Genomic DNA, 56,209 nt, shown 5'->3' on the forward strand with positions numbered 1-56,209 from the left:
TCAACACCTTGAACAGTTGCATAGGTGTTAAACATACCGCCAGTATTTGCGCATGAACCCATAGATATAACCCATTTTGGTTCAGTCATCTGGTCATAAAGTCTTTTGATAAACTCAGCATGTTTTTTAGTCAATGTTCCAGCAACTATCATAACATCCGCTTGGCGAGGAGATGCTCTAAAAATCGTTCCAAATCTGTCAAAGTCATATCTTGAAGCACCACTTGCCATCATCTCAATACCACAACAAGCAAGACCATAAGTCAAAGCCCAGATTGAGTTTGAGCGACCCCAGTTTACAATCTTGTCAATACTTGTAAGTGCAACTGGCAAACCGCCGTTTTGTGTATAATTTATTTTATGTTGTGCCATTCTAGCGCTCCTTTTTTCCATGCGTAAACAAAACCGATAGTTAAAAGCAGTATAAACATTAACATCTCAGCAAAACCAAACCATCCAAGTAGTTTAAAATCAACAGCCCATGGGAACATGAAGACAATCTCTACATCAAAAAGTAAAAATAGTAGCGCAAATAGATAAAATTGCGGGGAGATTCTATTTGGTTGTTTTGTGACCTCTGGCCCACACTCATAAACTGACAATTTGATTTTTTCATTACTCTTAGCCGCTAACGCACGACTCGCTAAACGAGCGATAATCGTTGTCATCGTAAATGCACCAAATGTTAAAAGAAATAGTACAAATACCCCAAAATACGGATTTGAAGTCACTACATGCTCCATATAACCTACCTTTGCTATTATAATTGTTTTAAAACGTATAAAAACGCAAGTCGTTTAACTCAAATATTTATACATGTTTTTAGAGAAAACAGTTACGTGGATTGTAGCAAAAAGAGTATTAAATAAAAGTTTATGATCAAATTTGAGAGAATTGTTGTTACGAAACACTACACATTATTTTAAGTATTTGGAGCAAGTGCGTAAAAGAGAAACACTTTTAAGAGCTATTCACTCCAAAGTTCTCTTTTGTAACACTATCTTTCCAGATAGCGTTGCTGTTTTTGTTTTTTTATTTTATCGATAGCCACGACTAAAAATCCATCTATGCAGTTTTCAAAATGTTTGTCTCTGCCAAAATCGATAAATTCAACGCCACCATCTTCACAAAGTTCGCTGTACTGCTTATATAACGTTGGAACAACATAACCCATAAGAGAGAGCTCACGCTTGAGAATAACCAAATCTTTTGCGTAATCATTTTTAAAAAAGAGTTCATCAAACTTCCGTTTCTTTGATTCTGCAAGAGTGTAACTCTCACGATGCTCAACGCTTTTGTATTTTGGGCTAAAGTAGTTTTTATAAAAATAAATTAAAAGTGCAATTGCTTCATCGCTATAGGTATTTGGGATACTAACTGCTCCAAACATATATTTGATATCACGGTTGACTCTAAGATATGCTCCGATACCCTGCCAGAGGTAATCAAGCGCTCTTGAGTTCCAGTATTTGGGTTGGACAAAACTGCGTCCTAGCTCTATAGAAGAGGCAAGGCAGGGGTCAAACTCCTCTTTAAAATCAAAAAGTGTTGAAGTGTAAAGGCCATCAACACCGTACGCTTCCACCATTTCGCTTGATTTTACAATCCTGTAAGAGCCTACTATCTCCAAATCTTTCTCATCCCAGAGGATAATATGCTCATAGCAGTAGTCAAAATCATCTACATCTCTCTGTTTTCCGCTACCCTCTTTTACCTGACGAAAGCTTATCTCTCGCAGACGCCCAATCTCTTTTATAAGTACGTTCTCATCGGCATTTGCATATATATAAATCTTTTTGCCATCTGTCGTCTCGCCAATCTCTTTGGCATTTTCAAGCTCTTTTTTTATCTCTTGTCTGTTTTGCGCAAGGGCTATACCGTTGTATGTTTTAAAGATACCTTTCTCTTTTTTTGCAACTTTATAGAAATGTTTACGTAGAAGTTTCACTCTGTTGTTGATGTCGATATTTGGGGCATAGTAGCTCTCATAAGGGATGCTTTTACCGATGTGAAACGCTATGTTTTTGTTATAGTATTTAAACATCTCATGCGGGATAGTTGCGGTCGCCAAAGATTTGTTTATCATAGAGAGAAGATAGAAAGTTTTTGAGTTTTTTGCATCTATATATATGGGAAGTATGGGTGATTCTGTATTTTGTGCAACGGTTAAAAATCCCTTTTTCCATTTTGTATCTTTTATGCCGTTTGGTCTGGCACGGCTTACTTCCCCAGATGGAAATATGATAACTGCCTGCTCTTTGTTAAGCGCATCGTAGATGGCATTTACGGACTCTCTTTGGAGTTTGCCTTTGACATTTTCGATGGGGATAAGGATGGAGTCGAGATTTTTAAATTCGCTCAAAAAATTTGAAGCTACTATCTTGACATCTTTGCGAATCTCTTTGATGACATTTAAGAGTGCGAGTGAATCAAGCGCACCAAGCGGGTGGTTTGCTATGATAACGACTCTTCCATAAGAAGGAATTCTTAAGAGCTGGTTTTTGTTGATGGTGATGTCGATACTAAAGTACTCAAGCACGAACTCTATAAAATCAAACGCATCAAGATGTCTATTTTTCTTCAAAACATCATTAATCTCATTTTCATGAAAAATATTTTTAAATAGTGCAATAACACCCTGACGAAACAAAGATGGCATCTTTGCAAAAGAGGGGTAGTTATGGTTAAAATAGTTCTCTACACTTACAGCCATTTTACGCCACCATGTAGATACAAACAAGTTCTCTTGCAACGTCCTCTGGGCTTATCTTGCCATCATCGTAAGCACTCTCCACATACGCCCACTCATCGTTGAGCATCTCTTGTGCTTCCTCTTTTTTCAAATTGTAGTGTTTTGTCAATCTTGTAAAAACGTGCGTAAAAAAAGTTTCCATATAAATCCCTCTTGGTATTTTAAATATGTGAAATTTTGCTCCATAATTATTACAAATCCATTACTGATGGGTTACGGCAATATTACGAATTTTGATACATTATTGAAAAAAAGAGTACGCCCAAATTCTAAAAAAAGATAAAGGTTCACACAAGCTCCTCTGTCATGTATGAACCACAAGCGATGCTTATGGCAAAGAGTTCCATGGAGACCCCAACGAAAGAGCCAATACTCATAAGCATTAACGCTACTCAAAGTTTCATCATAATCCCTTGATTTAAAATCTTCTAAAATTATCTGCAAAAAAATAGTATTTTATTTTCTTCTATTTAATATAAAAACCCAAATAGCCAAAGTGGAATTTTATTTTTAAATCCCATTTCTATCTCATCCGCAGCTATAAAACTGTTTTGTATATCTTTGATTTGCTCAAAACTTTTGTTTTTCCCACCAATCTCTACCGTGTACTTCTCATCTACTAAAAAGTCTCCTCTATCTACATAATAAAGCGAACTTTTGACACTTACTTGTGAAGCAAAAAAACTCTCTCTTATAGTGCCTATCTTTGGTTCCATGCATAAACTCGAGAAAAGAGTTGTATTGGCAAGATAAAGCTTATCCGGTTTTTGAAGTGATTTAAACCTTTTGCCCTCAAAAACTACATGTCTAAGAAGTTCAGCTTTATGAAGCAACTCTATATATTTATATAAAGTAACCTTTGAAGTACCCACTTTTTGTGCAAGTGCTTCCACGCTTAACTCTAGTGGATTTGAAACACAAATGGAAGTTAGTAGTTTGCGAAGTACTATAATTTTTTCTCCGCTTATATTATAAAGTGAGCCTAAATCCGCGTATAAAATAGTATTGATAGTATCGAGTACCATTTGTGTATAGTTTTGCTTGTTTTCAAAGTAAAATGGATATGCCCCGATTTTTAAGTACTCCTCAAAGTGTTTGAGGACTTTTTCATCGCCAAGTTCTTGTAAAATTGTGTTGGCAATGTCACTATGATTTGAGATGATATCTTCTAAAGTGTAGCTTTGAAGTGTTGTATGTAAACTCAGCTCCAAATACTCTTTAAATGAGAGTATTGGTAAGTGATGCATAGCGTAGCGTCTTGCAAATGAGGGGTTTGTTAGTTTGATAGCACTAGAGCCTGAAAAAAGCACTTTGATATCTAAAAAATCATAAATACCCTTAAGCTCTTGCTCAAAGTTTAGGGCTTCATGTACCTCATCTATCAAGATACATTTTCCCCCATACTTGCTAAACTCTTGTGTCAGCTCAAAAAGTGAGACTCCCGCCAAGAGTGGATGGTCACACGAGATATAAAGCAGTTCATCACTTTTGAGTTTAAAAGAAGTAGCAAGTTGCAACAAAAGCGTAGTTTTTCCAACACCTCTTGAACCATAAATACCGCTAAATTTTGAGTTACCATGAACCATCACATCAAACAAAAAACGGTGATACGACTCTTTTTGATTTTGTATTTTTTGATGAGAAAGTTCAAAAAGATTATTTAAAAGGTTTTTCAATTTTTACTCCAAATAGTAAAACTAATTAAACGATTATAGCATTAAGTAGGTTAAATTGATATTTTCAAAAACATCAAAAAGACCTGCCGTATCACATTTTTGCTTGATAAATTCATTTTCATCAGGAATCACTTCACCGTAAAAAAGTCCATCAGACAATACCGATAGATAGCATTTTAGTAGTCGATATAGTTTTCTTCCCTTTTGGGGTGTTTGGATTACAATATATCTCTTCGGCGCTACGCTCTTTAGATTTGTTCATTATCTTACTCTTTGCTTGCACAAGCACCTCATTTCAAAGGATACCATGAGTTTCTAGTTACACGATTTCCAGTTGTTGTACTGATCCCAAAGAATCGACCCTTTGTAAATATCAACACCTTGATAGCTTCTCATCACTTTTGGGTCTGCAATGCGAATCTGGATACGGTCACCGCTTTTACCTTCAACAAATGCCGATACTTCATACGAATCACAACCAAAAAGACCGCATGTCTCCATCTTGTTACAAACTTTATCGCCGATATTTTTCGGAAGATTATAAAGCCTGTTTATACTTTCTTGCTCTTGGGCTCTACGCTTTTGTTCTTCTAAATCTTTTTTTGGAGAAATTTTATCTATATTTTCTTGACTCACTTTTAGTTTGTCTCTATTTTTCAAAATAACCAAATCATCAAAGTTTAGTTGTCCAGCTCTAACACAACGCACACGAGCGCCAAGTTTTGCACTATCCACAGAATTGCTCCCAAAATAGAAAATGGTAATCCACATAGCGTTCGCCCATTCTGAGGATGTAGTAGAAGACTTATAACCACTAGATTTGAGGTTCTGTATTCCGTCTATCACATAAGGTTCTCTTGATTTTGTATTATCAAGGAGTGTCGTAAGCTCATAGATATTTGGCAATCTCCAATCACTATATCCACTTAGAGTTAGATTTTCACAATAAGCTTTTGCTCTATCCTGATTTTCTATCATTTCTTTTGCATTAACATCATCCTGCCACATTAAACCTGTTGCACTATCGGTTGCGAGACCATTTTTACTTACGATTTCAGCATTAAGCGTTAAAACAAGACCAATTAAACCAGCTACTATTAACCATAGTTTCATTTTGCTTCCTTATGATTTTTTATACTTTCTGAGATTTTTTCAATTTTCTTTGTTAATGACTCATTGTTTGTTTTTATATATCTCGCTAAAGCAGGATAATCATTTACAAGTTTGTTTACATATGATTTCCAAACAGTCTTTACATCATCTGGCAATAAATCCAGTTGAAGCACAATCTGTTCAATAAAATCAGCATACATTTCTAAAATTATAATTCCTTGAACTCCGTGTTTTGTGTCTAATAAATACTCCAGAGATTTAGGATGCTCAAACATTCTAGTATAGAGCTGATCCACTGCATCATTTTTGTTTTGAGTTTTCATCTCTTCGATTTGCCCCAAAGCTTTTGATGCAATCATTGCTAATATTATTGTAACAACAAGCATACCTACATTTGCACCCGCACTTATCCACTCAACCATATTTAACTCCTTGTTTACATTACTAGTTACACACGCTCTTGCTTCTTTTACAAATATCGCTATTTTAACCTACACCACTGTGATGATTTACAAACATTTAAAAATATCTATGTTTAAGTGTATGCAAAATGGTAAAAAGTAACATTTTTTGTATATTGCTAAATTTGCAACTATTTATAAACATCTCCTCTAAAGCCTATATCTTCGATAATCGCTTCATCGTTGATAACTTACACAACAATCCTTATATTATCTTTTCATAATCTCTCTGTTGCTGCTATTTCTTGCATTCGCTGATAGCTACTTGAGCGGCATGTTTTTTATCGCCGTTTAGCAATCTGACCGTACCGTAATTTCGACCTTTTGCACAAAGTACTTTCCAGCCGTATGAATACTCTAAATCCGCTATTTTTGAATTGCCATAATACACGCTGTCGCCTTGCAAAGTATATTCATCTGCATACACGAATGAAACCATCATCGCTGTTGCGATCACTCCTAAAACCATATTTTTCATCTATCTTTCCTTATGTAAATTTGCCCTAGATTTTCCTTGCAGTCGGGCTTGTTGCAAGGAAGTTTATTTTTTTACTTTTTTTTAAAACCCTACAGTATAGTTCACTCCGCCCCAGAATTGTGGGTCGGCGCCTTTTGTTGCGCTGTTTAGTGTTAGCGTAAATCTTCCTATGTCAAATATGCTCTCAACGCCAACGGTTGCTCTCATCCAGTTTTGGTCGTAGTTTTGAGCGTTCATAGTAAATGCCTGTAAACCGATTAGTTCTCCACTGATGCTACTTGCTTGAGCGTCTTTGCGGTGGATACCCTCTAAAGTAGTAATGATTTTGTTGTTTTCATTGAGTTTAAAGTTGGAGTCAAAACCGTAGCGGTAATCGGTAATACTCTCGTTGTTGGCATCAAAATGGGCAGGAAATCCTCCGCTTGTTTCGGTGTAGGCGTCTGTTTTGATTTTGGCATGGTTGTACTCTACATAAGGAAGAAGCCACTCTTGGAGTGCGTGCCACTGAAGTCTTGCTTTAAAAGCTTGGATGCTCTGGTTGGCGTTGGCATAAGAGGCATCAAGCGTTCCCGCATTTTCATAGCCTCTTTTTAAGTCCAAATCATTTTTTCCGTAAAGATATGTAAGTGTTGCATACAGCGGGATTGAAACGGGGAGCTTTATGTCTGTGTCAAGTGCTACATAGTAACCCTCTGCCTCATTTTTACCATCATACAAAAGGTCGCTCTCTCCAGTGCTTCTTCCATAGGCTATGGAGTATTTTATATCTTTGTTGTAGCTGTATCCTACTCCGACTTCGGCGAGATAAAAGTCATCTTTTGAATCATATCTGTTGTCGTGTGCATAGTCTCCTGCAAGCCACATAAAGTACTTGTCGTCTATGGCTCTGTTGGCTCCAGGGTGTCCGTGCGCTCCGTGCAGTGCCGTTTGTGCCAAAAGCTCCCCTTGCGTAGCGATGTTGCTCACACTTGCCAAAGAGTTTGCAAGTGTGTTAAGCCCCAAAAGTCCGCTTCCTCCTCGTGCTATAAATGCTTCTATGCCATTGACTGAGACACCTTGTCCAACTACTACATTCCCATCGGCACTTACGCCTAACGCTGCAGTATTGCTCCAATCTGTAAGGGTATAGCCACCCTCTAATAGCCATTCGCCTAAAGACTGCATCCCTTTTTCTTCTGTCCAGCGAAATGCTTCATACCCATTGGCTGAGTCACTTTCTCCAACTACTACACTTCCATCTGCATTAACTCCAAAAGCCTGACTATAAAAACCTCCACCAGCCAAATCCCCAAGTCCCAGCATACCGCCAGATTGTGTCCAGCGAAATGCTTCATATCCATTAGCGGATTCACCTTCTCCAACAACTACACTTCCATCTGCATTGACCGCACGCGCCCGACTATAAAAATCTCCACCAGCCAAATCTCCAAGCCCCGCCATGCCATCAGCTTGTGTCCAGCGAAATGCTTCCCGTCCATTAGCGGAGTCGCTATCTCCAACTATTACGCTTCCATCTGCACTTACACCATACGCGATACTATCAAAACCTCCGCCAGCCAAATCCCCAAGACCTACCATACCATCAGCTTCTGTCCAGCGAAATGCTTCGTCACCATTAGCTGATTCACCTTCTCCAACTACTACACTTCCATCTGCATTGACCGCATATGCCTGACTATTAAAACCTCCACCAGCCAAATCCCCAAGACCGACCATACCGCCAGATTGTGTCCAGCGAAATGCTTCATATCCATTAGCTGAGCTACTATCTCCAACTATTACGCTTCCATCAGCACTAATACCATGAGTCCAGCTGTAATATTCACCACCAGCCAAATCCCCAAGACCGACCATACCATCAGCTTCTGTCCAGCGAAATGCTTGGCTCCCATCAGTGAAATTACTTGACCCAGCTACTACGCTTCCATCGGCACTCACACCACTTGCATGACTATAATATGCGCCTCCAGTCAAATCCCCCAACCCGTCCATAGATGCGGCAACAAGATGAGAAGATATGAGTATCAACGATGCCGCCATGGAAATCTGCAATCTGTTTTTTTTCATATTTTTATCCTTTAAACTCTTTTTTTTAGTCTAAAGCATCATCGTTATATTTAGCGTTATATTTTGTAATTTTTAGTTTTTTATAAAAAAATTGCTACTATTACGGTATGAAATTTGAAACTCGACTCTTTTGCTCACTGCTGTTGTCTCTTTTTTTAGGCTTTTTTGCCAATGCAAAAACTATCGACATTTACCCCAATGAGGCGGATGTTTCACTGCTTGAAAACTCTGAGGTTTTTATAGACAAAGGTGCGAAACAGACCATTGATGCACTGCTTTTGCATCCTGAACACTTTAGCGCATTTACACACTCCTGCATCAACAACGGTTATACGACAAACGAAGCTCTATGGGTGCGCTTTAGCCTCAAAAACAGTTCCGACAAACCTATAGAGAGGGTGCTTCACATCGACAACCCCATACTTGACTCTATTACTCTTTACTCATCCGATGGAAGCACTCAAAGTGCGGGTTTGTTGTCTCTTCCTATATTTGAGGGGATTTTGGATTTTTATTTTCCTGTTGTGTTGCAGCCCAACAGCTCACAGAGTTATCATCTAAGAGTGCTCTCCAACTCATGCAGTACCAACTTTCATCTGCATCTAAGCACAAAAGATATAGTGTGGCAAAAATCGCTCACGCAACAGCTGATTCAAGGTGCCTCTCTTGCCGCATTGGCTACGCTTATCATCTACAATCTGATTCTGTTTTTGTTTACACTAGAGAGAGTTTATCTTTTTTATGTGCTTGCCACTTTTTTTATCACTTACAATCATATCTCCTACACGGGGATGAATATGCATCTGTTTGGGCTTTTTTACACCGCGCAAGAGCTACTAGACATAATTAAAACAGATGCATATCTTGGCATTTACTACATCGGGTTTGCTCTTATATTTACCTTATTGTTTGTGCGTGAGTTTATGTCAATCAAAGAGTATGCCAAAATTGATTTGATGCTCAAAATACAAATCGCCATCGCTGTTTTACTTATGCTTCTCTCCTGTGATGCGTTTTATCTTCTTGATATGCTTATTTATGCAGGACTGTTTGCTACGGCTTTTATCTTCTGTGTCGCACTCTTTCTTTTTATAAAAAAGCACGAAAACAGTCTCTACTTTTTGATAGGCTGGGGCGTTAATGCACTTGGTCAATTTTTCTTTTTGCTCTACAACATGGGGATTTATCTCAGCGATGGCGACTACTGGTACTTTTATGAGATTTCCATCACATTTGAAGCGCTGCTTTTCTCCACTGTTCTTGCTAAAAAGCTAAACCATACAAAAGCACTTACTGTGGCGCTTAACACCAAACAACTCCTCATCCGAGAACTTCACCATCGGGTCAAAAATAATCTTCAGTTTATAGTCTCGCTCTATCGCCTCAAACTCAAAAAACACCTCTTGCCAGAGGGGCGTATCCTACTCAAAGAGGCGGAACAAAACATCCTCTCTATCGGGAAGATTCATGAGATACTTTATGCACAGCAAAACCTTTCTCATCTTGAAGCATCTCCATATATTCACGATTTGGTAGACGAAATCCAAAAAAGCTTTACCGCTCAAAATATAACCGTATCGGTCAAAGGAGAAGTACCTATCAGAATCGAACAAGCGCTCTATTGCGGTATTATCATCAATGAGCTTGTCACCAACGCTATGAAGTACGCATTTGAGGGCAAAGGCGGACATATCGTTATCTCTCTGGCTCAAGATGAGAGAGAGATTGTTTTGTCTCTGTGCGATAACGGCAAAGGGTTTGACTATGATGCTTGTGAACATTCGTTTGGATTGAGCTTGATTCGCAGACTTGTTGAAGAGGAGCTAAGGGGAACGATGAGCGTAAAAACAGATAAAGGAAGCTGTTTTACTCTGAGATGGAGTTAATCAAGCATATAACCACCGTATTTGACGCTTTGAAACGATAGCTTTTCCACCTTTGCTCTAAGACGGTGAAAAAGTTGTCGGCGTGAAGTGTCGCTCACACTCTGATTGCACCAGACGACTTCATCTATATAGGCAAATGGAACTATACGTCCGCGTGAATGAAGCAGCAGTAAAAAAAGCTGATGCTCTTTGGCGGTAAGAAGTATCGGCTCATTACGATAAAACAGCTGCTGCATCTTCAAATCATATCTGTACTCCGCACCGATTTCTATCGGGAGTTGTCGCGCTTTGATTTTTAGAGCGCACAGCTTTAGCCCTGCTATGAGCTCATCTTCGTTGAACGGTTTTAGCAAGTACCCTGAAAAATTAACTTGGGCGGCACGTTCAAGTGTTGCCTTATCGTGATATGAAGTGAGAAACAAAACAGGAGTAAGATATAGTGTTTGAAGCATTTTTGCAGTTTCAATACCATCCGCCGAACCTTTTATCTCAATATCGGATATAACAAGATGAATCGGGTGCTTATCGGCTAACTTTAGAGCGGAGGGCATATCAGAGACAATATACCCGACAAAATCCTCCATCTCATCGACGATACTTTTAACGTCCATTGCAATAATTGGATTATCTTCAATTATCAATACATTTAACATCTGCACTCTCTTAGCTTGAAATGAGAAAAGTATAACTTAGAAGCGTTATATTTTGCGTTATATTGTATTTATACAAGACTCAACTAACAAGATTATCCATCTCTTTCTCTCTCTTCTCTATCTCATGAGGTACGATAAAAAAGTGCATAAGCGTGTACATTATCGCTGTAAAGATGAGTAAAATAGCTCCCGTCTCGCTCCAGCCGTTTACTGGTATATCTTCACAACAAAAGCGCCCTAAAAAGTAAGCCGTGCCAAAGGTGGTGATATAGAGCAGGTAGAGTTTTCTGGCGATGGGTGTTATGGTTTGTAGGGCTTTTTGGATGAGTGAAAGAGATTTTTCTTCCAGCGGGAGAACTTGAGAAGAGAGTTCTAAAAACACCACCTTGTCTGAGATGGAGTTGAGATTTATGCGCTCTTTTGTCTCTTGCGCTATAAACTCTAAACCTCTTTTGTCGTGGCTTTGGAGGATTTTTTCTACTTTGATGGGGGTTTTATTTGGGTACTCCAAAAACATATCGCCCTCTTTTATAACGATGCCAAAAACATCTAAAGTCGCAAAGCGCACCTCACACCCCTCTTCAAATGCCTTGCGCAGGATCTTTGCTCTGTAAGCTGCGATGGCAAAAGAGAGGAGATAGACACTCTTATACTTAGCCTCTTTGTTGCTGTCTATCTCTATGCGGTAGGGCTTCTCTACGTCTAAAAATGTAACAGTAACTAGCAGTGAAGTTCCCTGATAGACGCTGTTTGTATAGTGGCTTGTTTCACTATGGTAGTGTGAAGTTATGTCGCTAAATAGATATTTTATGTCATCGTCATAGAAAAATTCATCACTGTTTTCATGGATAATGGCTCGTTTTTTAAGAGTATCTCTGCCTATAAACATTCATCAATTCTCAAAAAACTTTTCTATCTCTTCAAAGTGTCTCTCTATGCCCTCAAAACCGTGGTTACCGCCCTCTTCTACGACTATTTTACATCCCTCAAGCTTTGTCAGAGCGTCCTGTGGGTTTAAAAGCTCATCGCCTTTTTGCAGTAAAAGAAAGAGTTTTTCTCTCTGAAGCTCTTTTGTCTCATAGTTTTTCAGTATCTCAAGATGAGTTTCACACCACTTGTAGCAGCTCTCATCATAAAAATTCGGAGCATAACCCACCGCTCTTTGCAAAGTACTCCAAGGTGTAATGGATGGGTTGATAACCACAGCTTTTTTCACAAACTTTTTTTGAGAAAGATAGAGCGTGTAAAATCCTCCAAGCGATGCACCGATAAGAAAAACATCCTCTTTGTAGGAGTCTATAAGCTCATCAAGCGTTTTTATGGCAAGTTCTGGGTTATAAGAGAGCGTGGGGGCTATAAATCCTACGCCTTTAGCTCTAAAATGTTCTCTAAATGCCCGTGCCTTATTTCCCTCGCCGCTTCCGCCAAAACCGTGTATGTAGATTATCATTTTATTTTATCCTTAAACTTTCAAACATCTCGTCTATTAGCTTTTGCGAGATTCTGTATCCGTTTTCTTTAGCTTGTTGTAAAAACTCTTCTGCTTGTTCTTGTGATAAAAAACTTTTTTTTATATTGAGATAGAGAACACCCAAAAGCCCAATAATTTTTAATTCCATATTTTTGGCTATTTTTCGCCCTTTTTTCTCATCGATAACAAGCGGAAGATTTCTCTCTTTTGCCAAAGCAATAGCTTCACTTTCTCCAGAGTCAAGAAGTTGACAAAGAGTCTCAAACAGCTCGTCTTTTACACAATCAACAACTTCAAAACCATCAGGCAGAACAGGTGTTTTTTTATAGTTTATCTCCTTAAACACTGCGTTTGGCAAGATGATTTTATCAAAAAGATTTGTAAGATATGTAAGTTTATGAAGATCTGAGAGTATGATGAGAGTTGTACTATCCGAGACGACAATCATACAAAACTATCTAAATTCTTCATATCATCGCTAAAATTGTACTCAACAACATCCAGCCCCAAAAGAGAAAGCATCTTCATCACTTTTTCTTTTGGCATATCAAGACTAGTGGCAAGCTGTCCCAAAGAGAGATTGCCACTTTTGTAGCCATCTAGCAAAATGGAAGTTTTAAGTCCGTGAGAGAGGATAACATCATCAAAAGAGACCACTACCCCTATGGGCGTACTTCTTTTGGTTATCATCGCATATTCATGTGCCTCTAGTGCTTTTGTGAGGATAGCAGGGTTTGTTTGAAGCTCTTTTATACCTACCATTTGCATTTTTTACTCCTTGTACTTACGAAAGATAGTATTTTAGCATACTTTTTTACCAGATTCATCATACAAATCTTCCATATTTATAATCTTGGCACCTTGGGCTAGTTTGACAACTTTGTCGTTATAGTCAAAACCTCTCAAGCTGTTTTTTGGAGCATCGACGCCATCAAATTGGGCGTTTTTTCCTTTGCGTCATCAGTAGGTAACCCTATCCTCTTTGGCACTCCACGCAACAAAAGGTTTTAAACACTCCTCTCTTGCTATCTGCTTGAACTCCAAAAACTCTTTTTCGTAAAAATCTTTATCTCTAAAGCCTATATCATCGGCGTCTTTGCTTGAGGCGCCATAAAAAACAGTTTTGATATTTGCCCATTTTATAGCGCCAAGACACATTGGGCATGGCATACATGTAGTGTAGATTGCACATCCGCTTAAATCAAAAGTTTGAAGTTTCTTTGAGGCTTTTCTTATCGCTTGTATCTCTGCGTGAGCAGTTGGGTCACTGTTTTTTAGAACCTGATTGTGTGCTTTTGCTATGATTTTGCCACTCTTTACAATAACTGCGCCAAAAGGTCCGCCATGACTCTTTAAAAGCCCTATAAAAGCCTCTTTGATAGCTTTTTGCATAAAAAATGAGTGTTGCATGTTGTTACTATTTTTGCTCTAAGATATTTTCTATGAGTTTTATATATCCGCTGTTCGCACCAATGTGTTGCAGTTGTGTTATCTCTATCTCATATTGTTTGCCAAATGTCTCACAAAGGTGTGGAACATCTTCTCTTACATGTTTTCCTGGAGCTAAAAATAGAGGCAAAACATTTATATGAGTCACTCCGCTCTCTTTTAAAGCTTTTACAGCACTCCCAAAATCTGGCTCTGCCAACTCCAAAAAAGCGAGTTGTACGTTTTTGATAGTTTTGCGTACCTCTTCTAAAACTTTTGCACTTGCATCATTTGACTCTTTAACCTTGCTTCCGTGTGATAGAAGTATATAGCCTTGCATCTTTTATCCTATTTGTTTAAAAAATTATTTATTTAAAAAGCCCATCATTTTTTCACTCTCAAAACTTGCATCTCTCTCTTTTTTTATCTCTTCTATAAAGTCTCTTAAAGAGAAGAGCGGTTCTTTTCTTACCGCTACTTTATATGCTGTATTTTTGATGATTAGGTTTATCTGCCCACCTGTTAGAGAGTATGTTGAGAGTTCATTCATATCAAAACCATCTTCATACGGTGCATCTTTTGGAAGCATCTTTTTCCATAGAGATGCTCTTTGCTCTTGATTTGGTTTTTTAAACTCTATCTTGTAGTTAAAACGTCTTGAAAATGCTTTATCTATGTTCTCAAGCAGGTTTGTAGTTGCAATCAATACACCCTTGAACTTCTCAATCTGCTCTAAAAAGATATTTTGCATCTGATTGTGCATCTGATCAGCTCCACTGTTTGCTCCGCTTGAACGAGCTCCTAAAAACTGGTCTGCTTCATTTAGCAGAAGTATAGGCTCACTCTTTGTCTTCTCACATAAATCATAAAAAGTGTCAAAGATTTTACGTACATTTTTCTCACTCTCACCAACATACATGGAGAGAATTTTTGAACAGTCAAACGCTAAAACTTCTCTCTTTAGCGACTTTGCAAGTGAGTAAGCCGTCATAGTTTTTCCTGTTCCAGCTGCTCCGTAAAAGATGATTCTAGCATCAATCCCGCTCTTTTTATCCTTGATGCCCCACTCTACGAGTCTGTGAATTACCTCTTTGTCGAGTTGACGCATAAGGTTTTCCAAGGTAGTTTGTGTCTCTTTTGCCAACACCACATCATCTAACGATGTCTCTGGCTCTACAAGTTCAAAAATATCTTGTTCATCCATAAGAGTATTTAGTTTTATGCGTCTGATTTTTTTGTTTTTTTGAGGATGGATTATGCTTTGAAGAACCTCATCAACTATATAAAAAGCTCTTGAAATCCCGCCAAAAGGGTTTAACATCTCTTCATAATCGATAATGCCATCATTTATAAGGTTTGAGCCATCTTCTAAAAGAGCACGATTTTTTATACGATCATACTCATCAAGAGATATAAGCTCTATAAGTGCGTTCATCTCTCTTAGTGAAGCATCTGTTGCGCTGTACTCTTCACGCAGAAGTGCCAAAAATATAACCTGCTCTTTTGAATCCATCTTTTTTTGTTTGAAAAACTTATCAAGAACAAGCTTTCCTGTTGTTTGTCCAACTCTGTCTTCTATGCGCTTTTCAAGAAGTTTGAGTTTTGCTTGTGTTCTATCGATACCCAAAGAGTGTTCGTGGACATTTTGGCGAATAGCACTCATCTTTTGGTACAAATCTATACGCAAAAACTGATCTTGAAGATACTCTAAATGGTCGCTATAAGGTTTAATATCTGGCAGTTCACTCTCAAGTGCGCCATCTTGAAGAAGCTTTAAAAATGATGGAGATAAACCAAGAGCACTGTTTAAGAGCTCAAGCGGTGTAACTTCTGAAATCTTCATAGGAGCAAAACTTTGTTGATGAAGCCAACCAAGTTCTAAAAGAAGTTTTACCTCTTTTAGATGTTGAATTCCATCATATTTTTTATCGCCGTAAAGCTCTTTTAAAAGATCAAATACCACAACATCATCTTCGCCCTCTATATACCTTTTTGCCAATGCTCTAAGCAGTAACGCCTCTGTTTTACTACATTTTAGTTGAGCAAAAATCAGAGTTTTCTCTACATCACTTGTCTCTAAAAAATTTATTAACGTTTCCAAATATTTCCTTAAAATTTATACTCTATTGCAGATGAAACTATAAGTACGTTTGCATCTGAAAATTCGCCATCTATTGAGGCGTTTGAGACTCTTGTGTCTTCTCTCATTGAGTAAAGAGCCGCTACTCCTATGTTTAACTTATCATTTAGCTGGTATCTTACGCCGCACGAGAGCGAGAGTGAATCACTATCTGGAAGTTCAAAGCCAATAGTCTCATTTGGCACTGGGCTTTTATCTATAACAAACCCACCCATCAACTTAATAGCGTCAAGCTCTTGCGTTACACCAAAACGAAAAACATCCGTATCTTTAAAGTTTTTTGCAATTGGCGTACCAAATACGATGTTAGTCACTGGGTCTACACCGCTTCCATAGTTAAAATCAAGCTCTTTATATGCGCTCCAGTAGTTTCTCTCATACACAAACTCAAGTGTTGTTTTTGAAGGAAATGTATATGCAACTGCGACATTTAAAAGAGCTGGAACGGGAGCAGTAAGTGAAGTAGAGCTAAATGAGCTGTATGTTGCTCCCGCGCCGCCTCCAAAACTATTTGCCAAATCACGATAAAAAAGAGACGCATCTCCTTTGATGCCCAAATCTATTTGTGAGCGATATGTCAATGCAAACTCTAGCTCTGATGTTGGCTTATATGAGAGCGCTAAGTTATATCCAAAATCTACGCTGTCTCCGCTCATATCACGAGAAGCTATTAGAGAACTGCTCTTTACAACACCCTCAGAGTAGATAGCTCTTAAACCTAAAGCAAGAGCAACTTTATCGCTAACCTTAAATGCAACACTGGGATTTAGCTCTACTGTTTTGAGTGTAAATTCCTCTGCACTGAAAACTGCTGGAGCATCTTCCCATCTCTTTGAAAGCCCCGCTGGAGAGACTAAACTAACCCCAAGACGAACTCCGTTTATATCTTGTGAGACATAGTGAAGTGATGGGATAATAAAGTCTTCTCTTTTTGAGTCTATGTTATATCCGCTAGTTGTACCTAAGCTACTTGTGTATGAACCTTTATAGTTTACATCACTAAGCCCGATATAAATTAGGTTACCCTCGATAACTGCTTCATCTTTCATAAAAGCCATATTTGCTGGGTTATAATACGCTGTATCTGCGCTACTTGCATGTGCCACGTTTGCCGCACCAAGCGCTACTGAGTTTAGTGAAGTCTCTGGGATTTTATAACCACCCCCAAAAAGGGCAGTTCCAAATAATAAAAGCAGAAATGTATTTCTCATCATAAGGTTTTCCTTTACGAAATAGTGACTGATTTTACACAAATAGCGCTTAATGTACAAAAGAGTAAAGAAGCTCTATCTCCTGCGCCCATATACTATCATCAATAGTCTCTAAGATAAGCGGAATATCATCCATTCTCTCATCGTTCATGATAAATTTAAAAGCATCAATGCCTATTTCGCCAACCCCTAAAGAGTTATGTCTATCTACATGTGAGCCAAACTTTGCCTTTGAGTCATTTATATGCATCCCCATAAGGTAGTTAAAGCCGACGATTTTGTCAAACTCGCTCCAGCTTTTATCATAGGCCTCTCTTGTTCTTATATCATAACCAGCACTAAACATATGACAAGTGTCGATACAGACTCCGACACGGCTTTTATCTTCTACTTTGTCAATTATCTGTGCTAAATGTTCAAACCGCCAACCAAGATTGCTTCCCTGCCCTGCTGTGTTTTCTATAACCAAACTGACACCGCTTGTTTTATCAAGCACTCTGTTCATTGATTCAGATATATTTGATAAACACTCATCTTCACTTATCTTTTTCAAGTGGCTTCCAGGGTGAAAATTTAATCTATCAAGCCCTAAAATAGAGCATCTTTGCACCTCATCCAAAAACGCTTCTATTGATTTTTCTCTGCCCTCAAGCTCTGGATGTCCAAGATTTATCAGATAAGAGTCATGAGGAAGTATATGACGAGGCAAAATACCACTCTTTTGCAGAGCTGTTTTAAACTTATCAATAGTTTCGCTATCAAGCTCTTTAGCGTTCCACTGTCTTTGGTTTTTAGTAAAGAGCGCAAACGCTTTTGCACCGATAGCTACTGCATTTTCTACTGCGTTAAAAACTCCGCCACTCGCACTTACATGTGCTCCTACAAATTTACTCATCTATATCCTTTATGCTAAAAATTATACCGTTTGCTCTATCTTTAAAAAAAACTCCATGAGAATCAACTCTGTAAATAATATCCACTTGAGAACTCTTAATCTTCTGCTCAAACCCATCTGCTGTTTTTGTTACATTTTTCCCATCATAAATTGCGTGAGAGAGAAGCATGTTTTGCATCGTATCGTCGGGGTATGAACTATGCAGATAATCTTTGTTAAATCCGCTCTTGCTCATGCACCCTTCACTTGTACATATCATATGATTTACACTGATTTTTTCTATGGATCTACCAGCCATAAAAAGCTCCAGTTCTATGGTTTTATCGCTGTTTCTAAGGTAACCAGCGTCAGAAAACTTTATCTTTGGTGACTTTATAGTGATGATTTTTGTTTGAGTGATTTCATACTCTTTAACACTACACGCGCTAAAAAAAAGTATAAATATTAATAGTAGGTATTTCATGGGAGAAATTATAGCGCTAAATTATAACTCTATAATTAAGACTCTAGTTCTTAGTAACTCTTGCTCATAAATGTTCAAACGTATAATAAATCAAACTTACATATGGGATATGTTACATTTTTTCCATTTCTCTAGCTTACCAACTCCCACTTGGGAGCAATATAGGACTAATAAGCCACAGTTCTCATACGTGATATGATATGGTCTGCGTCATCGCCTAGACGTTGCTCGGCCATGGGATAAAGCATCTGCTCCTCTTTCATATTGTGTTGTTGCATTAAAATCATAAGAGTCTCAGACAAACCAAAAAACTTATCATTATCTCCGCCTTCAATCGCTTTGCTCATCTTTGATAAAAGCTCTCTCATCTGCTCATGCTCCATAACCATAACTTTTGTTGGACCCTCAGACATGCCTGTTTCCTGCTCAAATGCTGGAAAAAGAACCATCTCTTCCATCTTAAAGTGATTTGTCAAAGCATCATAAAATGCTTCAAATTTAACCAAAACATCTTGACCCTTAGAAACAACCGCATTCTCCATCTCTACAAAAATCTCATCACAATCTCTATGGTCTTGAGTCATAAAATCTTTAATATTAGACATTTTTTATCCTAAGTAATTTTTTTGCATCATCATATCTTCTTCAACAAAACAGCCCATTGACAACCATCAATAACACCTTTTATGCTCTATTTCATGTGTTCTCGCTCCCATGCTGCGCTTGGGAGTGTGTATCTTAATTTATTATTTTACATGTATGCATTCCCAAGTGAAACTTGGGAACGAGAAACAATTCTGAAATGTTTAGTAGACATGATTCATCCTATAACGTTTGTCGTGAGCAATAGTTTCGCCGTAGGGGAAACTATTGCGCTCCTCGTACTTGTTATAACTTTAACTACGTAACAAATACAAAGTTATAGATACAACGATTGTAATGCCAATTATAACTAAGACTTTGTATTTAGTAAAAAAAGCATTATTTGAATATTTTATAAATTCTCCGCGAGTCGTTTCTTCATTTCTATGTTCTGGTAAAAATGATATAAGTTGACTATGTGATGTTGATAAGAACTCATTAATGTCTCTATTACTAATTTTAGAGAGTGTCTCAATGAAGTCATTAAAAGTGTCGTTTTCTATTTCAGTACTTTTAAAATGTATTAAATGCTTTTTTGAGCTTTGCTCATAAAAATCAATAATCGTTTTATCTGACATATCAATTCCATTGCGAGTAACTTTAAAAGCTAAATCAGAAAATAATGTTTTGGAGCGTACTGTTTGATTTTTTTGTAAAACAAAAGAATCTTTTTCTAGAGAAACTTTATTTATCAAATAAAATGTTTTCAATTCTATAAACATTTGTATTAAAATTACTGCTATGAAAAATATAAAAACATACTGACCCAATGTCTCTTCTTGTTTAGAATAAACATATACCAAAAATATGGCTAAAAATACTTTCAATCCAAAATTACTGATAGTTTTATCTTTATTCTTTGGATAATCGAAAGAGATAGAATAGTTCTGATTATCTTGCATTTAGTTCCTCTGGTTATAACTACTTATTAGCGGACATTCTATATAAAATAACCTTAAATAACTTAATTAGTGTAATATGAAAAATGTCCTCATATTTTAAAAAAATATGACAAATTGCAATAAAATAGTTCAGTTTTTACAAAAAAAGCTAGAATAATCAAAATTTATAATGTCTACTTTGTGAGAAATTAGCCATTAGTAGGACAGAGTGTTCTGCTAATAATACATATAGTGCTTAAAAGGACAGAATGTTCTTTCTAATTTCCCTCGCTCCCATGCTGCGCTTGGGAGCGTGTATCTTAATTTATTATTTTACATGTATGCATTCCCAAGTGAAACTTGGGAACGAGAAAAAGAAGAATTTGACTTATTTAGATAAGGTTAAGTATAATGACTTAAAAAAAATTATGAGGAATTTCACATGCATACTTTAAAAGTAGAGGTCAATGACACCATTCTTGATAAAGTTATGTTTTTTCTAAACAACCTTCCAAAATCTGAAATTAAACTAAGTATTGAAGAAACAGAACAAAATCACAAGCCCAAAAAACTAAATTCTATCTCTTTGAAGACTAAAGGCTTTAAATTTGATAGAGATGAAGCTAATGCAAGATAAAATTTTCTTAGATACAAACATCATCATTTATGCCTTTTCAGAGGATGAAGTGGAAAAACAATCTGTTGCTTTGAAACTTTTAGATAAACAAGATGATAATGTGCTGATATCGAAATAGGTCATAAATGAACTTGCCAATATTTTGCTAAAAAAGTTTAAACTCTCTTCCAATCAGGTAGAAGCTGCTATTCTTGAACTTGATACAATAGTAAATATTGCAGATTTTGATTTATCAACACAGATTAAAGCTCTTCATATAAAAGATAAATATAATTTACAATTTTACGATTCACTCATTATTGCTACTGCACTAGAAAACAGATGCACTATTCTTTATAGTGAAGATATGCACCATAACCTTCTTATTGAAAATAGACTCAAAATTGTAAATCCTTTTAAGTAATTTGCTTCACTTAGTTTTACTTCCCTCGCTCCCATGCTGCGCTTGGGAGTGTGTATCTTAATTTATTATTTTACATGTATGCATTCCCAAGTGAAACTTGGGAACGAGAAAAAGGCTATTACGCACTTTTTAAAATAAAAGGCAGGTCAATTTCGTGCTGGTTTTCTTTTACATTTAAAATCTCGATTGCAACGACTTCATCTCTGTCGTTATAGTCAATAATGACATCTTTTAGTTTTTCTTCACTTTCAACTATTTTATCTGATGACAATATCACATAAATAGCATCGGTCTCTTTATCATACTTGATTTTCATTTTTACATCCTTTCTTTCTCATATTTCTATCAAAATATGCAGTCACTATTTTTAAATTTGTTGGATTAACGACAACTTTCAGACATCTATTTGAAAATTCATCTATTGTTTTAAAAAAATGCTCCTCAGTATCAGAGATTATTTCATGACAAGATGGAAGCTCTAATACTGATTCAATCCACTCTTTCTGAATGCCTCTTGATAACATTACATCCACAGCATGTTGTGTCAATTCATATTTCATACGGCTATTATAGCAAAATACAAACAAGTAACTAATATCTTGTCAATTTGCCATATTTTTAACCTCTATTCTCAAATTTATCTATAATAGCGCTTATGAAGATACACATAGATATAGATTGCTTTTTTGTTAGTGCGGCTCGTATAGATGAGCCTTTTCTTGAAGGGAGAGCTGTGGCTATTGGGGGACGCAGTGATACGAAAATATTTAACAAAGATGCCAAAAAACAGAGTGTAAATTTTGAAAACTCTGGCTCATTTGTACCTACCTTTTACAAAACTTATGAGAAGAGCGATGATGATTTGAACGCTTTTAAAGATGAAGACGGGAGAGTGCGAGGCATACTTACAACTTCTAGTTATGAGGCAAGAGCGTATGGCGTTAAAACCGCAATGAGCATAAAAGAAGCCCTTACTCTTTGCCCTCATCTCATTATAAAAGCACCAAATATGTCACTTTATCAAAAGCTCTCTCATGAGCTTCACGAGTTTTTACAGACTAAGATACCGCTTGTTGAACAAGCTAGTATTGATGAGTTTTATGGGGATTTGAGCGGTTGGGTGGATGATAGTGACGTGCCAAATTTCATAGCCGCTCTAAAGGATGAGATAAAGAGTGTTACCAAACTCCCTGTCTCCATCGGAGCGGCTCCGACTAGATATATCGCAAAACTCGCTACAACTTACGCAAAACCATTTGGATACAAGGTTGTTTTTAGAAATGAGCTGGAAAATTTTATAGAGAAAATTCCTATCGAGAAGTTTGCAGGAATCGGCAAGAGTATGAGAGAAAAGCTCTTGGGTGTACAAATCCGCACTCTTGGAGAGTTAAAGAGGAGAAGAGGCACGATAGAGTCATGGGGACCTTATGCAAAGGAGCTATATCTTAGGGTTTGTGGGCTGAGTGATGATGATATAACAACCAAACATGTAAGAAAATCCATAGGTATCTCAAGGACGTTTGACCCGCTTTATGACCGAAATGAACTAAGAAGAAGAGTGCATGTACTCGCTCGTCATCTTAGCTTTGCCATCTTAAAACTAAAAGTCATTCCAACAGTTTTTCATCTCTCTCTAAACTATGAGATGAATCAAAAGGCTCATAAAAACATCTCTCTTTGCGAAATTTTTACTGAAAAAAAATTTGACTCTTTATGTATATCACTCTTTAACGAAGCAGACACACATAAAAGGCTCCATGTTATAAGAATCAGCATAAACTGCTCAAGTTTTACAAGGGAGTCAAAAAAAGAGCTCTCCCTTATAGGTTTTGAAGATGAGCAGAAAATGCACACTCTTACAAATCGCTCTCAAGAGATACGTGAAAAATATGGCATAGATATGTTGAAATGGGGAAGTGAATTATGATAAAATCAAGCCATGCTAAAAACTAAACTCTTAGAGCAATTTCGCTCATTTTATGCAAGAAATTATCCTGATGATATGGAGACTCAAATCGAGTATTTTGCTATATTTGGCGGACTTGGTTGGGAGATAGAGACCACAAAAGATGCATCTGTGCTTATCAAAGAGCTTATCCTTGATAACTATAAAACATTGAGCGAGAAAATAGAGGAGCTAACTCTCTCAAATCCAGAGTATTTAAGACTTCTAAAAGCTCTAGCAGTTGGTAACAGAAAGATTTTCTCATCCTTTAACAGAGCTGGATTAAACAACGCTAATGGAGGAAGTGCTCTAAACTATCTTGAACAAAAAGGGCTAATCCAAATAGAGTTCTCAAGAGAGGAGCCAATCCGCAACATCCGCCCACACGAGAAGCTAAAGCGCGAAGAAGCAAGATACAGAATCTCGCACAAAGTTCTCTTTACCCATCCATTTATCAGATTTTGGTTCTATTTTATAGCTCCACATACCAGAAAAATAGCTCTTGGCGACTATGATGATTTTTTTAAAGATTTTAAAATTAGACAAAACAGCTATACAAGTTTAGTTTTTGAAGAGCTCTCGGAGATACTTTTAAACTACAATCTAAGAAGTTCTCAAATATTTAGTTCAGGCAGTTATTGGGAGGCAAATGTTGAGATAGACATACTAACAATCACACAAGATGACAAAATCTATGTAGCCGAGTGCAAATGGACAAACCACAAAGTAAATAAAAGTGAATGGCATAAGATAATGGACAAATGCCAAAAAATAGGCATAGAACCAACACAAATAGTTATATTTTCAAAAAGAGGATTTTCAAAAGAGTTACTAAAAGATGAGGGCAAAAAACTAGCCCTTTTTTGCGCAAAAGATTTTCAAGCACTCTTAAAAAACACAAATACAAATGAGCTCATAGAGCCTCTTTTTTTAATTTAAAATGAGCTTTTCACTTACCCTGCTATTTGCTGTAAATAATCTCTCATATCAAAATAAGCAATCATAACTTCAAACATCATTCTCCAGATTATCTCCATTGATATAAAAGCAAACAGTATAAATAACTTTGCATAACTCTGCTCTTTGTTGCTTAAAGATGAAAAAATCTTTACTATCTGCTCATTTATTAGTTGAATAATTTTAAATCTATCTTTTAGATACACTCTGCTTTGCCAGAGTAAAATAGGAATTAGAACTGCGCCAATATAATAAAAAAATATTAAAATATCAGATGATATAAAAGTTTTAAATGTTAAAAAATTATTCATAATATAATCGTCTCTTTAACTAACTCTTAGTGCAGCATAGGCTTCTTGTAGGAGTTGAAACTTTTGTGTGTAGCGTTTTATCATGTACGGAGGTTCGTTGTGAAGTTTGTCAGGATGATAAACTTTCGCCAATTTTTTATAGCTATCTCTCAATACATCTTGACTAGCACCTACTGGGCACTCCAAAACCATATGGAAGTAGTTTCTCTCTCTATCTTCTTCCTCTTTACAAAGGTTACCAAAACTGTAATGTGCAAATTCGCTATATAGTTTGCTCATAAAACGGCTATCGTATGTATAAGTTATTTGATAGTGTAAAACACTGCGTTTGTTTAGAGTTTTATCTAGTCTCTCACGTGACTTTAAATCTGATAAATCCAGAACCAAAGATGTGTCTGTTCCGCGCTCTATATATAACTCTAACTGTGAGCGCAGATAGCTTATAACCCATGAATTAGCTCTATCTAGAGTTACTAAGACTCTGTTTTTATCGTATGCGTAAAGGTTTACTTTTATATTTTGTGGTTCTTGCGCACTGTTTAGCTCTATTCTGATTGGTTGATTTCCAAATTTGAGCATTGAGCGAAGAAAAAATTCGTGAGAAAAGTCGTGTTTTGCGGCGTGATACTGGCTTAACTCTTTTATAAACTCATTTCTTGCATCGCTGAGTGTCTCATTTCTAAAGATAAGAACGGCTTTATCTAAAAAAAGCATTCCTCTTGTGTGATGATCTAAAAAACCTCTCATCCACGCGCTATTTAGCGTATCGAAGTCCGTATTGATAAGAATAAGATTATTGCGTAAAACAATCTCCATGTACTCTAACCTTTATTGGATATTTTAGCTTTTATAGCAAAAATAGTTCCAACAAAGTTAGTATTATGGCTGTTTGGGGGTTACAAAGCAGATATAAGTGCAGTAATTATCTCAGGAGATGCATACTCTTTTGCATAATTGATAATAGTATCTTTAAATGGAGCAATCATTGACGCATCTATACCCAAAGCGCTAAATTGGCTCTCTGGAGATGTTGCACCCAAAAGAGAAGCAGCAGCTGAAGTAGAGTTCATAATGTTGCCTAACGCAGGAGCTTGTTTTGTAAGTGCTTGAAACTCTGAAGGTTCCATTTTGTCTTTTGCACCACTTAAAAGCGCTGCTGCACCACCTGCTGCTTGAGTTTTAGTTACTCCAAGTGCGCTTAGTGATGATAAGAGTGCATTGTCCTCTTTGGTAGTTTTTGTAGTTGCTGGAGTGCCTGATAGTAAAGGAGTTGCAGCCTTCATCATAGAGCCCATATCAAATGCGCTTAATTGTGTTGCTAATATTGTAGCGCTTAGAGTTGCTATCACTTTTGTTGTTTTCATTTTTTTATATTCCTATTTTTTAGTTTCACAAATTTTAGCGTACGCTTTTGGTTCTCTATCTCGTATAAGTCCCCAGTAGTGTCTCTGTTTTTGGTTATCTTCTATATCAAAAGAGGCGTAAATAATCTCCTCTTTGTCTCTACAGGCTTCGGCAATTTTTGCACCTGTGTAGTCTGTAATAAATGACGAACCATAGAAGTTAAGGGTACATGTAGCGCCTCTCTCTTCACCGATACGGTTTGCTACAACGACTGGAACTGTATTTGTAGCGGCATGTCCCATCTGAACTCTCTGCCAATGCTCTTTTGAATCAAGATGAATCTCTGGCTCACTTCCAATCGCAGTTGGATAGAAGATTATCTCCGCACCCATAAGCGTTAGGGCTCTAGCCGTCTCACAAAACCACTGATCCCAGCAGATGCCAACGCCTATCTTTGCATAAGCGGTGTCATAAACTTTAAAACCAGTGTTTCCAGATTTGAAGTAGAACTTCTCTTCATATCCTGGACCATCTGGAATGTGCGTCTTGCGGTAGTTATCCATGATAGTCCCATCGGCATCTGCAACAACGAGAGAGTTGAAGTAGCCCTCATCACTCTTTTCAAAATAGCTTATCAAAATAACTGCTTTTAGCTCTTTAGCCAAAGAAGCAAATCTATCTATAAGAGGATTTCCCTCTCTTGGAGCTGCCCACGAAAAGTACTTCTCATCCATATCTTTGCAGAAGTAGTGGCCCTCAAAGAGTTCTGGCAAGAGTATAATCTGCGCACCGTTTTTTACAGCCTCTCTAGCTAGACGCTCCGCTTTATCAAGGTTTGAGGCTTTATCCTCACTCATACTCATCTGAACAGCGCTTACTTTAACCATGACAAAACCTCTTTAAGCCAATTTAGCTTTTTCTATCTTTTTTCTCTCAACTTTCATACGATCTTGGAACTGCTTACTTTTATCTTTTGCGAAAAGTTGCATATCTTCGATTTCATCCATCTCATCAACAATCTCAACGCCTAAGAGCGTCTCTATCGCATCTTCAAGACTTACGACACCTACAGTTTGACCATAATTATCAAAAACTATAAAGAGGTGAGTTTTTCTCTTTACAAAAAGGTCTATCAGCTGTGGAACTGGAAGATTTTCAGAAACCATATGAACTTCATGAGAGATACTCTCTAGCGTTAGTTCGTCATGGTCTTCATTGCTCTCTTCAAGAATTTTTTGATTAAAAACCATCCCTACAATATCGTCTAGAGTTTCTCTATATATCGGTATGCGTGAGTGAATATACATTCTGTCATCTTCGATAGCTTCTTCAACTTTTGTATCAGCTCTTAGAGCAAAAACAACGCTTCTTGGAGTCATAATATCTTTTGCTTTTATATTTTTTAGCTTTAAGAGATTCTCTATCAAATCACTCTCTTTTGATAAAATGGCACCTTCTCTCTCACCCATAGCAACAATTGCCATGATTTCATCGCGTGAAAAATTGCTCTGATGTTTTTGATTTTTTGATATAAAATTTGTCAAAAATGATGAGAACCATGTAAAAGGAGTACTTATAAGCATCATAAACGAGATGATATAAGCTGATGGAGCTAAAAGTTTTTTCCAATAAAGAGCGCCGATTGTCTTAGGGATAATCTCTGAGAAGTATAAAATCAACAGCGTTACAATAAACGCAACAAGAGCTTGCCACTCCTCCCCAAAAACTATCTGTGCTTGAGCACCAACACCTGCTGCACCCATTGTGTGTGCAAATGTATTTACTGTCAAAATAGAAGATATTGGTTTGTCAATATTTGATTTTAAACTCTTTAGTTTATTTACTAAATTATTATTTTGATCATTAGATAAACTCTGGATATATGAGTTTGTGCTCGATAGCAAAACTGCTTCAAGAACAGAGCAGAGAAACGATACTAAAATAGCGATTAGGAGGTAAGTAATGAGTAGTGTCATAGAGTCTCTCCTATGAACATATGGGTAAAACTACGCGAGTCTGGGTCGCTTTTGGTCATTTAATATTTCCTTAAAAAATTTTGGAGTGAATTATAGCACATTATAGTTACTGCTATGCTTTTTAAAAATCTGGGCTCCTTATAAAGAGAGCCTCTTTTTCTTTATAGATGAGTAAAGAGAGAGAAGTATGAAAATTATTCCAATAACTCCTGTAAATATTTCAGGTATATGAAACTTCATCCCAAAAAGCATTATAAGTGCTAAAACACCGATGGCATAGTGCGCACCATGTTCAAGATATTCGTATGCACCAAGCGTCTCATTCTCCACCAAATAGATAGTTATAGATCTAACAAACATAGCTCCTATGCCAAGACCCAACATAATTATCACTATATCTTTTGTAATTGCAAAAGCACCTATTACGCCGTCAAAAGAGAACGATGCATCTAAAACTTCAAGATATAAAAATCCACCGATACTCCCCTTTTTTACCATAGTTGTAACATGCTTATCATCATGCTCTTTTTCTAAAACATATCCCAATATATCAACACTCACATAGACAACTATACCCCAAAGCCCAGCAGTTAGAACAGCTAGTTTATGCTCTTGGTCTACAAAAGATGTAAAAAACATTAAAGCTGCAATCGCTATAAAAATAGAGATAGCCTCTATCTTTCCAAGTAGCCCAAGCTTCGCCTCTATGCTCTCAATCCAGTGTACACTCTTTTGATCATCTAGCATAAAGTTAAGAAATACAAGGAGCAAAAAAACTCCCCCAAAAGCAGATATTTCTGCATGGTGTGCTATGAGTTTGCTTGAATACTCCGCTGGATTATCAAGTGCTAGATTCCAAACCTCTAAGATGCCCATATCTGCAGTTTGAGAAACTATAACAAGAGGAAAAAGAAGTCTCATACCAAAAACAGCTATCAAAATACCAACGGTTAAGAAGAGCTTTTTCCAATACTCATCCCATGTTTTTAGTATAGATGCGTTAACAACCGCATTATCAAAAGAGAGGGAAACTTCCATAGAAGCCAAGATTAGAGTAACTAACATCATATTTAGTGCGCTACTCCATCCACCAAGCTTATAACCCCACCAAGCAGCGATAAGCAGAGCAATAAATGTAAACATAAAAGAGAATCTAAAATAGTTCAAATAGTGTCCTTATAAAAAGTTTTGGAAGTTTAGCGAAATCCTATGCTCATTTAGTAATGAATAGCCAACCAAACACTCTCCTGCTTTGGAGTTGTCCATGAAACTCTATGTTTTTGATGTGCTGGTATGTTTATATACTCTCCAGCCATTAAGCGTACATCATCCCCATCTAAAAATGAGAGCACCGCCTCTCCGCTTAGCAAAATAACCCACTCATTTTGGCTCTGGTCATACCACTCGCCCTCTTTTGTGACGTGCCCATAAGAGATGATTCTCTCTATCTTTATATTTTTGCTGCTTTGAAGTGTCTCAAAAAACTCCTCTTTAAGTGAAGCTGGAATATCTGAGAATATATTTTTACTCTTCATAGCAGACGCTCACGTATCCAACAACTCTACTCTCATCTCCACTAGCATCCGCACTTGTTCTATAATCTAGCAGATGTGGAACTAAAGTAGCTTTTTTTGCACTAAGAAGCATAGCTTCAACACCGATAATTCCACACGCTTCACAGCCATTATGTAGCTTTTGTATATCTGTATCTACAATAGCTTCAACACAGGTATTGTCTATTTTTAGAGCCTCTTTTTGTGTATGAAAATGGCTTAAATCTGTACTTATGATAACCCCTACATCAGCGTGGTTTAGGGCAAAGTCTATGATTTTAGATAGATTCGAGGGCTTCATATGGGAGTAGACTAACTCCACGATACAAGCATCTTCTATATAGTGTTTTATAAATGGAAACTGCACCTCTGTACTGTGCTCAAAGTGTGCATTTCTATAGCAAGAGAGCAAAAAAGTATCGCTTAGCTCTTTTACCAAATCCAAAGAGGCAGAAATCTTGCCAAATGGAGTCTCATAAGAGCTAAAATCACCCAACGAGATGCCCTCAAACCCAACCCTATGTGATGGACCGATTACTAAAAACTTTTTTACACCGTTCTTTTGCAAGACTCTATAAGCTATATTTGCACTATATCCTGAGTAGATGTATCCTGCATGAGGAACAATTACAACTCTGCTTTTTATCTCTGGCAAAGTGTTATCTTTGTCATAAGTCGTACTAAAGTGTTCAAAATATCTCTCTAATTCAACTGCCCTTGCTGGGTAGAAACTTCCAGCTACGCTCATCTCTCTTATCATCTCCAAACTCCTGCTATAACTTCACCGCAATGCGTACATTTAGAATCTTCTATATTTAAAATCTCAGCACTGTAACCATCTCTGCTTACAAGCTTTGTTTGACATTTCGGGCAGTAAGTTGAGCCATCATTTAGCACATTTCCAAGATAAACATACCTTATGCCAAAGCTCTTTGCTATCTCTTTTGCTCTTTGTAGCGTTGCCATGGGTGTTGGCGGAGTCTCATTCATCTTGTAGTCTGGATGAAAAGCACTCAAGTGCCATGGAACATCCCGCCCTAATTTTGTAACTATAAACTCCGCCATCTTCTCTATCTCCTCTGAGCTATCATTTACATCAGGGATAAGAAGAGTTGTGATTTCTAGCCAAATTTTACTCTTAGAAAATGCGACTAAAGAGTCTAAAACTCCATCCAAATCAGCCTTTAGAACTTTTTTGTAGTAGTCATGTGAAAAGCTCTTTAGGTCTATATTTGCAGCGTCAAGCCACGATGGAAGCTCTTGCAGAACCTCTTTTGATTCATATCCGCTGGAGACAAATACGTTTCTTATCCCTGCCTCTTTTGCCAAAACTCCAATATCTTTTGCGTATGGATACCAGATAGCTGGCTCATTGTATGTGTAGCTTATACTCTTACATCTGTTCTTGATTGCAAGATTTACAATATCCTCTGGCATGTAAACAACGCTCTCATTGATAGTTGAAGTTTGAGAAATGGAGTAGTTTTGACAAAACGGACATCTTAAGTTGCACCCAACTGTACCGATTGAGAGTGAAGTAGAAGCTGGTAAGAAGTGATAGAGCGGTTTTTTCTCAACAGGGTCTACGTTGATTGCGCTTGGATGAGCGTATGTTTTATTTACAAGCTCTGAGTTTATGTTGTAGTTTATACCGCAAATCCCGCCTCTGCCCTCTTTGAGTGTGCAGTAGTGTTTGCATAAAAGACAGGTTATGCTATCTTCATCATTATAGTGGAAGTACTTCATCAAAATTCTCCTCTATCGCCTCAACTCTATATCTATATATGGTTGGATGGTATGCGTAAATAGATGGGTTAGCACCAGCTTTATAACTTAAATGCTCTAAAAAAAGTTCTTGAGTTTTCAACTCATCCCAAACCTGAGGCAAAAATGTCCCTTGATATGAGCCATAGTTTAAGATAAGCCCATCTCTGCGTGGAGTTACTTTTTTTAGCAAATCTTCATAATCCTTATATTCTAAAATCTCTGGCGGAGTCAAGATAGAGACTTCAAGATTTAGATGCGTTAGCTCCTCTTTTGAGAGTGCTTTAAACCTCGGGTCTTTAAAAGCAGAAGAGATTGCATTGCCTATGATATCTTCAAGAAGTGTTCTATGCGCTATGATAGAGCCGATACATCCTCTTAGATTTCCATCATATTTTAGCGTTACAAAGGAGGCGCCCATCTCTTTTAAAAACGGATACTCATCCAGAAGTGCTTTTTTATCAAAACTGTAACTGCTATCAAACCTGCTTAAAATTGCACTCTTTGCAACTCTTAAAACTATCTCATCTATCATAACAGACCACCTATCTTACAATCTCTTTGAGTGCATCTTCAAAATTATCATACTCAAAGACAAAACCACTCTCAAGCAACTTCGATGGATAGACCTCTTTTGAATCAAGTATCACACTCGCACCCTCTCCATAAAGAAGCTTCAATACAAACGCTGGTAGTGGAAAAATAGTCGGACGATGCAGAACTTCTCCCATGATTTTTGTCTGCTCTTTATTGCTAAGCGGGTTTGGTGCGCAAAAATTCACAGCACCTTTTATATCTGGAGTTTTTATGATAAATGCAGCAGCTCTTATCAAATCATCTATGTGTATCCACGAGATTATCTGCTCCCCATTTCCAACTATTCCGCCCAACCCAAGTTTAAAAGGGGGTAGCATTTTTTGCAGTGCGCCGCCCTCTTTTGCAAAAACAACACCAAAACGCATCTGCACATTTCTAACTCCAAACTCACTAGCTCTTCTAGCCTCTGCTTCCCAATCTTCGCACAGATAAGCCAAAAAATCATCTGAGAACTCATTTGAGTTATCATCATGAGGCATATCAGATTTATAGATTCCAACAGCTGAGGCATTTAAAAAGAGTTTCGGCCTTTCACTGCACAACCCAAGGGCATCTACTAACTTTTTTGTCGTCTCTATTCGGCTCAAATAGAGAGTTTTTTTATACTCTTCACTCCATCTTGAGAGGATTGTAGCTCCACTGAGATTTATCAAGATATCGCACTTGTTTATCTGCGCAGCTACTTCAAGAGCAGAGACATCGCCTCTTATCTTTACCTCAACAACTTCATTTTTTTGAGATAAAAAATAGTCTGTAAATTTCGAGCCAACCAAACCGCTCTTTCCGCAAATCGCTATCTTTAGTCTATTTCCTGCCATGTTAAACTCCACAACTGATATTGAGTTATTATAGGTACATGTACATAAATCAATGCTTATAGTTCTAAGAGGACAGTATCTCTTGCAGTGATGTCAAGCTTTTTGCACGCACTCTCAAACGCCATGCTCTCACCAACCAAGATACACTTATGTTTTGCCCTTGTAACAGCCGTATATATGAGCTTTGTGTTGTGCATGATGTAGTGTGAAAAACTCATAGGAATAACCACAATATCATACTCCATTCCTTGAACTTTATGGATTGTAAGCGCGTAAGAGAGCATCAGATGACTACGCAGCTCCTCATACTCATAAACGACCACGACATCCTCATTTGGATAAAAAACGAACACCTGTTCATCATCCTCTTCTATCTTAAAAAGAAGTCCGCTCATACCGTTAAAGATTCGTCTTTGAACCGAATCTTCGCCGCTTTTAAAGCCCTCACCACTCCATGAAGTCATATTTTCATTTTTGGTATGAACCACTTTATCCATCAGCCTAAACTCTGCACCGCCCTTTTTCACGCACTTCTTTGGGTTTGGGTTGAAGTAGTTTTGTAAAACTGTATTTAAGTTGTTTGAGCCAAGTATTCCGCCTTTCATGGGCGTTATAACTTGAAAATAGTTTAGGTACTCTTTTATCTGCTTATTGTTTAGTCTATATCTTGCTTTTTCAATAGAGTCCAGTACTTTATGAGCAATTACCGCCACAATTTGAGCAGAATTTTCATCTCTTTGGCTTGAGAGTTCCGCTTGAGTGAGCTGATTTTTAAGAGCATAGTAGTTTTGTATGCTAACATCTATAAACTCAAAATCCTCATACTCCCTTCTATACTCAGGTACTGCTCCTAGCCGTATATCATTTGCTATGAGAGTAATAGCCTTGTCTTCACTCTGTCTATATATCTTTGTAAGTTTTACAATAGGTGCAAGGCAGAGTGTTAGAGCATCGCTAAGTACGTTCCCAGCCCCAATAGGAGGGAGTTGTGCATCATCTCCAACAACTATAAGGAGTGCATTTTTACTAACTTTTCTAACCAACCTCGCAAACAAAGAGGAGTTTATCATTGAAGCTTCATCTATCAAAACAACGGAGTATGGAAACTCGTCTCTATCTTCAAACTTTACCAAGAGTGATTGAATAGTTGCACTCTCATACCCAGTAGTATCAGCTATGCGCTGTGAGGCAATGCCGCTAAGAGCACATGTAATAATCTCTTTTCTGTCATATTTTATATTTAGCAAATCAAGAATAGTTTTTGAAGTTGTGCTCTTTCCAGTCCCCGCATACCCAACTAAAAAGAGTATAGATGCGCCCTCATTTATCTTCTTTAGCGCCTCTTTTTGCTCATCTCCGAGTTTTAAATCATGCTCACTTAAAAATAGATCTAAATCTTTAACAAAACCACCATTATCAAGTTTTGCTCTTCTTTTAAACTCATCATACAAATACTTCTCTGCATCATAAAGACGAGCAGGAGAGACACGCTCATTTTTCATCAAAACAATGCTCCCCTCACTAACTCTCTCAACTAAAGAAGCCTCATAAAGATAGCTTTTGTCGCTAAAAGTGAGCAGTTCATCAAGCTCACAAAAAAGTATCTCTTTTGCCACGCAAGAGTTACCTTGCTGTTCGCAGTAGTTTAAAAGAACATAATCCATAGCGGAGCTTATGCGGTTCTCATCCTCTTTTGCAACACCCATTTTAAGTGCAAGCTCATCGGCTCTTTTAAAACCGATACTGTTTATGGAAGTAAGAATATATGGGTTGTTTTTTATCTTTGCGCAAGGCTCGTCAACATCTTTCATAGCCGTTGCGATTGTTGTAAGAAGAGCCTGAGACACGTCATAAGGGCTTAAAAACTCGCCCAGTTTTCTCATGGAGCGGAACTTTTTCCAGCTTGTCTGAATCTTTTTTAGACGCTTCTCTTTTATGCCGTTAAACTCTAAAAGTCTCTCTATGTCGTTATCTAAAATATCTATAAGTTTTTCATTTCCAAAATGCTCGATAAGTTCGGCTGATAGCTGTTTTGTAAAACCTTTTACAATTTTGTTTAAAAAGAAAAACAGTTGATTTTGATTTACTTTGATGGAGTCAAATTTGAAAGTTTTACCGTATTTTTTATGCTCTTCCCAAACACCTTTAAGTGTTACGGCAGAACCTTTTATGTGAGACACTTCACTCTCATAGTAAGAGCCACTTATCTTCTCTCCGCTCTTAAGCACTGCTATGAAAAATGCTTCTTCTTCGAAAAGAATTTTGTCAATTTGACCTATTAGGGTTTCATTCAATATTTAAACCTTCATCGGCCTCAAGCAAAAATCTATCTATACTTAGCACTTCCACACCATTGATTGCGTCGTTTGCATCATATGTTATCAAGATACATCTATCATCCTCTTTTTTGAACTCTACAAAAGTGTTTAACTCTCTTTTTTTTGTTTTTTCATCACTTATATCATACGCAACTTGATACAATCTATTTTGCGTATAAAAATCGATCTCTTGATTATCTTTCCTGTATGTAACTTTTTCATCTTTTTTATATAGTTCGTTAAATACCAAATTTTCCAAGGCAGTACCTAGATTTTTTGTTCTATTGACTCCTAAATTTAAAAAACCGTTATCACTCAAATAGAGTTTTTTAGCAGATTTTATTTGCGAAGTCAGCTTATCGTGATACGCAGAAACAGTATGGATTAAAAAATTATCTTCAAAATAGCCGATGTACTCTTTTATCATTTTTGGATCAACGCCGAGTTTTTTAGCCAATGAACTATAGTTGAGTGTTGTTGCAGCATTTGAGACAAGATAATAAAAGAGGTCTCTTATTATTTGAGAGCTTTTTATGTTGTATCTTGGAACTATATCTTTGAGTATGATATCTTCAGCCACATTCATGAGATACTCTTTTTTTAGCATCTCATCGTTATTTGATATCACCGAGTAGTATCCGCCCCATTTAAGATACTCATCCATAGCTCTGCTTATCTCGATTTTATTTGCCGTTCTTTGAATTTTCGTGGAAAAATCTATATTTTTAAAATGTAAAAATTCCCTAAAATTAAAACTATGTATCTCAAGCCTCAACACTCTACCCGTTAAAACTGTTGCATAGTTTGAAGTTAAAAGCGATGCGTTTGAACCGGTTATGATAAACTTAATATTGGAGTTCTCATATTTTGATTTTACAAAGATTTCCCAATTTTGAAAAATTTGCACCTCGTCTATGAAAAAAAATATTCTGTTTTGCATGTTTGGATTTGCAAGTTTTAAGTACGCATCAAAAATCACTCCAAGATACGAGGCGTCATCTTTGTACGGAATAAATTCCGGTTTTTCCAAATTGATGAAAAATATATTTTTTGCTTCAACGCTCTTTAAAAGCTCATGGATAAGCAATTTTGCCAAAGTGCTTTTCCCTACGCGTCTCGCACCAACAAGAGCCAAAATCTCTTTTGTGCCAAGAAATTTCAGAGCTTTATCTAAAATCTCTCTTGAGATAAAATCACCGTATATGCTCTGATTTACCCAATGCCGATTATCTTCTAAAAGAATTGAATCCATATTTATTTCCAAAATAAAGAGTGTATTCCTAATAATACACTATTTTTAGGAATTCTTAGCTTTTTTTATAATTTCTAAGCACTCTTCAAACCCCTCAGCCTTGCCAGCAAAAAATTCATTTAAACCATATTCTTCTATATTAACTGATTCACAAATATCTATCTTCCAAAGATTCCTATACTCTTTTGCTGCCATCTCGATTTGTTTGAGAACATTTTCGTAAGCTATTTCTTTTGATACAGGCATCAATTTACTCCTAAATTTTCTAATCTTTCAAATAGATTTGTTTGATATAACTGTTGTTTAGCCAAAAACAATGTTTTGTATATTTCTCGGCTTGCGTCATTTTATCTTTTATTGGCAATTCAATAACATCATCGGCATTGAGTGCATGAGGTCTTACATGAGATACTGAACTGAATTTTTTAGATGGAAAATTTGTTATTCTTGTTTTTTTACCATTTTTATCTACTTTAAAATCTTTTACAATCTTTCCACTTAAAATTACTTGTTTTGTTTGCTCCCATACTTTTTGCACTTCATTTATATCTTTATAAGGCATATTCCAAAATTTTACTTTTTTTAAAACAAGTTGCTCATTTTCAAATTTAAAAAAAACGAATAAAAATTTATGTTCTAAAATATCTTTCATATCAGACTCTTCCCACTTCTGCAGAACAATATCTTTATATTTAAATACTGCAAATGAGATATCTTCAGCAGGAAGGTCATTTTCTTTTAAACGCACAGTTTTAACTATAATATCAGCTTTTGAAAACTCTTCAATCTCTTTGTTTAACTCAATTCCTAAAATTGCTTTTGAAAGATTTGCATAAAAATTTTTTGCACTTTGATTGATCTGCATATCAAGTATTGCTAAAATTTCTAAAATTGTCTTACCGTAGTAAGATTTAAATTTTGAAACTACTATCTCTTCCAACGAAGATGATTTTGCAACCTCTAAAGAAGAAATAATTTTTCCATATATTGGATTTTTATTAGAAAGTGAGGCTATGATATGGTTAACATACCCTTGTTTCAGAGAATAAGCTCTTTGTTTCGCTTTTATTTGTGAAAAGGGCTGTTCTCGTAAATTACCACCTTTTGAACCTTTCGTACAAGCTCCTAAGTAAAGCGTATCTCCTTCAGAGAGCTCATGTGCTTTTCCATTTTTTATCTTGTTTGTGATTATCTCCCAGTCATTTTTTATAATCTCTAAATCAATTTCAGGAAAATACCACTCATCTACTATTTCAATTGTATAGTCTAAAAAGTTTTTTTCTAATTCGTGAAGATAAAAAATTAAAAGTAAGTTTTTGTTTTTTTTCCAAAAAGAACTCTTGTCAAAAGTTTGCTCAGCAACTTCCATAAAATTAATTATGTTTAAAACTAATCTTTCTTTTGAAACATATTGAAGTTTCTTTAATCTTTTTATCGGTGATGTTTTTAATTCAAGTTCAACTTCTTTGAAGTCAGCTTCAGAGTTCGAATTTGCTTCATATAAAAAATAGTACTTTTCTAAAATCTGACCAAAATTTCCTTTATTCTTTATTTTATTTGATTCAAGAATCTCTTCACATTTAAACCTTAGTGTTTGATGAATCAATTCTTTAGCATAGGCGACAATAGAAGCTTTGCTATGTTTGTTGTACGGAAATTTTGTCATTATTATAGTTCTTCAAGTAATTTTCTTCCAAGCTTCTCAACTATTCCTACAACTAAAGCATTCCCCATCAGAAAAGCTCTTTTTGTGTCACTTATGCCCGCTGTATGATTGTCAGGAAACATATTCAGCCTTTCTAATTCCAATGGTGTTAATCTTCTATATTTTCCATTTATATGAATAACGTGTTTAAATCTTGATGCACTTGCTCCACCTTCTCCTGTAATAATAGTTCTTGAAGGCTTATTTAAACAATCTGGAAAACCCATAGAACCTTCACTATAAAGATATTTATGTCCTGTTGTTTTATTTACTCTCTCGATTGATTTTGAGCCTTTGTGATATTTCCATTTTTCAAGCTCTTCATCACTTATATAAAACTCTTTTGGCACATCTTTTTCATGTTGTAAAAAATCGCCAAGAACACTAAAGCTCCCTTGATGTTCAGCTTTACATGTAGCTGTATAATAGACTCCATCTATCATGTATCCAGAGTCGTAAAAACTATTTTTATTAGGAGTGTTTTTATTGAAATTATCTGTAATCTCAACCAAGTCGTCAGAGAGTTTTAATGAGAATATATCATCTTTTTGAATCATCTTTGTAGGAAAAGTTTTGGCAAAGATTCCATCTTTGTTCAGTAACTCAAACGGTGTTTTTTGTTGCAAATTTAAATACGGTTTTGTTCCATTTTTATAGGCCATTATAAAAACTCTTCGTCTTCTTTGTGGCATCCCATAATCACTTGCATTTATAACTCTCCACTCAACTCCATAACCAAGAGAATTGAGCGATGAGAGGATAATTGCAAAATCTCTTCCTCTTTGGAAAGCAGGAGATTTTAAAAGCCTATCTACATTCTCAAGTAGAAGATACTTTGGTGTTTTCTCTTTTTTTTGCTCTAGAATTCTATATATCTCCCACCATAAGACACCCTTTTTACCAACAATTCCATGTGAATTTTTAAGAGTGCTTGCAACAGAATAGTCTTGACATGGAAAACCGCCTACAAGTAAATCGTGGTCTGGGATTTGAGAAACATCTACAGTAGAAATGTCATCATTTGAGTGATTTTCATAACCAAACCTAGCGCAATATATATCAGAAGCATGTTGCGTTTTTGTGGATGGTTCCCACTGGTTACTCCAAACTACTCTATAAAATTTGTTTTTTAAACTAGCTTTTTCTAAACCAAGTCTAAAACCGCCAACTCCTGCAAATAATTCAATAGTCCTAATGGATAATAATTGTGATATTTGCATATTCATATTTAACTCATCTTTGTAGTTGTATGTAAATAAATTTGGTAGTTTCATACTATTTCCCCTAAATTAAATTAGGTTTTATAGTAACTAGAAATATTTAATTTTATAAAAAATATGACAAATTGTCATATTTTACGCTTTTACCCTCTTATTTCTATCCTCTTCTTGCGCTTTATAAAGCTCCGCGCACCCTTTTGAGAGTTCACGAATTTTTAGTATATAGTTCTGTCTCTCTGTTTGTGAGATTGCTTTTCTTGCATCAAGTACATTAAAAGTGTTTGCCGCCATCATACACAAATCATAGGCTGGAAGAGGAAGCCCTGCCTCTATAGTTTTTAAACACTCCTCACTCTTTGCATTAAACTCTGCAAATAACATCTCAGTATCTGCTATCTCAAAATTATACTTACTAAACTCTATCTCAGCCTCTTTATGAACATCGCGGTAGAGTGTTTTTCCATGCTCATTTTCGCCCCAAACTATGTCAAACACAGTGTCCACACCTTGCAGATACATAGCGAGTCTCTCAGTTCCGTAAGTTATCTCAACCGCAACAGGACTGCACTCTATCCCGCCAACTTGTTGAAAATATGTAAATTGCGTAACTTCCATGCCGTTTAGCCAGACTTCCCAGCCAAGACCCCATGCACCAAGAGTTGGAGACTCCCAGTTATCTTCTACAAAGCGTATATCATGGTTTTTTACATCAAGCCCGAGATACTCTAAAGATTTTAGGTAAAGCTCTTGAATGTTATCAGGGGAAGGTTTTATAAGTGCTTGAAATTGGTAGTAACTTCCCAAACGGTTTGGATTTTCTCCGTATCTTCCGTCAGTTGGACGGCGAGAAGGTGCGACATAGGCAACCGACCATGGAGTTGAATCTAGTGAGCGTAAAAATGTAGCAGGATGGAATGTTCCCGCACCTGCTGGGATATCGTAAGGTTGAACGATATTACACCCCTGTTTCATCCAAAATTCTTGTAGTTTTAGTAACATGGAGCTAAAAGTTATCATGAGGGCCTCTTGTAAATAGTTGCGCAATTATAACAAAGCAATACTTTACTTTTTTGAAATCTCCTCTTTAAGCGCCTCATATAAAACTTTATGTGTTGAGCGCTTATGTATGTACTCTTTTGCACCAAAGAGTGTCTCAAACATGATTTTCCATAGAGTTTGAAAGTTATCATCATCTCTAATTGCACATAAATTTTTCTGCATTTTGTATTCAAGTTCTGCTAAAGCTTTTGCGTGAGCAACATACTCGCTTAGGATGTTATGCTCAACTCCCATCTCTTGAAAGTTTTTTACAAGCTTGATTAGAGAAGCCTCTTTTTGCGTAAAGTCATCACTCCCCAGAGGCATTAAAATATCATCTTTTAATAGCTCTTCTAAAAACTCTCTCTCAATATTATACTCATTTAAAAACTCCTCTTTTGTGTAGTGTTTTGCATTTTTGGGGATATTTTCTAGTGTCTGCATCATGGGTGCTATCATCGAAAAAGAGCTGGATAAAGAGCTGTTTTTATTTTTTAGCATTGTTTTGAGCTCTTCGTTAGAGCTCCCCATCTCTTGCTTCATGTAGCGTATGTACTCTAGAAGCTCTACATGTTCATCTGCGTATCTATGAACATTTGATTTTAGTTTTTTTGCCTCTGGGAGCAATCCTTCTCTTATATAATATAAAATTGTTGATTTTGGCGTCTGCGTCAGTTCTACTAACTCGGATATTTTATATTCCATCTTCTAACCTGTTAATTTTTCTCTAAGAATTGTACTCTATAATTTTAAACGTTAAGCGCTACTTAACGTTTTTATAGAAACTAAACCTAAAAGGGAAAAAATGGCACATATTAAACTACCAGAATTTGAAGAGATGACTACAGCAATCCAAGAGAGAGCTCGTCCTATTTTAGAAAAAACAGGAAAACTGGGCGAAATATTTAAGCTCATGGCAATGGATGAGAAAATCTACTTTGCAACTGATATGATGATTCAAAAATATCTTCTTGATGAAACAACTCTCTCTTACGACACAAAAGAGGCTATCGCGCTTCTGGTTTCAAAAGAGAACGGATGCAAAATGTGCGTTGACGTTCATAAAGGTATCGCAAAAATGCTCGGGTTGTCTGATGAAAAAATTGAAAAAATATTAGAGGGTGTAGATGCCATAAATACAGATGCAAAAGAGAAAGCTCTTCTAAACTTCTGTCTAAGAGCTGCTCAAAAAGATAGCTACAAGATACTAAAAGAGGATATTGATGCTATTAGAGATTTAGGTTACAGCGATGCACAGATTCTTGAAGCAGTCGCAATTACTGGATATTTCAACTACATAAACACACTCTCAAATGTTTTTGGGTTAGGTCAGTAATCGTGAGAAATATTTTCATTCTTATATCTATATTTTTGAGTATGGCAAGTGCGCATGAGTACAAAACTGTTTTTGACTGTAATGCAAAAGATATGTCATACGTTGCCAGTAGAATGGTACTAGTAGAGAGAACTATGGATATGATTGAGAAAAATGGTGATAGTGTAAATTTTGCTATAACTCTGCATGGAAGTTGCGCGAAGATTGTCTCTAAAGATTATGATTTAATTGTAAAAGATGATGAGATAAAAAGCGCGGAACTAGCCCAAGCTGAGCTGATAAAACTTGATAAAAGAGGGGTTAAGATTGTTGTTTGTGCTATGAGTTTAAATGCAAATGCAATTGATGAGAGTAGCGTAATCCCGTCTGTAAAAATTTCTCCAAATAGCTTCTTAGATACTATAAAGTACCAAAATGATGGTTACGCGCTTATGGTTTTTGAGTAGTTTTTATACGATTTTACAGATTATATCGCCTATCTCTTTGTTTAAGTGCGCCCCAACAACTGCGCACTTAACTTTGAGTAAAAAACATATGTCAGCCCTATGTGATGGGCTCATACACTCGTAGTTTCCCATCCCTTTGCTTATTACCAAATCAACCTTGTCAAAGAGCTCTCTTGAGTAAGCGTTAGCCCTAGTATATGCAAATCCTGGACTATTTACACCGCTGTCAACAAGCTCACAAAGCTCATCAAATCCAGCTTCTCTTGCCTCTTTCATAGTTACATCATTTATGATTGGGTTTCCACGAACCATATATGAAAACTTTATCTCTGGGTAGAACTCTTTGAGTGTTTCAATAAACATATAATCAAAAATATGCTCACCTACATTATCTCCGATTATTAAAACACTCGTTGCGCTTTGAAGTTTTTTTTCAAAGAGAGAAAAATCATCATGGGCGAAATCAGTATAAAAGATTTTATCAAGCTCATCTTTTAAGTCAAACTCCACTTCAGCAGCGAGGTCAATAACATTTCCAGCCACGGCTATTTTTGTAGCGGTCAATAACTTGTTTTTTGATTTTGAGAGTTTATCTTTTAAGAGCGGAACAAAAGAGAGTGCTTTTTTTGTTGAGAGCTCTTTTACTTCATCGTATAAATCTATTTTATTGGCTATTTGCGCCATTTTTTCATAAACATAAGAGGCTATTTCAGGAGGAGCGTCGCTAAAGGAGAAAGATTTGCTCATCTCCTCTACACTTGAAGTTAATTTTTTAGAAAGCGCCTCATCTGCGCCAATTGCATTTGCTACTTTTACACTTTGATTTATTATACATGTAACACAAGCTTCATCTATATTCATACTATAAAATATCTACTACTTATCAGTGTGTTCGTCTATGGCTTTGTTCCACATAAGTTTATATTTTCTTCTCATAAACTCGACTTCTTGCTGGGAGAGCTTTAACTGCTCTTGGAGTGTATGTATCGTTTTTCTATCTTCATCATAAAGCTCTTGAAGAGAACCAAGAGCTTCTCTTAAAAACTCATTTTCAACTCTTACTGCTTTTAGTGTTTCATCTTTTGCGTCAAGGACTTTCTCATGTAGATTTATGATAGTGCCTATTGTTTTTTCAACAAATTGAGGTTGGACTAACATCTCTTTTGTGTTATGCGCAGAGAGCTCTCTTAGTTGGGCAGGAACTACTTCTCTAGCTCCCTTTGATGGATCAATATATCTGATACCATCCTCAACTTTTAGAGTAAGTTTACCTCTTTGAGCCAAATCATCGATAGCAGATATATCCAGCCCTGTTAGCTCCATATACTCTTCATCACGCATCCACTTCATAGATATTCCTTTAATTTATTTCACACCCACAAAAGGCACCTAGTAAATCTTTCATCACTATGAAATTATAGTTTCTATCTCCAGCGAATCCATCTCAACTTTTTTAGCCTTAGCTATACGATCCTCTTTTAGCTTGACAGCTAACTCTTCATTTTCAAGCGCTAAGATTTGCATAGCTAAATATGCAGAGTTTATAGCTCCTGCTTTTCCTATTGCAACTGTAGCAACTGGCATTCCAGCTGGCATTTGAACAGTTGAAAGAAGTGCATCTATACCACTTAAAGCTGATGCACTCATAGGAACACCGATAATAGGTTTTACAGTTTTAGAAGATAAAACACCTGCCAAGTGAGCAGCCATACCAGCCGCCGCTATAAAAACTTGAGCACCCTTTTTTTCTGCTGCTACAATGTAATCTTTTGTTCTCTCAGGAGAGCGATGTGCTGAAGATATAATCATCTCATAAGAGACACCAAACGCCTCAAGCGTATCTGAACAAGACTTCATAATCTCATAATCACTTCTGCTGCCTATTACAATTGAAACAAATTTCATCTATCTATCTTCCTTATTTTTGATGGGCGATTATATCACAGCTTTTTAAATTTGCTTTTCCATGTAAGTGAAGTTAGAGCATACATATTTTATGCTTTTGGATATGTTCCCATCTCTGCAGAAGCTGGAATTCTTAAGAATGTATACGGAGGCAGTTTTATTGGAAGTGTTATAGGATTTAAGTTTCCACTATGCACCTCATCCCAAACTTTTCTATTCTCGGCTACAAGTTTTTTCAACTTCATATAAACTCTGCCATCTCTCTCATAAGTAGTGCCTATTTCATTGTCTACTATCTCTATTTTTGCGTCAAGAGGAGCAACAAGTTCTAGCTCATCATTTGGCAAAGTTTTGTATTTGCACAAAAAATGTGTCCCTCTCTCATCCACTTGTCCACTAACTTGATGAGTTCCAAGCTGCATAGTAAAATCAAGGCTTTGAGTATCATGCTTTTCAAAAGGTCTTGAGATAAGATAAGCATCTGTATAGCCTCTGTTTTGAAGAGACTCAAGCTCATATTGGTATTTTTGAACATCATTTATGCCGTTATAGTAGTCATTTAACGCCATTCTGTACGCTTTTGCACTAACTGCTGCATAGTATGATGTTTTTGTACGACCTTCGATTTTTATAGAATCAACCGCGCCAGTATCAAGTATCTCTTTTATATGTGAAGCAAGATTTAAATCTTTTGAATTCATGATATAAGTTCCAACACCCTCATCTTCTTCAAGCCTAAAGAGTGTTCCAGTCTCTGGATTTGCGGCGTACATCTCATAAGGAAATCTACAATCATTTGCACAACTTCCACGATTTGGAACGCGCCCACTTTGAAGAGTAGAGATAAGACATCGTCCGCTGTATGCAAAACACATAGAGCCGTGAACGAATACTTCAAGTTCCAACTCTGGAAGCTCTTTTTTTATCTCCACCAAATCACGAAGTGAAATCTCTCTTGCCGTAATAATACGAGTAGCTCCCATATCATAGTAAACTTTTGCATCAAGAACATTCATAACATTGGCTTGAGTTGAGAGATGAAGTGGCATATCAGGAGCTAACTCATGACATAGTTTTAGAACACCTGGTGTTGCAACTATAAAAGCGTCAGGCTTTAACTCAGTCATTTTTAAAATATGTTTTTTTAAAAGATTTAGCTGTGAGTTAAAAGGAAACCCGTTTATTGTTGCATAGACTTTTTTGCCTCTTGCATGTGCGTAAGCTATGCCCTCTTCAAACTCTTCAAAACTAAACTCTTTTCCAGAACGAATACGCAAAGAGAAGTGACTTACTCCGCCATAAACAGCATCTGCCCCAAAATCAATAGCAATTTTTAACTTCTCTAATGTTCCCGCAGGAGACAACAATTCAACTTGACTCATTATTTTGCAAAACTTGCGAGTAGCGCTTCTATATCTTCATTTGAAGCAAGTTCGTTATGAGTGTCTCCAGCAATATGTTGAGCAGAAGAGACCCTTTTGTCGTCATCAATTCTACCCTCAAAAAGAGAGTTCATATAGTTAGAGAGTGCGCGCATAACGTTTATAACACGCTCTATCTTTTGACGATGAATATCTTGATACTGCATAATATCCATAACACTCATGATAGAATCTCCGCCAGACTGAAGAGCATCTGCTATCTGATTTGCTTCATCAAGCGCTGTAGTGTTTTTTTCCAGTTGAACAGCAAAAGCTTCAACATCTGGAAATTTTTTATTTAATGTTATAAATAACTTAATATTGCTCTCTAGAGTCTCAACAACTGTATTAACAAAATCCTCACTCTCCATAAGCTTATTTGAAACACCATCTATAATATCAAATATCTCACTAGCTTTCTCTTCACTCTCTTTTGTTACATCATCTAACTGATGAACCATTTTGTTCTCATCAGTAGCTGGCATAGGCCAGTGATGAGCAGTTTGTTTTGTGTATCCAACTGGTTCTTCTCTATCTTTTTTTACACCAACATCTTCTTCTGCTTCCAACTCATCAAATGACTCATCTTCTGCTACTTCCAAATCATCTTGCACAGAAGTACTTTGCTCATCTTCAAAAGAATCCATATCATCAATATCGCCGCTCATTAAAGCATCAAGTTCTTCTTGAGTCATAATTACTTCTCCATATATATCAAATTATCTAAATTTATTGTTTTGACACTATAATATCGAAAAATATATAAAATTGGAATGACAAAATGATAGCTGACTTGCACAATCATACTAAACTTTGTAATCATGCAGAGGGAGAAATAGTCGAGTATATCGAAAAAGCTATTGAGTGCGATATTAAATATTTTGGATTCTCAGAACATGCACCAATGGATTTTGACCCAAAATATCGTATGAGATTTGATCAAATGAGAGAGTATGAGCAGAATATTTTAGAGGCTAAAGAACACTATAAAGATAAAATAGAAATTCTTTTAGGCTATGAAGTAGATTATCTAAGAGGCTATATGGACGAGAGAGTGCTAAATGCAAAAGTTGACTATCTCATCGGGAGTGTACACTTTATAAATGAGTGGGGATTTGATAACCCAGAGTTTATAAAAGATTATGAAAATCAAGATATTGATGAGATTTGGCAAAAATATTTTGATGCAATTGAAGAGATGGCAAAAAGTAGACTTTTTGATATAGTCGGGCACTTAGATTTAATAAAAATTTTTAAATTTATGCCAAAAGGCAATATTACAGACATAGCAAGAGATGCCCTTCGTGCTATCAAAGATGCAGATATGTCTATTGAGATTAATGTCGCAGGTTTTAGAAAGCCAGTTTCCGAGGCATACCCATCGCCTCAGTTGCTGCAAGAGATTAAAAAACTAAATATTCCTATAACATTTGCCTCTGATGCTCACAAGCCAGAACAAGTTGGGCTCTTTAGTGATGAAACTATGAAGATGGTCAAAGAGTTGGGCTTTAGCGAATGTGTAATCTATCGAAACAGAAAAAAAGAGTTTATAAATCTTTAATAGATTCACTATAAAAGCAATTTTAAAGACTTGGCTATGTATAATGCCCCAACATAAAATTAAGTAAGGAAATTAAAATGGGAAAATATATAGAATTAACTAGCTCAGATTTTGAAGCTACATTAAGTGAAGGTGTTTCTTTAGTTGATTTTTGGGCACCATGGTGTGGGCCTTGTCGTATGATTGCTCCTGTTATTGAAGAGTTAGCAAATGATTATGAAGGTAAAGCTAAAATTTGTAAAGTAAATACTGATGAAGAGCAAGATATTGCTGTTAAATTTGGTATCCGTTCTATCCCAACTATCATGTTTTTTAAAGATGGTAAAATGGTAGATCAAGTTGTTGGAGCACAATCTAAAGCTGCTCTTGCACAAAAAATCGACGCTCTTTTAGCGTAATTTAAAGAGTGGATTGGTGAAGCAAGGAGGCAAAAGTCTCTTTTCTTTATCTACTCTTCTAGCCTCTTTCTTTGGCGCAGCGATGATAGCTGCCGCTTTTGCATACTTCAACTACAAATTCGCAGAATATAAATTTATCGACTTTAGAGAGTGGACATTTTACGAGCAAAAAGATATTTTTAAACCTATAGAAGATGACTATATAATAGTATTTTACTCTTCAAGAGAACCTGATACTGCGAAGCTCTTATCTCAAACAAAACTTAACTATCAAATTTTGGCAATAGACTACTATAACCAAGTCTTTCCAAACACCAAGGGCACAACGTTTCTTAGGTCTGGAACAAAAACGTCACTTAGCTTTATCCAGAGGTTTAATATCTATGAATCCCCATCTATCTTCTTTATAAAAAAAACGAAAGAGCAGATTTATAAACAAGATAGTATGATACTCAAACTAGACAATTTAAACGAGTTGTCAAATAAAATAAAAGATTTGTAGAAGGATTATATTTATGATTTTAGATTGCGCAATAATAGGTGGCGGACCTGCTGGTTTAACTGCTGGACTCTACGCTACTCGTGGTGGATTAGAAAATGTAGTTATGTTTGAAAAAGGTATGCCTGGTGGTCAAATTACTCAAAGTTCTGAAATAGAAAACTATCCTGGTGTTACGGGCGAAATCAGTGGAATGGACCTTATGATTCCATGGCCCCAGCAGTGCCAAAAATTTGGTCTTAAACATGAGATGGTTGCTGTTCTTAGAGTTAGCAAAGATGGAGATATTTTTAAAATTCTTAAAGAAGATGGCACGGTAGCAGAGGCTCACAGTGTGATAGTTTGTACTGGTTCATCCCCAAGACGCGCTGGTTTTAAGGGAGAGAATGCTCTCTTTGGAAAAGGCGTGAGCACTTGTGCTACATGTGATGGATTTTTCTACAAAGGAAAAGAGGTAGTTGTCATTGGCGGAGGAGATACTGCTCTTGAAGAGGCACTTTATCTTGCTAAAATATGCTCAAAAGTATATCTTGTTCACAGACGTGACACCTTCCGCTCTGCTCCAAATACAGTAGAGAGAGTTAAAAGAACACAAAACATAGAGCTGGTTTTAAACTCTTCTCCAGAAGAAGTATATGGTGATGCAATGGGTGTTACTGGGATTTTTATAAAAAATAATAGTGGTGAAATACGTGATATTAAAGTTCCAGGGGTATTTACTTTTGTTGGCAATGATGTAAACAACCAAACTCTAAAACAAGAAGATGGTACTTTTTTATGTGAGATGAACAAACAAGGCGAAGTTATCGTTGACATTAGCATGCAAACTTCTCTAAAGGGACTTTTTGCCGCTGGAGATATGCGTATATCTGCTCCTAAGCAAGTTGTAAGTGCTGCTGGGGATGGTGCAGTCGCTGCACTAAAAGCAATCTCTTATGTTGATGAGTTGTTAAATCACTAAGATTAAATTTTAAATGTTATAGGTATAAAAAGGGGAATAAAATGGTAAAAGTTGGTGTTTTTGGTGCAAATGGAAGAGTTGGAAAACTGCTTATAGACGACCTAAAATCAAGTAAAAATATTAGTTTGAGTTCTGTTTATGTAAGGAACTCTCTTGATTTCTCAATTGACCCATCAGTTCTTGTTAGTACAGACATGAAGTCATTTCTTCATGCATGTGATATTGTTATCGACTTCTCTCTTCCTGAGGCTTGTGAAGCTCTGCTTGAGGCAGCACTTCAAACTCCAAAGCCTTTGGTTATCGGGACAACTGGATTAAATGCTCATCAACTAAATCTTTTAAAACAAGCAAGTGAGCATATGCCGATTTTATATGCTACTAACATGTCTTTAGGAGTTGCTCTTTTAAACAAACTTGTACATCAAGCTTCAGCAGCGCTAAATGGCTTTGATATAGAGATAGTGGAGATGCATCATAAACATAAAAAAGATGCGCCAAGCGGAACAGCACTTACTCTAGCAGAATCAGCAGCACATGGGCGTGGTTTAGACCTTAACAAGGTACGTGTAAGTGGAAGAGATGGCAATATCGGTGAGAGAAACAGTGATGAGATAGCAGTTATGGCTCTTCGCGGTGGAGATATTGTAGGGCGTCACACGGTTGGTTTTTATAATGATGGCGAATTTATAGAGCTAAATCATACAGCGACTTCAAGAAACACATTTAGCAAAGGCGCTATTAGAGCCGCTTCATGGTTGGCAAAAAAAGAGGCAGGTCTCTACTCTATAAGTGACTGTTTAGAAATTTAAATCAATTTTATTTTAATTTGATTTTAGTATAATCGCGAAAATATTTAACTACTTAGCCAAGGAGAGAAATGTGCTAGAAGATATGAATGAAAAGTGTGCAGTTGTAGGAATTTATGGCAATAAAGAGGCTTCAAAACTGGCTTATTTTTCACTTCACGCACTTCAACATCGTGGTCAAGAAGCAGCTGGAATCAGCTCTTCAAACGGAACAAAACTACAAACTATCAAAAAACGTGGTCTTGTTATGCGTGTTTTTGATGAGAAAAAACTAGAAACTCTAAGAGGTTCAAGTGCAATAGGACATACCCGCTACTCAACTGCTGGAGATGACTCAATTCTAGATGCTCAGCCAGTTTTTGCAAGATATGATTTAGGCGAGATGGCTATTGTTCATAATGGAAACCTTACAAATGCTGAAGAGATTAGAAATAAACTAATCGACAAAGGTGCAATTTTTCAAACATTTATGGATACTGAAAATCTTATCCATCTTATCGCAAAAAGCGAAAAAAGAAAACTCCTAGATAGAATCATCGATGCTGTTGGTAAAATTGAGGGTGCTTTTTCTCTTGTATTTTTAAGTAGAACAAAGATGTTTGCAATGCGTGATCGTCATGGTTTTCGCCCTCTAAGCTTAGGTAAAATACCAAGCGGAGGATACATAGTTGCAAGTGAGACATGTGCGTTTGATTTAGTTGGAGCAGAGTTTATAAGAGATGTAAAACCTGGTGAACTTCTTATCTTTGATGAAGATAAAGAGCCAGAGAGCATACAAGTTTTTGAACCAACCCCAAAACATTGTATATTTGAATATGTCTATTTTTCAAGACCAGATTCAAGAGTTTTTGGACAGAGTGTTTATCAGACAAGAAAAGATATGGGAAGAGAGTTAGCTCATATAAAACCTGTTGAAGCAGATATGGTTATCCCTGTTCCAGATGGTGGTGTACCTGCTGCTATTGGGTATGCTCAAGAGAGCGGTATCCCTTATGAGATGGGAATTATGAGAAACCATTACATTGGACGAACTTTTATCGAACCTACTCAAGAGATGAGAGATTTAAAAGTTAAAATGAAGCTCTCTCCAATGACTGACATTATCAAAGGCAAAAGAGTTATCGTTGTAGATGACTCAATAGTTCGTGGAACAACATCAAAAAGAATTGTAAGAATGTTAAAAGAGGCAGGAGCTAGTGAAGTTCATATGAGAGTATCTTCTCCTCCTACAACTGATCCATGTTTCTATGGAGTTGACACACCAAATAAAGATAAGTTAATAGCTGCAAATATGAGCCAAGATGATATATGTAAGTTCATTGAAGCTGATTCATTAGCTTACCTAGATGAAGCTTCACTTCTTAGAAGCGTTAAGACAGATACAGACAACTACTGTACTGCTTGTTTTACAGGAAAATACATAGTTTAATGAAACAAATTTTTACCTTTGGCAACTACTTACGAGATAAGTTTGGTTGCAAAGTCTACAAAGTTGGCATAAATATCTCTGGCTTCACCTGTCCTAATATAGATGGAACAGTCGCTAAGGGTGGATGCACATTTTGTGAAAATGACTCTTTTAGCGCAAGTACGAATCAAGTCCAAGAGCTAAAGGGATTTCATCTAAATCTAAACTCACAAACAAATCCAAATCTAGACAAGCAACTTCTTCAACTTGAAATGCAGTTTAATGCCATTAGCAAAAGACAACGTGATGAGTATGGAGCTAAAAAATTTCTAGTCTATTTTCAATCTTTTACAAACACCTATGCTCCTCTTGATACGCTAAGGGCTCTATATGAAAAAGCTCTATCATTTGATGATGTAGTTGGCCTTAGCATAGGCACACGCTCAGATAGCATAACTGATGAGACGTTAGCGTATATAACTGAGCTTAACAAAGAAAAAGAGATATGGATAGAGTTTGGAATACAGTCTGTTTATGATAAAACACTTGAAAAAATAAATCGTGGTCACGACAGTGCAAATGTCAAAGAGTGGATATTAAAGGCAAAAGAGAGTGGATTACATGTATGTGGGCATCTTATATTTGGTCTGCCAGATGAGACACAAGAGATGATGCTTCATACAGCGCAAGAAGCTTATCTTTGGGGGATTGATTCTGTAAAATATCATCCTCTTTATGTTGTAAAAAAAACAGCTCTTGCAAATGATTATATCAAGGGAGATTTTTCGCCAATTAGTGAAGAGTTATATCTTGACACGCTGAGTAAAGCTATCCTGTTAAAACCAGATGATGTATCTGTTCAAAGAGTAACAGCTGGAATAAATGACAACTCTCTTCTTGCTCCAAATTGGTGTAGAGATAAAAATAGACAGATTAAAAAGATAAACAGTACTCTTAAACCTTTTGGGCTTAAGTATTAGTGTGCATATACTTTAGAGAAGTGTGAAACACTGCTAAAGTATGGTGGATAAGGAAAATAGACTCTAAACTCTTTGCTCTCGTTAGGTTTTAGATTTTTTGCTACTACAAATTCATGTACAATTTGTTGCGGTTTTGCCTCTCTTCGTGATTCATCAGATGTTAAAAAATCAAAAAAGTTTAAAAACCCTCTTGGAGCGTAAAATGTACCAGCTTTTACATTGCCACTTACATGCCCTTTGTTTACGAGCTTTATCTCAAATGTAACTTCGCCAATCTCAAAATTTCCCTCATTTTTTACTATACCGCTATACATAATCTCTTCTGTGCTTAAGTTTCTTTTGTTATCTAGCTTGTAAAGTTTTGCTACTTTTGTGTATTTATCTATAACAACTACTGAAACAGAAGACATTAAAACAGTTATAAGCGCCACTGAAAATATTATAGAAAAAATCATGCTTGGCTTTTTTTGTTGCATGGCAAGAAAAATTCCAGCTCCAAAAACCAAAAATCCAATACCAAATGCTATGTAGTGCCAAAAGTTAAAAAGGGTAATCATTTACAATCTGCTCCAAGAGAAATATTATAATCCCCACTATAAACAAATGGGTCTATAATAATCTTAATTTCACGCTCTTGTCCAAGAGCAATATTTTCTTCAACAATCGACATCTTAGCAATAGGCTTAAATTTTCTTATATAATCTTTTATCTTATTACCGCTTACTCTATATACGGTTGCTCTAATTTTACAACTTTTAAAATCTCTATTTGAGAGATTTTTTAAAGTTCCATAAAGCACAATAGCTTCCGTAAAAGAGAGTTTTTTCTGACTAATTAGTGTTATTTCATTTTTAAAAAGATATTTGTGCATCTCAACATAACCGAGTGTTGAGCCAAATATAAGAGTTGTAAATGCAAAGAGTATAAGAAAAAATGCTAATAATTTTTTTCGATAAAATATTATACCAATAGTTATAAAAAGCAGAAAAAGAAGTAAAGAGACACCAAAAAGAATGTAATCATAGATAATCAACTCTTTGATGAATTCGTTTAACTTCTCCATATTTATCTATGTATCTCTTGAATTTTTCTCAGCAATTCCGCTCATATCAAATCTGCGGGCAAGCTCTTGCTTGATTCTATCTGGAGATATATTTTTAGATGCGAGGGCCACAAGAACATGATAAGTCAAATCTGCTGCTTCATAAACTATCTCTTTTTCATCACTGTCTTTACACGCAAAACTAAACTCAGCTGCCTCTTCTACAACTTTTTTAAGTATTGTATTGTCGCCTTTGCTAAGAAGTTTTGCAGTCCATGAAGTTGAAGGGTCTGCAAATTTTCGCTCTTGAATAGTATGATAAAGTGTATCAACAACTCCATAAAGAGCTTCACTTTTAACTTCTACTTCGCTCTGTATATCGCCTGTTTCTAGTTCAGTAAAAAAGCAAGAACGTCTGCCTGTATGACAAGCAACGCCGTGTTGAGTTACTTTTATCAAAAGAGTATCATTATCGCAGTCGATGTTAAAACTATCTATCTCTTGTATATGTCCGCTACTCTCGCCTTTTTTCCAGATACGCTGTTTTGAGCGTGAGAAGTAGTGAGCTATTTTTGTACTAAGAGAAAGAGAGAGTGCCTCTTTGTTCATATATGCCATCATCAACACTTCATTGGTTGTGACATCTTGAACTATTACTGGCAGAAGTTCAATCTTCTGCCAGTCTATTTTATCTATAGTTTCTTGCATTTTTTATCTACTCAGTAACCGTAGTAGTTCTCTGTTTAGCATCTTTCATATCTACCCAGATATTTGGCGTTGAGCCTCCAGGAGTTAGGAAAATCTTAGCGTCTTTATTTTCTCTAAGAGCATCATTAAATTTGCCTTGAACTTGAATCTGCTCTAATTGTAAAAGCTGAGTAGTTAATGATTTTGAGATCAAGTAGTTAGCTTTTGATTTTGCATCTGCGTCAATTGTTATAGCATCTGCAAGACCTTGAGCTTCAATTCTTGCTTTTTCAGCTATACCTCTTGATTCTGCTGCACGTCTTAGCGCATCTTGTTCAGCACGTAAAACATCTTGTTCAGCTTTTTGAACTTGTTGTTTTGCTATTTGAACATTTTCTATCTGCTCTTTTACTTTTGGAGGTAGTAAAATTTCACGAAGTTGAACTGATTGTAAATCTGCAGGAGCATTTTCCAAGCCTGTGACACTTGCTCTAATGCCGATCTCTATCTCTTCAGCTATGCTGTTTCTCATCTGCGGAAGACTCTCAGCATCATATTTACCAACAACATTACGAACAATATCACGAACAACTGGATTGATTATCTTATCTTCCCAGCTGAATCCCCAGTTAGAGATTGTTTGTGCCGCGAATTGCGCATTTAGTCTATACTGAACTGTAAGCTCTATAGCAACAGGAAGACCGCGTTTATCAAGAACGGTAATGGCAGGTTTTGCATTTATTCCTGATGAAACACTTCCGCCACCTGCTTCAATGCTTGATGCATAGTTAATAATACGAACTTTTGTATCTACAATATAAACTTTTTGAATTACAGGAAGGATAAAATGTAGTCCTGGAAGAAGTGCTTGATCTTGATACTTACCATTAGTGCTTAATATTCCGCGTTCACCCTCTTCGATAATCGTAAAAGGTTTTGCCAAAATCAAAACAATAATAATTGCTACTAAAAAGTAAGCAATCCCTGCTTTTCCTCCGCCAAAGTTAAAATCTATCTTTGGCATTTGAGGAATATTTCCACCGCCGCCACTCCCGCCGCTTGATTTTTTCTCAAACCCATCACTCTGGCTCTTTTTCTTATTAAAATAGTCATTCATATCCGATGCCATTGTTATGTTGTCCTTCATTTTTTTAATTCCTTCTGTTCTATTTATTACGCTTGTCGGAAATATACCCTCAAGGGGCACCTCGATTCCGCCAAACTACGCTAGCCGCTATGGCACTAAAGCTTGCCACGCAGGTGGCAGAAATCACTGTTAATTAATATAAGTTAAGTAGTGCTCATATTTTTTATCTCTGCCAAATACAACGTCAAAATATTTACTTTGAAGTTTCTCTGTCATTTCGCCACGAGAACCACATCCTATATCTCTGCCATCAACATGACGAACAGGAGTGATTTCAGCAGCAGTTCCAGTTAAAAATGCCTCATCTGCGGTATATACATCCTCTCTTGAGAGGCGACGGCGCTCAACTTTGATGCCCATATCAGTCGCTAATTCAATCACTGTTTTTTGAGTAATTGACTCTAGTGAGTTATCATTTGGAGGAGTGATTAAAACTCCATTTTTTACCATAAAGAAACTAGCTCCTGAAGCTTCTGCAACATAACCTTGATCATCTAGAAGCAGTGCTTCTTCATATCCGCAGTCAATCGCTTCATACTTAGCCATTTGAGAGTTCAAGTAGTTTGCTACGGCCTTTGCTTTACCCATATTTGAAGTATTTGCTGGTCTAGTCATTGATACGATTTTAAGTTTTATACCTTTCTTCATACCCTCTTCACCAAGATAAGCACCCCACTCCCAAGCAGCAACAGCAGTTTCAACTGGAGCGTGTTTATGGTAAACACCCATAACACCATATCCTAAAAATGCAAATGGTCTCAGATATACGTTATCGCCCTTAAATTCATTTTTTGCGACTAGTTCTATTTGAGCTTTGTTTAACTCTTCAACTGAGTAAGGAATATCCATTAGAGTCATTTTTGCAGACTCTTTTAATCTTGTAGTGTGCTCATTTAGACGAAAAATAGCATAACCTTTTTGGGTTTTATATGCCTTTGTGCCTTCAATTACGCCATTTCCATAGTGTAGTGTATGAGAAAGAACATGCACCTTTGCATCATCCCACCCAACAAACTTTCCATTCATCCAAATATACTTAGCTGCATCCATATGCTTCTCCAATAATTACTACATAAAAATTGTTGCCATTTTATCTAAAATGATGTTTATGTTGTATTAATCTAGTAGATAGGAGCTTTATTAAAGGCAACACAAGAGAGAGAAGTGTTGCCATTTTAGGAGAGAAAAAAGGAGAATTTTGAAAATTTCAATATTTTATATTTATCCGCTAGTCTTTAAAGAAGTCTAGCGCGTATTTGTTACCATTTAACTTCTGTAGTAAGCATGTAAACATTTTTCTCTTTTGCATCTGCTAGTGTAAGAGCCGTCCATGTTTTTGCATCATCCGTAATGTGTTTTCCTGAAGCAATAAAACTTACGTTTTTGTTATATTTGTATGCAACACCAAGAAGAATTTGTTTCATATCTTGATCTTTAGCTGTAACGCCTACTCCAGCAGTATAAGTAGTTTTGTCGATATCACTAACATCATAACGACCAAGGATAGTCCAATCAGTCATTGGACGAACTTCAGCATTAAGAGACCATCCCTTATAAT

General features: G+C 36.4%; 67 protein-coding genes (2 of these 67 cut by a window edge). 14 read left to right on the forward strand and 53 right to left on the reverse strand.

Going from position 1 to position 56,209, the window contains the following annotated elements; genetic code table 11:
- The 9 genes from AC6H33_RS09635 to AC6H33_RS09675 all read right to left on the reverse strand — a co-directional run.
- Positions 1-371 carry the 5' portion of a NuoB/complex I 20 kDa subunit family protein gene (locus AC6H33_RS09635; protein WP_497604671.1) on the reverse strand. 139 nt of this gene lie to the left of the window's left edge, so only the first 371 of its 510 coding nucleotides appear in the window; it begins with the start codon at positions 369-371; its stop codon lies beyond the left edge, outside the window.
- Entirely contained in the window at positions 353-742 is a 390-nt protein-coding gene (locus AC6H33_RS09640) for an NAD(P)H-quinone oxidoreductase subunit 3 (protein ID WP_497604672.1), read from the reverse strand. Before AC6H33_RS09640 ends, AC6H33_RS09635 begins: the two co-directional genes overlap by 19 nt.
- Before the next feature lie 254 nt (positions 743-996).
- Positions 997-2,712: a bifunctional ornithine lipid synthase OlsF gene (olsF, locus tag AC6H33_RS09645; protein WP_497604673.1), complete on the reverse strand. Its 1,716-nt coding sequence runs from the start codon at positions 2,710-2,712 to the stop codon at positions 997-999.
- A gap of 1 nt (position 2,713) precedes the next feature.
- Positions 2,714-2,893: a hypothetical protein gene (locus tag AC6H33_RS09650; protein WP_497604674.1), complete on the reverse strand. Its 180-nt coding sequence runs from the start codon at positions 2,891-2,893 to the stop codon at positions 2,714-2,716.
- A 328-nt stretch (positions 2,894-3,221) separates the two neighbouring features.
- Positions 3,222-4,427, reverse strand: coding sequence for an ATP-binding protein (locus AC6H33_RS09655; protein WP_497604675.1), 1,206 nt, complete (start codon positions 4,425-4,427; stop codon positions 3,222-3,224).
- A 315-nt stretch (positions 4,428-4,742) separates the two neighbouring features.
- Positions 4,743-5,540 (reverse strand): Lcl C-terminal domain-containing protein, encoded by a 798-nt coding sequence (locus AC6H33_RS09660; protein WP_497604676.1) that lies wholly within the window; start codon positions 5,538-5,540, stop codon positions 4,743-4,745.
- The gene (locus AC6H33_RS09665) at positions 5,537-5,962 is read right to left on the reverse strand and encodes a KH domain-containing protein (protein ID WP_497604677.1); all 426 of its coding nucleotides are present in this window, start codon (positions 5,960-5,962) and stop codon (positions 5,537-5,539) included. The genes AC6H33_RS09660 and AC6H33_RS09665 overlap by 4 nt, the downstream gene beginning before the upstream one ends.
- Positions 5,963-6,239: 277 nt before the next feature.
- Positions 6,240-6,479, reverse strand: a complete 240-nt coding sequence (locus AC6H33_RS09670) for a hypothetical protein (RefSeq protein WP_497604678.1) — start codon at positions 6,477-6,479, stop codon at positions 6,240-6,242.
- 81 nt (positions 6,480-6,560) lie between these two features.
- Positions 6,561-8,546 carry a hypothetical protein gene (locus tag AC6H33_RS09675; protein ID WP_497604679.1) on the reverse strand — a complete coding sequence of 662 codons (1,986 nt, stop codon included), beginning with the start codon at positions 8,544-8,546 and terminating at the stop codon, positions 6,561-6,563.
- A 107-nt stretch (positions 8,547-8,653) separates the two neighbouring features.
- Here AC6H33_RS09675 and AC6H33_RS09680 point away from each other — a divergent pair, with 107 nt between their 5' ends.
- Positions 8,654-10,432, forward strand: coding sequence for a 7TM diverse intracellular signaling domain-containing protein (locus AC6H33_RS09680; protein WP_497604680.1), 1,779 nt, complete (start codon positions 8,654-8,656; stop codon positions 10,430-10,432).
- Here the strand turns inward: AC6H33_RS09680 and AC6H33_RS09685 are convergent.
- The 13 genes from AC6H33_RS09685 to AC6H33_RS09745 all read right to left on the reverse strand — a co-directional run bounded on the left by AC6H33_RS09685 (position 10,429) and on the right by AC6H33_RS09745 (position 20,237).
- Positions 10,429-11,085 carry a response regulator gene (locus AC6H33_RS09685; RefSeq protein WP_497604681.1) on the reverse strand — a complete coding sequence of 219 codons (657 nt, stop codon included), beginning with the start codon at positions 11,083-11,085 and terminating at the stop codon, positions 10,429-10,431. The genes AC6H33_RS09680 and AC6H33_RS09685 overlap by 4 nt on opposite strands.
- Positions 11,086-11,164: 79 nt before the next feature.
- Positions 11,165-11,974 carry a hypothetical protein gene (locus tag AC6H33_RS09690; RefSeq protein WP_497604682.1) on the reverse strand — a complete coding sequence of 270 codons (810 nt, stop codon included), beginning with the start codon at positions 11,972-11,974 and terminating at the stop codon, positions 11,165-11,167.
- A 3-nt stretch (positions 11,975-11,977) separates the two neighbouring features.
- On the reverse strand, positions 11,978-12,535 hold the full coding sequence (locus tag AC6H33_RS09695) for a YqiA/YcfP family alpha/beta fold hydrolase (protein ID WP_497604683.1): 558 nt from the start codon (positions 12,533-12,535) through the stop codon (positions 11,978-11,980).
- 1 nt (position 12,536) lies between these two features.
- Entirely contained in the window at positions 12,537-13,004 is a 468-nt protein-coding gene (locus tag AC6H33_RS09700; protein ID WP_497604684.1) for a PIN domain-containing protein, read from the reverse strand.
- Positions 13,001-13,324, reverse strand: coding sequence for a hypothetical protein (locus tag AC6H33_RS09705; protein WP_497604685.1), 324 nt, complete (start codon positions 13,322-13,324; stop codon positions 13,001-13,003). The genes AC6H33_RS09700 and AC6H33_RS09705 overlap by 4 nt, the downstream gene beginning before the upstream one ends.
- Positions 13,325-13,516: 192 nt before the next feature.
- Positions 13,517-13,966, reverse strand: coding sequence for a nucleoside deaminase (locus AC6H33_RS09710; RefSeq protein WP_497604686.1), 450 nt, complete (start codon positions 13,964-13,966; stop codon positions 13,517-13,519).
- A 7-nt stretch (positions 13,967-13,973) separates the two neighbouring features.
- Positions 13,974-14,324 carry a sirohydrochlorin chelatase gene (locus AC6H33_RS09715; RefSeq protein ID WP_497604687.1) on the reverse strand — a complete coding sequence of 117 codons (351 nt, stop codon included), beginning with the start codon at positions 14,322-14,324 and terminating at the stop codon, positions 13,974-13,976.
- Positions 14,325-14,348: 24 nt separating this feature from the next.
- On the reverse strand, positions 14,349-16,085 hold the full coding sequence (locus AC6H33_RS09720) for an ATP-binding protein (RefSeq protein ID WP_497604688.1): 1,737 nt from the start codon (positions 16,083-16,085) through the stop codon (positions 14,349-14,351).
- Between the two features lie 8 nt (positions 16,086-16,093).
- Positions 16,094-17,338, reverse strand: a complete 1,245-nt coding sequence (locus AC6H33_RS09725; protein ID WP_497604689.1) for an OmpP1/FadL family transporter — start codon at positions 17,336-17,338, stop codon at positions 16,094-16,096.
- Between the two features lie 46 nt (positions 17,339-17,384).
- On the reverse strand, positions 17,385-18,230 hold the full coding sequence (nfo, locus tag AC6H33_RS09730) for a deoxyribonuclease IV (RefSeq protein WP_497604690.1): 846 nt from the start codon (positions 18,228-18,230) through the stop codon (positions 17,385-17,387).
- The gene (locus AC6H33_RS09735; RefSeq protein ID WP_497604691.1) at positions 18,223-18,693 is read right to left on the reverse strand and encodes a hypothetical protein; all 471 of its coding nucleotides are present in this window, start codon (positions 18,691-18,693) and stop codon (positions 18,223-18,225) included. The genes nfo and AC6H33_RS09735 overlap by 8 nt, the downstream gene beginning before the upstream one ends.
- Before the next feature lie 167 nt (positions 18,694-18,860).
- Positions 18,861-19,298 (reverse strand): hemerythrin domain-containing protein, encoded by a 438-nt coding sequence (locus tag AC6H33_RS09740; protein ID WP_497604692.1) that lies wholly within the window; start codon positions 19,296-19,298, stop codon positions 18,861-18,863.
- A 291-nt stretch (positions 19,299-19,589) separates the two neighbouring features.
- Positions 19,590-20,237 carry a hypothetical protein gene (locus tag AC6H33_RS09745; RefSeq protein ID WP_497604693.1) on the reverse strand — a complete coding sequence of 216 codons (648 nt, stop codon included), beginning with the start codon at positions 20,235-20,237 and terminating at the stop codon, positions 19,590-19,592.
- Positions 20,238-20,658: 421 nt separating this feature from the next.
- Between AC6H33_RS09745 and AC6H33_RS09750 the strand changes: the two genes are divergently transcribed.
- Both AC6H33_RS09750 and AC6H33_RS09755 read left to right on the forward strand, forming a co-directional pair.
- Positions 20,659-20,853 (forward strand): hypothetical protein, encoded by a 195-nt coding sequence (locus tag AC6H33_RS09750; RefSeq protein ID WP_497604694.1) that lies wholly within the window; start codon positions 20,659-20,661, stop codon positions 20,851-20,853.
- Positions 20,854-20,995: 142 nt separating this feature from the next.
- Complete coding sequence (locus AC6H33_RS09755) at positions 20,996-21,256, forward strand: PIN domain-containing protein (protein WP_497604695.1); 261 nt, start codon at positions 20,996-20,998, stop codon at positions 21,254-21,256.
- Positions 21,257-21,374: 118 nt separating this feature from the next.
- On the opposite strand, the gene AC6H33_RS09760 is transcribed toward AC6H33_RS09755, so the two are convergent.
- A complete protein-coding gene (locus AC6H33_RS09760; protein ID WP_497604696.1) occupies positions 21,375-21,572 on the reverse strand; it encodes a DUF2283 domain-containing protein in 198 nt (65 codons plus the stop codon).
- A complete protein-coding gene (locus tag AC6H33_RS09765) occupies positions 21,556-21,816 on the reverse strand; it encodes a DUF4258 domain-containing protein (protein ID WP_497604697.1) in 261 nt (86 codons plus the stop codon). Before AC6H33_RS09765 ends, AC6H33_RS09760 begins: the two co-directional genes overlap by 17 nt.
- 95 nt (positions 21,817-21,911) lie before the next feature.
- Between AC6H33_RS09765 and AC6H33_RS09770 the strand changes: the two genes are divergently transcribed.
- Positions 21,912-23,183 carry a Y-family DNA polymerase gene (locus AC6H33_RS09770; protein WP_497604698.1) on the forward strand — a complete coding sequence of 424 codons (1,272 nt, stop codon included), beginning with the start codon at positions 21,912-21,914 and terminating at the stop codon, positions 23,181-23,183.
- A 12-nt stretch (positions 23,184-23,195) separates the two neighbouring features.
- Positions 23,196-24,140, forward strand: a complete 945-nt coding sequence (locus AC6H33_RS09775; protein ID WP_497604699.1) for a DUF234 domain-containing protein — start codon at positions 23,196-23,198, stop codon at positions 24,138-24,140.
- Between the two features lie 14 nt (positions 24,141-24,154).
- On the opposite strand, the gene AC6H33_RS09780 is transcribed toward AC6H33_RS09775, so the two are convergent.
- From AC6H33_RS09780 to AC6H33_RS09865, 18 genes are all read right to left on the reverse strand, one after another.
- Positions 24,155-24,469, reverse strand: a complete 315-nt coding sequence (locus tag AC6H33_RS09780) for a DUF4282 domain-containing protein (protein ID WP_497604700.1) — start codon at positions 24,467-24,469, stop codon at positions 24,155-24,157.
- 15 nt (positions 24,470-24,484) lie between these two features.
- Entirely contained in the window at positions 24,485-25,285 is an 801-nt protein-coding gene (locus AC6H33_RS09785) for a J domain-containing protein (protein ID WP_497604701.1), read from the reverse strand.
- Positions 25,286-25,365: 80 nt separating this feature from the next.
- Positions 25,366-25,833, reverse strand: a complete 468-nt coding sequence (locus AC6H33_RS09790; RefSeq protein ID WP_497604702.1) for a DUF2780 domain-containing protein — start codon at positions 25,831-25,833, stop codon at positions 25,366-25,368.
- A 12-nt stretch (positions 25,834-25,845) separates the two neighbouring features.
- On the reverse strand, positions 25,846-26,700 hold the full coding sequence (gene aguB, locus AC6H33_RS09795; protein ID WP_497604703.1) for an N-carbamoylputrescine amidase: 855 nt from the start codon (positions 26,698-26,700) through the stop codon (positions 25,846-25,848).
- Between the two features lie 12 nt (positions 26,701-26,712).
- Positions 26,713-27,789 (reverse strand): CNNM domain-containing protein, encoded by a 1,077-nt coding sequence (locus AC6H33_RS09800; protein ID WP_497604704.1) that lies wholly within the window; start codon positions 27,787-27,789, stop codon positions 26,713-26,715.
- A gap of 138 nt (positions 27,790-27,927) precedes the next feature.
- A complete protein-coding gene (locus AC6H33_RS09805) occupies positions 27,928-28,956 on the reverse strand; it encodes a DUF475 domain-containing protein (RefSeq protein WP_497604705.1) in 1,029 nt (342 codons plus the stop codon).
- Between the two features lie 50 nt (positions 28,957-29,006).
- Positions 29,007-29,324, reverse strand: a complete 318-nt coding sequence (locus AC6H33_RS09810; protein WP_497604706.1) for a cupin domain-containing protein — start codon at positions 29,322-29,324, stop codon at positions 29,007-29,009.
- On the reverse strand, positions 29,314-30,102 hold the full coding sequence (gene amrB, locus AC6H33_RS09815; RefSeq protein WP_497604707.1) for an AmmeMemoRadiSam system protein B: 789 nt from the start codon (positions 30,100-30,102) through the stop codon (positions 29,314-29,316). Before amrB ends, AC6H33_RS09810 begins: the two co-directional genes overlap by 11 nt.
- On the reverse strand, positions 30,099-31,088 hold the full coding sequence (gene amrS, locus AC6H33_RS09820; RefSeq protein ID WP_497604708.1) for an AmmeMemoRadiSam system radical SAM enzyme: 990 nt from the start codon (positions 31,086-31,088) through the stop codon (positions 30,099-30,101). Before amrS ends, amrB begins: the two co-directional genes overlap by 4 nt.
- Positions 31,069-31,641, reverse strand: a complete 573-nt coding sequence (gene amrA / locus AC6H33_RS09825) for an AmmeMemoRadiSam system protein A (protein ID WP_497604709.1) — start codon at positions 31,639-31,641, stop codon at positions 31,069-31,071. The genes amrS and amrA overlap by 20 nt, the downstream gene beginning before the upstream one ends.
- A 10-nt stretch (positions 31,642-31,651) precedes the next feature.
- Complete coding sequence (locus tag AC6H33_RS09830; protein WP_497604710.1) at positions 31,652-32,521, reverse strand: TIGR01777 family oxidoreductase; 870 nt, start codon at positions 32,519-32,521, stop codon at positions 31,652-31,654.
- Positions 32,522-32,577: 56 nt separating this feature from the next.
- Positions 32,578-34,815 carry an AAA family ATPase gene (locus AC6H33_RS09835; RefSeq protein ID WP_497604711.1) on the reverse strand — a complete coding sequence of 746 codons (2,238 nt, stop codon included), beginning with the start codon at positions 34,813-34,815 and terminating at the stop codon, positions 32,578-32,580.
- Positions 34,808-36,091, reverse strand: coding sequence for an ATP-binding protein (locus tag AC6H33_RS09840; protein ID WP_497604712.1), 1,284 nt, complete (start codon positions 36,089-36,091; stop codon positions 34,808-34,810). Before AC6H33_RS09840 ends, AC6H33_RS09835 begins: the two co-directional genes overlap by 8 nt.
- Positions 36,092-36,136: 45 nt before the next feature.
- Positions 36,137-36,337: a hypothetical protein gene (locus AC6H33_RS09845; RefSeq protein WP_497604713.1), complete on the reverse strand. Its 201-nt coding sequence runs from the start codon at positions 36,335-36,337 to the stop codon at positions 36,137-36,139.
- Positions 36,338-36,356: 19 nt separating this feature from the next.
- Positions 36,357-37,757: a Sau3AI family type II restriction endonuclease gene (locus tag AC6H33_RS09850; RefSeq protein WP_497604714.1), complete on the reverse strand. Its 1,401-nt coding sequence runs from the start codon at positions 37,755-37,757 to the stop codon at positions 36,357-36,359.
- A 2-nt stretch (positions 37,758-37,759) separates the two neighbouring features.
- A complete protein-coding gene (dcm, locus tag AC6H33_RS09855) occupies positions 37,760-39,070 on the reverse strand; it encodes a DNA (cytosine-5-)-methyltransferase (RefSeq protein WP_497604715.1) in 1,311 nt (436 codons plus the stop codon).
- A gap of 81 nt (positions 39,071-39,151) precedes the next feature.
- Positions 39,152-40,033 carry a glycine--tRNA ligase subunit alpha gene (gene glyQ / locus AC6H33_RS09860; protein WP_497604716.1) on the reverse strand — a complete coding sequence of 294 codons (882 nt, stop codon included), beginning with the start codon at positions 40,031-40,033 and terminating at the stop codon, positions 39,152-39,154.
- A 45-nt stretch (positions 40,034-40,078) separates the two neighbouring features.
- A complete protein-coding gene (locus AC6H33_RS09865; protein WP_497604717.1) occupies positions 40,079-40,759 on the reverse strand; it encodes a MerR family transcriptional regulator in 681 nt (226 codons plus the stop codon).
- A gap of 100 nt (positions 40,760-40,859) precedes the next feature.
- Here AC6H33_RS09865 and AC6H33_RS09870 point away from each other — a divergent pair, with 100 nt between their 5' ends.
- Together AC6H33_RS09870 and AC6H33_RS09875 are read left to right on the forward strand one after the other, a co-directional pair.
- Positions 40,860-41,390: a carboxymuconolactone decarboxylase family protein gene (locus tag AC6H33_RS09870; RefSeq protein ID WP_497604718.1), complete on the forward strand. Its 531-nt coding sequence runs from the start codon at positions 40,860-40,862 to the stop codon at positions 41,388-41,390.
- Positions 41,391-41,392: 2 nt separating this feature from the next.
- Positions 41,393-41,836: a DsrE family protein gene (locus tag AC6H33_RS09875; RefSeq protein WP_497604719.1), complete on the forward strand. Its 444-nt coding sequence runs from the start codon at positions 41,393-41,395 to the stop codon at positions 41,834-41,836.
- A 3-nt stretch (positions 41,837-41,839) separates the two neighbouring features.
- On the opposite strand, the gene AC6H33_RS09880 is transcribed toward AC6H33_RS09875, so the two are convergent.
- From AC6H33_RS09880 to AC6H33_RS09900, 5 genes are all read right to left on the reverse strand, one after another.
- A complete protein-coding gene (locus AC6H33_RS09880; RefSeq protein WP_497604720.1) occupies positions 41,840-42,697 on the reverse strand; it encodes a damage-control phosphatase ARMT1 family protein in 858 nt (285 codons plus the stop codon).
- A 15-nt stretch (positions 42,698-42,712) separates the two neighbouring features.
- A complete protein-coding gene (locus AC6H33_RS09885; protein WP_497604721.1) occupies positions 42,713-43,186 on the reverse strand; it encodes a DUF3972 domain-containing protein in 474 nt (157 codons plus the stop codon).
- Between the two features lie 57 nt (positions 43,187-43,243).
- Positions 43,244-43,741, reverse strand: a complete 498-nt coding sequence (purE, locus tag AC6H33_RS09890; RefSeq protein ID WP_497604722.1) for a 5-(carboxyamino)imidazole ribonucleotide mutase — start codon at positions 43,739-43,741, stop codon at positions 43,244-43,246.
- Between the two features lie 89 nt (positions 43,742-43,830).
- On the reverse strand, positions 43,831-45,123 hold the full coding sequence (locus AC6H33_RS09895; RefSeq protein ID WP_497604723.1) for a peptidase U32 family protein: 1,293 nt from the start codon (positions 45,121-45,123) through the stop codon (positions 43,831-43,833).
- On the reverse strand, positions 45,123-45,857 hold the full coding sequence (locus AC6H33_RS09900; protein ID WP_497604724.1) for a chemotaxis protein: 735 nt from the start codon (positions 45,855-45,857) through the stop codon (positions 45,123-45,125). The genes AC6H33_RS09895 and AC6H33_RS09900 overlap by 1 nt, the downstream gene beginning before the upstream one ends.
- A gap of 86 nt (positions 45,858-45,943) precedes the next feature.
- Between AC6H33_RS09900 and AC6H33_RS09905 the strand changes: the two genes are divergently transcribed.
- The 7 genes from AC6H33_RS09905 (at position 45,944) to mnmL (ending at position 51,775) form a co-directional block, all read left to right on the forward strand.
- Positions 45,944-46,723, forward strand: coding sequence for a histidinol-phosphatase (locus tag AC6H33_RS09905; RefSeq protein ID WP_497604725.1), 780 nt, complete (start codon positions 45,944-45,946; stop codon positions 46,721-46,723).
- 77 nt (positions 46,724-46,800) lie between these two features.
- On the forward strand, positions 46,801-47,121 hold the full coding sequence (gene trxA, locus AC6H33_RS09910) for a thioredoxin (RefSeq protein ID WP_497604726.1): 321 nt from the start codon (positions 46,801-46,803) through the stop codon (positions 47,119-47,121).
- Positions 47,122-47,137: 16 nt separating this feature from the next.
- Positions 47,138-47,623 (forward strand): hypothetical protein, encoded by a 486-nt coding sequence (locus tag AC6H33_RS09915; protein WP_497604727.1) that lies wholly within the window; start codon positions 47,138-47,140, stop codon positions 47,621-47,623.
- Between the two features lie 16 nt (positions 47,624-47,639).
- Positions 47,640-48,581, forward strand: a complete 942-nt coding sequence (trxB, locus tag AC6H33_RS09920; RefSeq protein ID WP_497605993.1) for a thioredoxin-disulfide reductase — start codon at positions 47,640-47,642, stop codon at positions 48,579-48,581.
- 41 nt (positions 48,582-48,622) lie between these two features.
- Entirely contained in the window at positions 48,623-49,390 is a 768-nt protein-coding gene (gene dapB, locus AC6H33_RS09925) for a 4-hydroxy-tetrahydrodipicolinate reductase (RefSeq protein WP_497604728.1), read from the forward strand.
- Between the two features lie 70 nt (positions 49,391-49,460).
- Positions 49,461-50,816, forward strand: coding sequence for an amidophosphoribosyltransferase (gene purF, locus AC6H33_RS09930; RefSeq protein WP_497604729.1), 1,356 nt, complete (start codon positions 49,461-49,463; stop codon positions 50,814-50,816).
- Positions 50,816-51,775 carry a tRNA modification radical SAM protein MnmL/YtqA gene (mnmL, locus tag AC6H33_RS09935; RefSeq protein WP_497604730.1) on the forward strand — a complete coding sequence of 320 codons (960 nt, stop codon included), beginning with the start codon at positions 50,816-50,818 and terminating at the stop codon, positions 51,773-51,775. Before purF ends, mnmL begins: the two co-directional genes overlap by 1 nt.
- On the opposite strand, the gene AC6H33_RS09940 is transcribed toward mnmL, so the two are convergent.
- From AC6H33_RS09940 to AC6H33_RS09965, 6 genes are all read right to left on the reverse strand, one after another.
- Positions 51,772-52,332, reverse strand: coding sequence for a DUF2393 family protein (locus AC6H33_RS09940; RefSeq protein WP_497604731.1), 561 nt, complete (start codon positions 52,330-52,332; stop codon positions 51,772-51,774). The genes mnmL and AC6H33_RS09940 overlap by 4 nt on opposite strands.
- Positions 52,329-52,838: a DUF2393 domain-containing protein gene (locus AC6H33_RS09945; RefSeq protein WP_497604732.1), complete on the reverse strand. Its 510-nt coding sequence runs from the start codon at positions 52,836-52,838 to the stop codon at positions 52,329-52,331. Before AC6H33_RS09945 ends, AC6H33_RS09940 begins: the two co-directional genes overlap by 4 nt.
- Before the next feature lie 6 nt (positions 52,839-52,844).
- On the reverse strand, positions 52,845-53,525 hold the full coding sequence (hisIE, locus tag AC6H33_RS09950; RefSeq protein ID WP_497604733.1) for a bifunctional phosphoribosyl-AMP cyclohydrolase/phosphoribosyl-ATP diphosphatase HisIE: 681 nt from the start codon (positions 53,523-53,525) through the stop codon (positions 52,845-52,847).
- A 7-nt stretch (positions 53,526-53,532) separates the two neighbouring features.
- Positions 53,533-54,633, reverse strand: a complete 1,101-nt coding sequence (locus AC6H33_RS09955) for a prohibitin family protein (RefSeq protein WP_497605994.1) — start codon at positions 54,631-54,633, stop codon at positions 53,533-53,535.
- Positions 54,634-54,780: 147 nt separating this feature from the next.
- The gene (locus AC6H33_RS09960) at positions 54,781-55,701 is read right to left on the reverse strand and encodes a branched-chain amino acid transaminase (RefSeq protein ID WP_497604734.1); all 921 of its coding nucleotides are present in this window, start codon (positions 55,699-55,701) and stop codon (positions 54,781-54,783) included.
- A 209-nt stretch (positions 55,702-55,910) separates the two neighbouring features.
- On the reverse strand, positions 55,911-56,209 hold the 3' end of the coding sequence (locus AC6H33_RS09965; RefSeq protein ID WP_497604735.1) for a hypothetical protein. Its footprint extends 964 nt past the window's final position; 299 of the gene's 1,263 nt are visible here — the last part of the coding sequence; the start codon falls outside the window, past its right edge; it ends in the stop codon at positions 55,911-55,913.

The organism is Sulfurimonas limnophila, assembly GCF_059705345.1.

Excerpts from the sequence above, each read along its gene's own strand:
- AC6H33_RS09640 (WP_497604672.1), bottom strand. The coding sequence starts at position 742 with ATGGAGCATGTAGTGACTTCAAATCCGTATTTTGGGGTATTTGTACTA.
- olsF (WP_497604673.1), bottom strand. The coding sequence starts at position 2,712 with ATGGCTGTAAGTGTAGAGAACTATTTTAACCATAACTACCCCTCTTTT.
- AC6H33_RS09650 (WP_497604674.1), bottom strand. The coding sequence starts at position 2,893 with ATGGAAACTTTTTTTACGCACGTTTTTACAAGATTGACAAAACACTAC.
- AC6H33_RS09660 (WP_497604676.1), bottom strand. The coding sequence starts at position 5,540 with ATGAAACTATGGTTAATAGTAGCTGGTTTAATTGGTCTTGTTTTAACG.
- AC6H33_RS09665 (WP_497604677.1), bottom strand. The coding sequence starts at position 5,962 with ATGGTTGAGTGGATAAGTGCGGGTGCAAATGTAGGTATGCTTGTTGTT.
- AC6H33_RS09670 (WP_497604678.1), bottom strand. The coding sequence starts at position 6,479 with ATGAAAAATATGGTTTTAGGAGTGATCGCAACAGCGATGATGGTTTCA.
- AC6H33_RS09675 (WP_497604679.1), bottom strand. The coding sequence starts at position 8,546 with ATGAAAAAAAACAGATTGCAGATTTCCATGGCGGCATCGTTGATACTC.
- AC6H33_RS09680 (WP_497604680.1), top strand. The coding sequence starts at position 8,654 with ATGAAATTTGAAACTCGACTCTTTTGCTCACTGCTGTTGTCTCTTTTT.
- AC6H33_RS09685 (WP_497604681.1), bottom strand. The coding sequence starts at position 11,085 with ATGTTAAATGTATTGATAATTGAAGATAATCCAATTATTGCAATGGAC.
- AC6H33_RS09690 (WP_497604682.1), bottom strand. The coding sequence starts at position 11,974 with ATGTTTATAGGCAGAGATACTCTTAAAAAACGAGCCATTATCCATGAA.
- AC6H33_RS09695 (WP_497604683.1), bottom strand. The coding sequence starts at position 12,535 with ATGATAATCTACATACACGGTTTTGGCGGAAGCGGCGAGGGAAATAAG.
- AC6H33_RS09700 (WP_497604684.1), bottom strand. The coding sequence starts at position 13,004 with ATGATTGTCGTCTCGGATAGTACAACTCTCATCATACTCTCAGATCTT.
- AC6H33_RS09705 (WP_497604685.1), bottom strand. The coding sequence starts at position 13,324 with ATGCAAATGGTAGGTATAAAAGAGCTTCAAACAAACCCTGCTATCCTC.
- AC6H33_RS09710 (WP_497604686.1), bottom strand. The coding sequence starts at position 13,966 with ATGCAACACTCATTTTTTATGCAAAAAGCTATCAAAGAGGCTTTTATA.
- AC6H33_RS09715 (WP_497604687.1), bottom strand. The coding sequence starts at position 14,324 with ATGCAAGGCTATATACTTCTATCACACGGAAGCAAGGTTAAAGAGTCA.
- AC6H33_RS09725 (WP_497604689.1), bottom strand. The coding sequence starts at position 17,338 with ATGATGAGAAATACATTTCTGCTTTTATTATTTGGAACTGCCCTTTTT.
- nfo (WP_497604690.1), bottom strand. The coding sequence starts at position 18,230 with ATGAGTAAATTTGTAGGAGCACATGTAAGTGCGAGTGGCGGAGTTTTT.
- AC6H33_RS09735 (WP_497604691.1), bottom strand. The coding sequence starts at position 18,693 with ATGAAATACCTACTATTAATATTTATACTTTTTTTTAGCGCGTGTAGT.
- AC6H33_RS09740 (WP_497604692.1), bottom strand. The coding sequence starts at position 19,298 with ATGTCTAATATTAAAGATTTTATGACTCAAGACCATAGAGATTGTGAT.
- AC6H33_RS09745 (WP_497604693.1), bottom strand. The coding sequence starts at position 20,237 with ATGCAAGATAATCAGAACTATTCTATCTCTTTCGATTATCCAAAGAAT.
- AC6H33_RS09750 (WP_497604694.1), top strand. The coding sequence starts at position 20,659 with ATGCATACTTTAAAAGTAGAGGTCAATGACACCATTCTTGATAAAGTT.
- AC6H33_RS09760 (WP_497604696.1), bottom strand. The coding sequence starts at position 21,572 with ATGAAAATCAAGTATGATAAAGAGACCGATGCTATTTATGTGATATTG.
- AC6H33_RS09765 (WP_497604697.1), bottom strand. The coding sequence starts at position 21,816 with ATGAAATATGAATTGACACAACATGCTGTGGATGTAATGTTATCAAGA.
- AC6H33_RS09770 (WP_497604698.1), top strand. The coding sequence starts at position 21,912 with ATGAAGATACACATAGATATAGATTGCTTTTTTGTTAGTGCGGCTCGT.
- AC6H33_RS09775 (WP_497604699.1), top strand. The coding sequence starts at position 23,196 with ATGCTAAAAACTAAACTCTTAGAGCAATTTCGCTCATTTTATGCAAGA.
- AC6H33_RS09780 (WP_497604700.1), bottom strand. The coding sequence starts at position 24,469 with ATGAATAATTTTTTAACATTTAAAACTTTTATATCATCTGATATTTTA.
- AC6H33_RS09785 (WP_497604701.1), bottom strand. The coding sequence starts at position 25,285 with ATGGAGATTGTTTTACGCAATAATCTTATTCTTATCAATACGGACTTC.
- AC6H33_RS09790 (WP_497604702.1), bottom strand. The coding sequence starts at position 25,833 with ATGAAAACAACAAAAGTGATAGCAACTCTAAGCGCTACAATATTAGCA.
- aguB (WP_497604703.1), bottom strand. The coding sequence starts at position 26,700 with ATGGTTAAAGTAAGCGCTGTTCAGATGAGTATGAGTGAGGATAAAGCC.
- AC6H33_RS09800 (WP_497604704.1), bottom strand. The coding sequence starts at position 27,789 with ATGACACTACTCATTACTTACCTCCTAATCGCTATTTTAGTATCGTTT.
- AC6H33_RS09810 (WP_497604706.1), bottom strand. The coding sequence starts at position 29,324 with ATGAAGAGTAAAAATATATTCTCAGATATTCCAGCTTCACTTAAAGAG.
- amrB (WP_497604707.1), bottom strand. The coding sequence starts at position 30,102 with ATGATAAGAGAGATGAGCGTAGCTGGAAGTTTCTACCCAGCAAGGGCA.
- amrS (WP_497604708.1), bottom strand. The coding sequence starts at position 31,088 with ATGAAGTACTTCCACTATAATGATGAAGATAGCATAACCTGTCTTTTA.
- amrA (WP_497604709.1), bottom strand. The coding sequence starts at position 31,641 with ATGATAGATGAGATAGTTTTAAGAGTTGCAAAGAGTGCAATTTTAAGC.
- AC6H33_RS09830 (WP_497604710.1), bottom strand. The coding sequence starts at position 32,521 with ATGGCAGGAAATAGACTAAAGATAGCGATTTGCGGAAAGAGCGGTTTG.
- AC6H33_RS09840 (WP_497604712.1), bottom strand. The coding sequence starts at position 36,091 with ATGGATTCAATTCTTTTAGAAGATAATCGGCATTGGGTAAATCAGAGC.
- AC6H33_RS09845 (WP_497604713.1), bottom strand. The coding sequence starts at position 36,337 with ATGCCTGTATCAAAAGAAATAGCTTACGAAAATGTTCTCAAACAAATC.
- AC6H33_RS09850 (WP_497604714.1), bottom strand. The coding sequence starts at position 37,757 with ATGACAAAATTTCCGTACAACAAACATAGCAAAGCTTCTATTGTCGCC.
- dcm (WP_497604715.1), bottom strand. The coding sequence starts at position 39,070 with ATGAAACTACCAAATTTATTTACATACAACTACAAAGATGAGTTAAAT.
- glyQ (WP_497604716.1), bottom strand. The coding sequence starts at position 40,033 with ATGATAACTTTTAGCTCCATGTTACTAAAACTACAAGAATTTTGGATG.
- AC6H33_RS09865 (WP_497604717.1), bottom strand. The coding sequence starts at position 40,759 with ATGGAATATAAAATATCCGAGTTAGTAGAACTGACGCAGACGCCAAAA.
- AC6H33_RS09870 (WP_497604718.1), top strand. The coding sequence starts at position 40,860 with ATGGCACATATTAAACTACCAGAATTTGAAGAGATGACTACAGCAATC.
- AC6H33_RS09880 (WP_497604720.1), bottom strand. The coding sequence starts at position 42,697 with ATGAATATAGATGAAGCTTGTGTTACATGTATAATAAATCAAAGTGTA.
- AC6H33_RS09885 (WP_497604721.1), bottom strand. The coding sequence starts at position 43,186 with ATGAAGTGGATGCGTGATGAAGAGTATATGGAGCTAACAGGGCTGGAT.
- purE (WP_497604722.1), bottom strand. The coding sequence starts at position 43,741 with ATGAAATTTGTTTCAATTGTAATAGGCAGCAGAAGTGATTATGAGATT.
- AC6H33_RS09895 (WP_497604723.1), bottom strand. The coding sequence starts at position 45,123 with ATGAGTCAAGTTGAATTGTTGTCTCCTGCGGGAACATTAGAGAAGTTA.
- AC6H33_RS09900 (WP_497604724.1), bottom strand. The coding sequence starts at position 45,857 with ATGACTCAAGAAGAACTTGATGCTTTAATGAGCGGCGATATTGATGAT.
- AC6H33_RS09905 (WP_497604725.1), top strand. The coding sequence starts at position 45,944 with ATGATAGCTGACTTGCACAATCATACTAAACTTTGTAATCATGCAGAG.
- trxA (WP_497604726.1), top strand. The coding sequence starts at position 46,801 with ATGGGAAAATATATAGAATTAACTAGCTCAGATTTTGAAGCTACATTA.
- dapB (WP_497604728.1), top strand. The coding sequence starts at position 48,623 with ATGGTAAAAGTTGGTGTTTTTGGTGCAAATGGAAGAGTTGGAAAACTG.
- mnmL (WP_497604730.1), top strand. The coding sequence starts at position 50,816 with ATGAAACAAATTTTTACCTTTGGCAACTACTTACGAGATAAGTTTGGT.
- AC6H33_RS09940 (WP_497604731.1), bottom strand. The coding sequence starts at position 52,332 with ATGATTACCCTTTTTAACTTTTGGCACTACATAGCATTTGGTATTGGA.
- AC6H33_RS09945 (WP_497604732.1), bottom strand. The coding sequence starts at position 52,838 with ATGGAGAAGTTAAACGAATTCATCAAAGAGTTGATTATCTATGATTAC.
- hisIE (WP_497604733.1), bottom strand. The coding sequence starts at position 53,525 with ATGCAAGAAACTATAGATAAAATAGACTGGCAGAAGATTGAACTTCTG.
- AC6H33_RS09955 (WP_497605994.1), bottom strand. The coding sequence starts at position 54,633 with ATGGCATCGGATATGAATGACTATTTTAATAAGAAAAAGAGCCAGAGT.
- AC6H33_RS09960 (WP_497604734.1), bottom strand. The coding sequence starts at position 55,701 with ATGGATGCAGCTAAGTATATTTGGATGAATGGAAAGTTTGTTGGGTGG.